The sequence below is a fragment of the Kribbella sp. CWNU-51 genome (assembly GCF_054073265.1).
Genome location: NZ_JBSXMZ010000033.1, coordinates 1 through 52,447, shown reverse-complemented (window position 1 = coordinate 52,447; position 52,447 = coordinate 1). Strand labels below are relative to the sequence as shown.

General features: G+C 68.1%; 50 protein-coding genes. 25 read left to right on the top strand and 25 right to left on the bottom strand.

The genetic code is table 11. The annotated features are described in order from the left end of the window. Positions 1–103 precede the first annotated feature (103 nt). The 5 genes from ACXC9Q_RS30115 to ACXC9Q_RS30095 form a co-directional block, all read right to left on the bottom strand. Positions 104–2,338 carry a heavy metal translocating P-type ATPase gene (locus ACXC9Q_RS30115; protein ID WP_457060002.1) on the bottom strand — a complete coding sequence of 745 codons (2,235 nt, stop codon included), beginning with the start codon at positions 2,336–2,338 and terminating at the stop codon, positions 104–106. Then, entirely contained in the window at positions 2,335–3,234 is a 900-nt protein-coding gene (locus ACXC9Q_RS30110; protein ID WP_457060001.1) for a hypothetical protein, read from the bottom strand. The genes ACXC9Q_RS30115 and ACXC9Q_RS30110 overlap by 4 nt, the downstream gene beginning before the upstream one ends. Further along, a complete protein-coding gene (locus ACXC9Q_RS30105) occupies positions 3,231–3,449 on the bottom strand; it encodes a heavy-metal-associated domain-containing protein (RefSeq protein WP_328524121.1) in 219 nt (72 codons plus the stop codon). The genes ACXC9Q_RS30110 and ACXC9Q_RS30105 overlap by 4 nt, the downstream gene beginning before the upstream one ends. A gap of 18 nt (positions 3,450–3,467) precedes the next feature. Further along, entirely contained in the window at positions 3,468–3,773 is a 306-nt protein-coding gene (locus tag ACXC9Q_RS30100; RefSeq protein WP_405071092.1) for a metal-sensitive transcriptional regulator, read from the bottom strand. A gap of 133 nt (positions 3,774–3,906) precedes the next feature. Continuing rightward, positions 3,907–6,384, bottom strand: coding sequence for a YfhO family protein (locus ACXC9Q_RS30095; RefSeq protein WP_457060000.1), 2,478 nt, complete (start codon positions 6,382–6,384; stop codon positions 3,907–3,909). Positions 6,385–6,417: 33 nt separating this feature from the next. Here ACXC9Q_RS30095 and ACXC9Q_RS30090 point away from each other — a divergent pair, with 33 nt between their 5' ends. Next, the gene (locus tag ACXC9Q_RS30090; protein ID WP_457059999.1) at positions 6,418–7,398 is read left to right on the top strand and encodes a glycosyltransferase family 2 protein; all 981 of its coding nucleotides are present in this window, start codon (positions 6,418–6,420) and stop codon (positions 7,396–7,398) included. Between the two features lie 62 nt (positions 7,399–7,460). Here the strand turns inward: ACXC9Q_RS30090 and ACXC9Q_RS30085 are convergent, their stop codons facing one another. Then, positions 7,461–8,540, bottom strand: coding sequence for an ABC transporter ATP-binding protein (locus ACXC9Q_RS30085; RefSeq protein WP_457059998.1), 1,080 nt, complete (start codon positions 8,538–8,540; stop codon positions 7,461–7,463). Positions 8,541–8,745: 205 nt separating this feature from the next. On the opposite strand from ACXC9Q_RS30085, the gene ACXC9Q_RS30080 reads away from it, so the two are divergent. Then, on the top strand, positions 8,746–9,783 hold the full coding sequence (locus ACXC9Q_RS30080; protein WP_457059997.1) for a LacI family DNA-binding transcriptional regulator: 1,038 nt from the start codon (positions 8,746–8,748) through the stop codon (positions 9,781–9,783). On the opposite strand, the gene ACXC9Q_RS30075 is transcribed toward ACXC9Q_RS30080, so the two are convergent. From ACXC9Q_RS30075 to soxR, 3 genes are all read right to left on the bottom strand, one after another. Then, positions 9,780–10,259 carry a hypothetical protein gene (locus tag ACXC9Q_RS30075; RefSeq protein ID WP_457059996.1) on the bottom strand — a complete coding sequence of 160 codons (480 nt, stop codon included), beginning with the start codon at positions 10,257–10,259 and terminating at the stop codon, positions 9,780–9,782. The two genes, ACXC9Q_RS30080 and ACXC9Q_RS30075, sit on opposite strands and share 4 nt — an antisense overlap. A 102-nt stretch (positions 10,260–10,361) precedes the next feature. After that, positions 10,362–11,057: a snapalysin gene (gene snpA / locus ACXC9Q_RS30070; protein ID WP_457059995.1), complete on the bottom strand. Its 696-nt coding sequence runs from the start codon at positions 11,055–11,057 to the stop codon at positions 10,362–10,364. Positions 11,058–11,246: 189 nt separating this feature from the next. Then, positions 11,247–11,720, bottom strand: coding sequence for a redox-sensitive transcriptional activator SoxR (soxR, locus tag ACXC9Q_RS30065; protein ID WP_457059994.1), 474 nt, complete (start codon positions 11,718–11,720; stop codon positions 11,247–11,249). Between the two features lie 412 nt (positions 11,721–12,132). Here soxR and ACXC9Q_RS30060 point away from each other — a divergent pair, with 412 nt between their 5' ends. Beyond that, positions 12,133–14,073 carry a DEAD/DEAH box helicase gene (locus ACXC9Q_RS30060; RefSeq protein ID WP_457059993.1) on the top strand — a complete coding sequence of 647 codons (1,941 nt, stop codon included), beginning with the start codon at positions 12,133–12,135 and terminating at the stop codon, positions 14,071–14,073. 54 nt (positions 14,074–14,127) lie between these two features. Here the strand turns inward: ACXC9Q_RS30060 and ACXC9Q_RS30055 are convergent, their stop codons facing one another. Next, positions 14,128–15,216, bottom strand: a complete 1,089-nt coding sequence (locus ACXC9Q_RS30055; RefSeq protein ID WP_457059992.1) for an aminotransferase class V-fold PLP-dependent enzyme — start codon at positions 15,214–15,216, stop codon at positions 14,128–14,130. A gap of 120 nt (positions 15,217–15,336) precedes the next feature. Here ACXC9Q_RS30055 and ACXC9Q_RS30050 point away from each other — a divergent pair, with 120 nt between their 5' ends. Genes ACXC9Q_RS30050 through ACXC9Q_RS30035 form a run of 4 tightly spaced genes read left to right on the top strand, consistent with a single transcriptional unit; the run spans position 15,337 to position 21,633 of the window. Further along, positions 15,337–18,489, top strand: coding sequence for a penicillin acylase family protein (locus ACXC9Q_RS30050; protein WP_457059991.1), 3,153 nt, complete (start codon positions 15,337–15,339; stop codon positions 18,487–18,489). A 42-nt stretch (positions 18,490–18,531) separates the two neighbouring features. Then, entirely contained in the window at positions 18,532–19,008 is a 477-nt protein-coding gene (locus tag ACXC9Q_RS30045) for a YbjQ family protein (protein ID WP_457059990.1), read from the top strand. Next, on the top strand, positions 18,998–20,392 hold the full coding sequence (locus tag ACXC9Q_RS30040) for a GH1 family beta-glucosidase (protein ID WP_457059989.1): 1,395 nt from the start codon (positions 18,998–19,000) through the stop codon (positions 20,390–20,392). The genes ACXC9Q_RS30045 and ACXC9Q_RS30040 overlap by 11 nt, the downstream gene beginning before the upstream one ends. Continuing rightward, positions 20,389–21,633, top strand: coding sequence for an MFS transporter (locus tag ACXC9Q_RS30035; RefSeq protein WP_457059987.1), 1,245 nt, complete (start codon positions 20,389–20,391; stop codon positions 21,631–21,633). Before ACXC9Q_RS30040 ends, ACXC9Q_RS30035 begins: the two co-directional genes overlap by 4 nt. On the opposite strand, the gene ACXC9Q_RS30030 is transcribed toward ACXC9Q_RS30035, so the two are convergent. The 5 genes from ACXC9Q_RS30030 to ACXC9Q_RS30010 are packed head-to-tail and all read right to left on the bottom strand — an operon-like array spanning position 21,622 to position 25,151. After that, positions 21,622–22,353, bottom strand: a complete 732-nt coding sequence (locus tag ACXC9Q_RS30030; protein WP_457059986.1) for an MFS transporter — start codon at positions 22,351–22,353, stop codon at positions 21,622–21,624. The two genes, ACXC9Q_RS30035 and ACXC9Q_RS30030, sit on opposite strands and share 12 nt — an antisense overlap. 9 nt (positions 22,354–22,362) lie before the next feature. Then, positions 22,363–23,661, bottom strand: a complete 1,299-nt coding sequence (locus ACXC9Q_RS30025) for a winged helix-turn-helix domain-containing protein (protein ID WP_457059985.1) — start codon at positions 23,659–23,661, stop codon at positions 22,363–22,365. 41 nt (positions 23,662–23,702) lie between these two features. Next, positions 23,703–24,365, bottom strand: coding sequence for a hypothetical protein (locus ACXC9Q_RS30020; RefSeq protein WP_457059984.1), 663 nt, complete (start codon positions 24,363–24,365; stop codon positions 23,703–23,705). Continuing rightward, entirely contained in the window at positions 24,362–24,547 is a 186-nt protein-coding gene (locus tag ACXC9Q_RS30015) for a hypothetical protein (protein WP_457059983.1), read from the bottom strand. Before ACXC9Q_RS30015 ends, ACXC9Q_RS30020 begins: the two co-directional genes overlap by 4 nt. Further along, positions 24,537–25,151 carry a VC0807 family protein gene (locus tag ACXC9Q_RS30010; protein WP_457059982.1) on the bottom strand — a complete coding sequence of 205 codons (615 nt, stop codon included), beginning with the start codon at positions 25,149–25,151 and terminating at the stop codon, positions 24,537–24,539. Before ACXC9Q_RS30010 ends, ACXC9Q_RS30015 begins: the two co-directional genes overlap by 11 nt. Before the next feature lie 111 nt (positions 25,152–25,262). Between ACXC9Q_RS30010 and ACXC9Q_RS30005 the strand changes: the two genes are divergently transcribed. Both ACXC9Q_RS30005 and ACXC9Q_RS30000 read left to right on the top strand, forming a co-directional pair. After that, on the top strand, positions 25,263–25,865 hold the full coding sequence (locus ACXC9Q_RS30005) for a TetR/AcrR family transcriptional regulator (RefSeq protein WP_457059981.1): 603 nt from the start codon (positions 25,263–25,265) through the stop codon (positions 25,863–25,865). A gap of 30 nt (positions 25,866–25,895) precedes the next feature. Next, positions 25,896–27,107, top strand: coding sequence for a pyridoxal phosphate-dependent aminotransferase (locus tag ACXC9Q_RS30000; RefSeq protein ID WP_457059980.1), 1,212 nt, complete (start codon positions 25,896–25,898; stop codon positions 27,105–27,107). On the opposite strand, the gene ACXC9Q_RS29995 is transcribed toward ACXC9Q_RS30000, so the two are convergent. Beyond that, positions 27,098–27,547, bottom strand: coding sequence for an EVE domain-containing protein (locus ACXC9Q_RS29995; protein WP_457059979.1), 450 nt, complete (start codon positions 27,545–27,547; stop codon positions 27,098–27,100). The two genes, ACXC9Q_RS30000 and ACXC9Q_RS29995, sit on opposite strands and share 10 nt — an antisense overlap. A 131-nt stretch (positions 27,548–27,678) precedes the next feature. On the opposite strand from ACXC9Q_RS29995, the gene ACXC9Q_RS29990 reads away from it, so the two are divergent. From ACXC9Q_RS29990 to ACXC9Q_RS29980, 3 genes are all read left to right on the top strand, one after another. Next, positions 27,679–28,200, top strand: coding sequence for a gamma carbonic anhydrase family protein (locus ACXC9Q_RS29990; RefSeq protein ID WP_457059978.1), 522 nt, complete (start codon positions 27,679–27,681; stop codon positions 28,198–28,200). Next, on the top strand, positions 28,197–28,925 hold the full coding sequence (locus ACXC9Q_RS29985) for an HD domain-containing protein (RefSeq protein ID WP_457059977.1): 729 nt from the start codon (positions 28,197–28,199) through the stop codon (positions 28,923–28,925). The genes ACXC9Q_RS29990 and ACXC9Q_RS29985 overlap by 4 nt, the downstream gene beginning before the upstream one ends. A 78-nt stretch (positions 28,926–29,003) precedes the next feature. Beyond that, on the top strand, positions 29,004–29,366 hold the full coding sequence (locus tag ACXC9Q_RS29980) for a cupin domain-containing protein (RefSeq protein ID WP_457059976.1): 363 nt from the start codon (positions 29,004–29,006) through the stop codon (positions 29,364–29,366). Between the two features lie 44 nt (positions 29,367–29,410). Here the strand turns inward: ACXC9Q_RS29980 and ACXC9Q_RS29975 are convergent, their stop codons facing one another. Then, the gene (locus ACXC9Q_RS29975) at positions 29,411–29,791 is read right to left on the bottom strand and encodes a DoxX family protein (RefSeq protein WP_457059975.1); all 381 of its coding nucleotides are present in this window, start codon (positions 29,789–29,791) and stop codon (positions 29,411–29,413) included. An 81-nt stretch (positions 29,792–29,872) separates the two neighbouring features. On the opposite strand from ACXC9Q_RS29975, the gene ACXC9Q_RS29970 reads away from it, so the two are divergent. Then, on the top strand, positions 29,873–30,754 hold the full coding sequence (locus ACXC9Q_RS29970) for a sigma-70 family RNA polymerase sigma factor (protein ID WP_457059974.1): 882 nt from the start codon (positions 29,873–29,875) through the stop codon (positions 30,752–30,754). A 7-nt stretch (positions 30,755–30,761) separates the two neighbouring features. Here the strand turns inward: ACXC9Q_RS29970 and ACXC9Q_RS29965 are convergent, their stop codons facing one another. Both ACXC9Q_RS29965 and ACXC9Q_RS29960 read right to left on the bottom strand, forming a co-directional pair. After that, a complete protein-coding gene (locus ACXC9Q_RS29965; RefSeq protein ID WP_457059973.1) occupies positions 30,762–31,571 on the bottom strand; it encodes an SDR family NAD(P)-dependent oxidoreductase in 810 nt (269 codons plus the stop codon). 13 nt (positions 31,572–31,584) lie between these two features. Continuing rightward, positions 31,585–32,922 (bottom strand): FAD-binding oxidoreductase, encoded by a 1,338-nt coding sequence (locus ACXC9Q_RS29960; RefSeq protein ID WP_457059972.1) that lies wholly within the window; start codon positions 32,920–32,922, stop codon positions 31,585–31,587. Positions 32,923–33,070: 148 nt separating this feature from the next. On the opposite strand from ACXC9Q_RS29960, the gene ACXC9Q_RS29955 reads away from it, so the two are divergent. From ACXC9Q_RS29955 to ACXC9Q_RS29940, 4 genes are all read left to right on the top strand, one after another. Beyond that, on the top strand, positions 33,071–34,003 hold the full coding sequence (locus tag ACXC9Q_RS29955; protein ID WP_457059971.1) for an NAD-dependent epimerase/dehydratase family protein: 933 nt from the start codon (positions 33,071–33,073) through the stop codon (positions 34,001–34,003). Beyond that, the gene (locus ACXC9Q_RS29950; RefSeq protein WP_457059970.1) at positions 34,000–34,923 is read left to right on the top strand and encodes an RNA polymerase sigma-70 factor; all 924 of its coding nucleotides are present in this window, start codon (positions 34,000–34,002) and stop codon (positions 34,921–34,923) included. Before ACXC9Q_RS29955 ends, ACXC9Q_RS29950 begins: the two co-directional genes overlap by 4 nt. Before the next feature lie 153 nt (positions 34,924–35,076). Next, a complete protein-coding gene (locus tag ACXC9Q_RS29945; RefSeq protein ID WP_457059969.1) occupies positions 35,077–35,799 on the top strand; it encodes a DUF4386 domain-containing protein in 723 nt (240 codons plus the stop codon). 95 nt (positions 35,800–35,894) lie between these two features. Further along, the gene (locus tag ACXC9Q_RS29940) at positions 35,895–36,608 is read left to right on the top strand and encodes a DUF4389 domain-containing protein (RefSeq protein WP_457059968.1); all 714 of its coding nucleotides are present in this window, start codon (positions 35,895–35,897) and stop codon (positions 36,606–36,608) included. Positions 36,609–36,635: 27 nt separating this feature from the next. On the opposite strand, the gene ACXC9Q_RS29935 is transcribed toward ACXC9Q_RS29940, so the two are convergent. Both ACXC9Q_RS29935 and ACXC9Q_RS29930 read right to left on the bottom strand, forming a co-directional pair. After that, positions 36,636–36,905 carry a hypothetical protein gene (locus ACXC9Q_RS29935; protein ID WP_457059967.1) on the bottom strand — a complete coding sequence of 90 codons (270 nt, stop codon included), beginning with the start codon at positions 36,903–36,905 and terminating at the stop codon, positions 36,636–36,638. Positions 36,906–36,978: 73 nt separating this feature from the next. Beyond that, the gene (locus tag ACXC9Q_RS29930; RefSeq protein ID WP_457059966.1) at positions 36,979–37,713 is read right to left on the bottom strand and encodes a DUF4386 domain-containing protein; all 735 of its coding nucleotides are present in this window, start codon (positions 37,711–37,713) and stop codon (positions 36,979–36,981) included. Positions 37,714–37,967: 254 nt separating this feature from the next. Between ACXC9Q_RS29930 and ACXC9Q_RS29925 the strand changes: the two genes are divergently transcribed. After that, the gene (locus tag ACXC9Q_RS29925) at positions 37,968–38,462 is read left to right on the top strand and encodes a DUF1269 domain-containing protein (protein ID WP_457059965.1); all 495 of its coding nucleotides are present in this window, start codon (positions 37,968–37,970) and stop codon (positions 38,460–38,462) included. 47 nt (positions 38,463–38,509) lie between these two features. On the opposite strand, the gene ACXC9Q_RS29920 is transcribed toward ACXC9Q_RS29925, so the two are convergent. After that, positions 38,510–39,640: a serine hydrolase domain-containing protein gene (locus ACXC9Q_RS29920; protein ID WP_457059964.1), complete on the bottom strand. Its 1,131-nt coding sequence runs from the start codon at positions 39,638–39,640 to the stop codon at positions 38,510–38,512. A gap of 66 nt (positions 39,641–39,706) precedes the next feature. Next, positions 39,707–42,730, bottom strand: a complete 3,024-nt coding sequence (locus tag ACXC9Q_RS29915; RefSeq protein ID WP_457059963.1) for a ricin-type beta-trefoil lectin domain protein — start codon at positions 42,728–42,730, stop codon at positions 39,707–39,709. A gap of 177 nt (positions 42,731–42,907) precedes the next feature. Between ACXC9Q_RS29915 and ACXC9Q_RS29910 the strand changes: the two genes are divergently transcribed. Together ACXC9Q_RS29910 and ACXC9Q_RS29905 are read left to right on the top strand one after the other, a co-directional pair. After that, positions 42,908–43,810 (top strand): GIY-YIG nuclease family protein, encoded by a 903-nt coding sequence (locus tag ACXC9Q_RS29910; RefSeq protein WP_457059962.1) that lies wholly within the window; start codon positions 42,908–42,910, stop codon positions 43,808–43,810. Positions 43,811–43,821: 11 nt separating this feature from the next. Then, positions 43,822–44,385, top strand: coding sequence for a SecDF P1 head subdomain-containing protein (locus tag ACXC9Q_RS29905; protein WP_457059961.1), 564 nt, complete (start codon positions 43,822–43,824; stop codon positions 44,383–44,385). A 5-nt stretch (positions 44,386–44,390) separates the two neighbouring features. Here the strand turns inward: ACXC9Q_RS29905 and ACXC9Q_RS29900 are convergent, their stop codons facing one another. Further along, entirely contained in the window at positions 44,391–45,131 is a 741-nt protein-coding gene (locus ACXC9Q_RS29900; RefSeq protein WP_457059960.1) for a TrmH family RNA methyltransferase, read from the bottom strand. A gap of 91 nt (positions 45,132–45,222) precedes the next feature. Between ACXC9Q_RS29900 and ACXC9Q_RS29895 the strand changes: the two genes are divergently transcribed. The 4 genes from ACXC9Q_RS29895 (at position 45,223) to ACXC9Q_RS29880 (ending at position 49,847) form a co-directional block, all read left to right on the top strand. Next, the gene (locus ACXC9Q_RS29895) at positions 45,223–46,224 is read left to right on the top strand and encodes an ABC transporter ATP-binding protein (protein WP_457059959.1); all 1,002 of its coding nucleotides are present in this window, start codon (positions 45,223–45,225) and stop codon (positions 46,222–46,224) included. Positions 46,225–46,587: 363 nt separating this feature from the next. Next, on the top strand, positions 46,588–46,860 hold the full coding sequence (locus ACXC9Q_RS29890) for a hypothetical protein (protein WP_457059958.1): 273 nt from the start codon (positions 46,588–46,590) through the stop codon (positions 46,858–46,860). Between the two features lie 32 nt (positions 46,861–46,892). Continuing rightward, complete coding sequence (locus tag ACXC9Q_RS29885; protein WP_457059957.1) at positions 46,893–47,042, top strand: GNAT family N-acetyltransferase; 150 nt, start codon at positions 46,893–46,895, stop codon at positions 47,040–47,042. A gap of 1,086 nt (positions 47,043–48,128) precedes the next feature. Continuing rightward, complete coding sequence (locus ACXC9Q_RS29880) at positions 48,129–49,847, top strand: hypothetical protein (RefSeq protein WP_457059956.1); 1,719 nt, start codon at positions 48,129–48,131, stop codon at positions 49,845–49,847. A gap of 588 nt (positions 49,848–50,435) precedes the next feature. On the opposite strand, the gene ACXC9Q_RS29875 is transcribed toward ACXC9Q_RS29880, so the two are convergent. After that, on the bottom strand, positions 50,436–51,509 hold the full coding sequence (locus ACXC9Q_RS29875; protein WP_457059955.1) for an IS630 family transposase: 1,074 nt from the start codon (positions 51,507–51,509) through the stop codon (positions 50,436–50,438). Positions 51,510–51,597: 88 nt separating this feature from the next. On the opposite strand from ACXC9Q_RS29875, the gene ACXC9Q_RS29870 reads away from it, so the two are divergent. Further along, positions 51,598–52,083 carry a hypothetical protein gene (locus ACXC9Q_RS29870; RefSeq protein ID WP_457059954.1) on the top strand — a complete coding sequence of 162 codons (486 nt, stop codon included), beginning with the start codon at positions 51,598–51,600 and terminating at the stop codon, positions 52,081–52,083. Positions 52,084–52,447 lie beyond the last annotated feature (364 nt).

Below are 52,447 nucleotides of genomic sequence, written 5' to 3'. Positions count from 1 at the left end.
CTACCACACCCCCCGCGAAATGTTCGCTACCCTCCTCATCGACGACCTACACCGCGTTGCGACCACCCCCTGATCTCGCCGACCAGAAGTTTCCCCGCCACCCTCATCCCAGCGGACGGAAGCGCCGCAGGCGGAGGCTGTTGGAGACGACGAAGACTGAGCTGAAGGCCATGGCGGCGCCGGCCAGCATGGGGTTGAGCAGGCCGGCGGCGGCCAGCGGCAGCGCAGCCACGTTGTAGGCGAAGGCCCAGAACAGGTTGCCCTTGATGGTCCGCAGCGTGCTGCGGGACAGGCGGATGGCGTCCGCGGCGGCGCGGAGGTCGCCGCGAACCAAGGTCAGGTCACTGGCCTCGATCGCCACATCGGTGCCGGTGCCCATGCTCAGGCCGAGGTCGGCCTGGGCGAGGGCGGCCGCGTCGTTCACGCCGTCGCCGACCATCGCGACCACCCGGCCTTCGCTCTGCAGCCTCTTCACCGCGTCGACCTTGTCGGCCGGCAAGACCTCGGCGATCACCTCGTCGATACCGACCTCGGCGGCCACCTTCGTCGCTACCGCCTCGTTGTCACCGGTCAACAGGACCGGCCGAAGACCCAGCTCACGAAGGTCCCGGATCGCCTGCGACGACGTCGGCTTGACCGTGTCGGCGACCACCAGCACGGCCCGCGCCGTCCCGTCCCAGCCGACGGCGACCGCCGTACTGCCCTCGGCCTCGGCGTGCTCCTTCGCATGCGCGAGGTTGTCCGGCAGGTGCTGACTCCACTCCTCCAGCAGCCGCGTCCGCCCGACGAGTACGGCGTGACCGTCGACGATGCCCTGGACGCCAAGGCCCTCGACGTTCCCGAAGTCCTCGGCATCGGGCAGCCGGCCGACCTCGGCGGCCGCGCCACGAGCGATGGCCTGCGCGATCGGGTGCTCACTGGAATGCTCCAGCGCCCCGGCCAGCCGCAGTACGTCGGCCCGCTCCTGCCCAGGAGCCAGCAGTACGTCGACCAGCTCCATCCGGCCCGTGGTCACGGTGCCCGTCTTGTCCAGTACGACGGTGTCCACCCGGCGCGTGGACTCGAGCACCTCCGGACCCTTGATCAGGATGCCCAGCTGCGCACCCCGCCCGGTGCCGACCATCAACGCGGTCGGTGTGGCCAGCCCGAGCGCACACGGGCAGGCGATGATCAGTACGGCGACCGCCGCGGTGAACGCGACCTCGACCGGGGAACCGTTACCGAGCCAGAACCCCAGCGTGGCCAGCGCCAGCCCGATCACGATCGGCACGAAGAATCCGGACACCTGGTCCGCCAGCCGCTGCACCGCGGCCTTCCCGTTCTGTGCGTCCTCCACCAGCCGGGCCATCTGGGCCAGCTGCGTGTCCGCTCCGACCCGGGTCGCCCGGACGACGAGCCGGCCACCGGCGTTCACGGTCGCACCGACGACCGCGTCACCTTCACTGACCTCGACCGGTACGGACTCACCGGTCAGCATCGACGCGTCGACCGCGCTGCTGCCGGTCACGACCACCCCGTCGGTCGCGACCTTCTCGCCCGGCCGGACGACGAACTCGTCACCCACGACCAGTTGATCGGCCGGGATCCGGGTCTCCGCACCGTTCCGCAGTACGGCGACATCCTTCGCACCGAGCTCCAGCAGTGCGTGCAGCGCGGCGCCCGACCGGCGCTTGGCGCGGGCCTCGAAGTACCGCCCGGCCAGGATGAACGCGGTCACGGCGACCGCGACCTCGAGGTAGATCTCCTCGGCTCCGGTGCCGCGGGACGGGATCAGCGTGAACGGCATCTTCATCCCAGGCCGGCCGGCGTCGCCGATGAACAACGCGTACAGCGACCAGAGGAACGAGCTCACCACGCCTAGCGAGATCAGGGTGTCCATCGTGGTGGCGGCATGCCGCAGGTTGGTCCAGGCGGCCTTGTGGAACGGCCAGGCCGCCCACGTCACCACCGGGAAGGCGAGCGTCAGCGACGCCCACTGCCAGAAGTCGAACTGCAGGGCCGGGATCATCCCGAACGCGATCACCGGAATCGCCAGCACGATGCTCGCGATCAGCCGCTCGCGCAGCGGCTTCAGTTCGTCGGGTTCGGCAACGTTGCTCTCGGCAACGGCCGGCGCCGGCAGCGTCGCGGTGTAGCCGGTCTTCTCGACGGTCGCGACCAGGTCGTCGGTGCTGATGCCGTCCGAGTAGGTCACCTTCGCCTTCTCGGTGGCGTAGTTGACGGTCGCCGAGACGCCGTCCATCCGGTTCAGCTTCTTCTCGACGCGGGCGGCGCACGAGGCGCAGGTCATGCCGCCGATGATGAGCTCGACAGACCGGCCGGTTTCTGTGTTGGTCATGATCCCACCCGCACGGTGAACTCCGCGGTGTGCACCGCACCCACGTGCTGGAAGTCGAGGTAAAGCCGGTAGGTCCCCGCGGTCGGGAACGTGGTCCCGAAGCTGATCGACGGCCCGCCCTTCATACCGGGCTCGGCGTGCTGCGCCGGGTGGTTGTGCAGGTAGGCGAGGTCGCCACTGCGCAACGACACCAGGTGGCCGAACGCACCCAGGTAGGACTGCAGGTCCGTGACCGGCTTCCCGCTGCGACTGACCCGGAACCTCAGCTCGGACTCGTGTCCCGCGACCGGATTGCCCTCGAGCGTCACGTCGTACCCGTTGAAGCTGTCGGTGCCGGCCGGCTTTGGCAGTGGGGCCGGGGTGAAGCTTCCGGAGACGCTGACGTCGGTGCCCAAGGTCAGCTTCTTGTCGAGGCCGGCCGGCTGGAAGTCGGCGTACAGCCGCCAGGTCCCGCCGGTGGTGAAGGTGAACGGGATGCTCCAGGCGCCCGTCGCGTCCATCGTCGGATGCACGTGGTGGAAGCCGGACAGGTCACGCCGGACCACGATCAGGTGCAGGTCCTTCTCGTGCGTCTTGGTGTACGTCGTCACCGGCTTGCCATCGGGGCCCTGGATCGTGAAGCGCAGTTGGGTCTTGGCGCCGGACCGGAAGGACGTGGTCGCCGGGCTCAATGTGTAGCCGGCGTCGGACACCGCGAGCCCGGGCAGCTGCCCACCCGCGTCGTGTCCTGCTTCTTCCGCCATGCCACCCATCTCCTCGTTGCCGTGCGCCGGGGCAGGCGCGGGATCGGCCGCCGCGACCGGGTCGACCGCGGAGCCGATCGCGAACGCCGCCCCGAAGGCCAGCGCGAGCGCACCGGCGAACGCGCCGAGCCGGAGCGCGGCGGCCCGGCTCACGACGCCGCCAGCTCGTAGCCCGCCTCGTCGACGGCCTCGCGTACGGCGGTCTCCTCGAGAACGGACTCGCTCGTCACGTGCACCGCGGAGGTGCCGCCGGCGTTCAGGTCGATGCTGACCTCCCGCACGCCGGGAAGCTTGGTCAGCTCCTCGGTGACGGCGGCGGTGCAGTGCCCGCACGTCATCCCGGTGACGGAGTAGGTGGTGGTGGTCATATGGACTCCTTGAGAGTTTCAGCTACGAACGAGACGGGCGATCGCGTCGGAGGCCTCGCGGACCTTCTCCTCAGCCTCGGCGCCGCCCTTCTGCGCGGCCTCGACCACGCAGTGCGAGAGGTGCTCGTCGAGCAGCTCCAGCGAGAACGACTGCAAGGCCTTCGTCGCGGCCGACACCTGGGTGAGGATGTCGATGCAGTACTTGTCCTCCTCGACCATCCGCTGCAGGCCGCGGATCTGGCCCTCGATCCGCCGCAGCCGCTTCAGGTGGCTGCTCTTCTCGGCGGTGTATCCGTGCACGTGGCCGTCGGCGTCGGTGGTCATCACAAGCTCCTCATCTACCCCTCGGGGGTATGTCGACACACAGAAAGTACCCCCTATGGGTATCCAGTGCAAGTCCTGCGCGGATACCAATGGGGGGTATTTGGCGGTCCCGGTCAGAGACCGGGCCGCGAGGTCAGCTCCTGACGCGTCGCCGCCGCCACCACCCGAACAGCACGATCCCGAGGGTGAGCGCAGCGGAGGCGGCGCCGATCGCCAGGCCGCGCCGCAGGCCCGGCGGGATGAACGTGCACTCGATCCGGTCGGCAGTGCCGGTCAGGGGTACGGCGACCAGACCGCCGTAATCGCGTGGGGTCTGGGCCTTCCCGTCTCCGGCCGAGCACTGCCAGCCGGACACCCGCGGCACGGACACGACGGCGTACCCCTTGCTGCCCGGCGGCAGCGTCGCGCGGATCGAGTGACCGCCGGCCTCCACGTCCGTCGCCCCGCTCGCTCGCAGCCGCCGGACCACCTTCGCCAAGGCTTGGTGATCAAGACAGCCGACCGCTCCCTTCGGCGGGATGCCCTGCGGAGCGTCGCCGAAGTTGATCTCGATCAGGACGACGCCGGACTTCGGTACCGTGCCCAGCGGGACCATCGCGCTGCTCGTGTTGATACCGGGCCGGCGGGTCGCGGACAGCTCGTGCCAGACGCCGTCGGCCAGCCGCGCCCGGCCCTCCACCCGCGGGAGGTACAGGAACGCGGTCGTCCCGGCCGTGCACGCCGCGACCAGCTTCACAGTGCCGGTGGCGAACCGGGTGCCCTTGTAGTCGGGGATCTCGTACACCTTGGTCCCGAGCAGCCGCTCCTGTGCGGCGTAGGCGCTCGAGGTGTCGGTCAGGCCGAGATTCCGCCGGACCGTGACGAGCGGGAGTGCCTGCGACCGGAGGATGGTCGGGCCACTGGCCCGCAGTTGCAGCCTGGCCCCGACCGCGAAGATCGCATCGGTCACCGGGTTGTCGAGCGTGTGTGAAGCGCGGCCGTAGCCGGACCAGCCGAAGCCGAGATCGGTCAGCGTCTGGTTGAGCGTGTACGGCAGCAGACTGCTGTAGAGGCCGGCGCCCTGGCCTCCGAGCAGCATCGGATCGTTCGGCGTGATCGACGTCCCGGGTTCGGTCCGGTACTGCGGCCAGTCCTGAGCCGCCGCGACCGTGTCGTGACGCTTGGTCTGCGCGGCGTCCCAGGGGCCCTCCGTCGCGCTGAGCGCCTTCGCGCGCTCCTCGTCGGTCACCACCGCGGTCCACGTGGTCTCCACGGCGACGACGACCATCAGTACGGCGAAGGCGAGAACGACCGGCCACTTCGTCCGTCGCAGGGCCGCGGACCGCCGGACGGCCCAAATGGTGCCGAACGCAACCAAAGTCACGGCCCCGGATACGATCAGGACGGTCATCGCGTGCCGGGTCAGCAAGGGACTGCCGTCGGACACCACCGCGATCACGGCGAGCAGCGCGCCGCCGCACAGCACCGCGATCGGGCCGGGCAGGCCGTACGCGACCGCCAGCCAGCCGAGGACGACGATCACGCCGCACAGCACGAAGGCCTCGCGGTACTGGCTGCCGTTCGGGGTGTCGAAGCCATGCCAGATCTCCTGCGTCGGCGGCCACCGCAAGGAGAGCGTGAGCAGGACCGTCGTCACCACCCAGACCGCTTTGGTCCGGAGCGGGACGAGGCGGTTGAACGGCATCGTCAGGGCGAGCAGCAGGGCGACGGTCCCGACGTACAGGCTGGCGGTCCGGCCGACGCCCTCGGACAGCGGGAGCAGGCGGGACAGGAACAGGTCGATCGCCGACGCCTTGAACACACCGGACGGCGAAGGCGTTGCGACGTCGTTGGCGGTGAGGATCGGTAGCAGGAGGGGCGCGGCCAGGGCCAGGCCGAGCACGAACGAGATGCCGTGCCGTAGCACCGCCCGCAGCCGCAGCAGCCAGCTGAGGTCACTGGTCAGCACCCGAGCGAGCAGGAAGATCCCAGCCGCGATCGTTGCCATGTAGGCGGTATAGAAGTTGGAGACCCAGAAGACGGCGACCACCAGCACACTGAGTAGCCGATTGGTCCGGCGCAGTGACCATTCGGCCACCAGGAAGAACATCGGCAGGGCGATCAGGCCGTCCAGCCACATCGGCACGTACGACCCGTCGTCGAGCGCCCAGCCGCAGACGCCGTACGACGCTGCCAAGATCGCGGCAACCCAACGGGGTCCTTTGTGCATCTTCAGGAGTAGGACCGCCATGGCGGCCGCGGCCAGGCTGAGCTTGAGGACGGTGATGACGTAGACCGCCAGGTCGATCTGGTCGCGCGGGAACAGACCCACCAGCAGGGACAATGGGCTGCCGAGGTCGACGCCGTAGTCGGCCAGGAAGCCGACGCCGAACGCGCTCTGGAAGTTGAACAGCAGGTCGCCCTGGGCACGACCGTGCAGGATGTCCCACAGATGGGCGAAGAAAGGGATGTACTGCGTGCCAAGATCGTTGGTACTGCGGGACAGTGAGCCGAAGGGGTAGGTTTCGCGGATGATTCCGGAGGCGATGAACACCGCCGCCACCAGCACGCCGGCGACGAGCGCGGGCAGTACTGGCGAGCGCCGTCGTACCGTGCTGCCGTCCGATCCCACTGGCCGCCCCTCTGCTCGCCCTGGATGGTGCATATGAGCACAACGATGCGCCTGAGCCTAGTGGTGCCCTGTTACAACGAGGTCGAGGTGGTCACGCGGTTCCACGAGGCGCTCAGCCGTGAGCTGGTCGCGACCGGCCGCCCGTACGAGATCGTGTACGTCGACGACGGCAGCACTGATGGGACGCTCGACGAGCTGGTGAAGTTGGCCGCCGTCGACGACGCGGTCCGCTACCTGTCCTTCAGCCGCAACTTCGGCAAGGAGGCCGCGATGCTGGCCGGCCTGCGCTACGCGGGAGGCGACGCGGTGGTGATCATGGACGCCGACCTGCAGCACCCGCCGGAGCTGATCGGCCGGATGCTGGAGCAGTACGAGCGCGGCTTCGACCAGGTGATCGCGCGCCGGACCCGGACCGGTGACCCGGCGACCCGGACGCTGTTCGCGCGGGCGTACTACTGGCTGATCAACCGCTGGGCCGACGTCGAGCTGGTCGACGGGGTCGGCGACTTCCGGCTGCTGTCGCGGCGGGCGGTCGACGGGCTGCTGGAGCTGGGCGAGTACAACCGGTTCTCCAAGGGCCTGTTCGCTTGGATCGGATTCGAGTCGATCCTGTTCGAGTACGACAACGTGAAGCAGCCGGACCGGAAGAGCCGGTGGACGTTCCGGCGGCTGCTCGAGTACGGGCTGGACGGGCTGCTGTCGTTCAACAACCGGCCGCTGCGGCTGGCGATCTACGTCGGCCTGCTGCTCACCGCGGTCGCCGCCGGGTACGCCGTCTGGGTGATCGTGAACGCGATCCTGAACGGAGTCGAGATGCCCGGGTACGTCACGCTGATCGCGGCGATCACCGGGCTCGGCGGGCTGCAGATGGTGATGCTCGGCGTGATCGGCGAGTACATCGGCCGGATCTACTACGAGACCAAGCATCGGCCGCACTACCTGCTCAAGCAGAGCAACATCGACCCGATCGACCGCCCCGCCACCCAGCCCTCGCGCAGCCGGCAGCTTCCCTAGAACGTGCGACGGCCCCGGGTGGACGAACCACCCGGGGCCGCGGCGTTGCGTCGTACCGGCGATCAGGCGGTCAGCCGCTCCTCGGTGGAGGTGGAGAACAGGTGCAGCTTGGCCGGGTCGGCGGCCAGGTGGATGGTCGAGCCCTTCTCGACCGGCATCCGGGCGTCGATCCGGGCGACGATCTGCTGGTGCTCGTCGTTGTGCTCCGCGGTCCCGTACAGGTACGCGTCGGCGCCGAGTTCCTCGACCACGGCCACGTGGACCGGCAGGCCCTGGTCGGCGACCGTGAACGCCTCCGGCCGGACGCCCAGGGTCAAGGTCTTGTCGCTGCCGGCCTTGGACAGGAGGCTGCGCTGGAGCGGGATGAGGTAGTCGCCCAGCTTCGCGCCGCCCTCGGTGATGTCGGCGTCGAGCAGGTTCATCGCCGGCGAGCCGATGAAGCCCGCGACGAACTTGTTCTTCGGGTTGTCGTAGAGGTTCAGCGGGGTGTCGACCTGCTGGAGCAGGCCGTCCTTCAGGACGGCGACCCGGTCGCCCATCGTCATGGCCTCGATCTGGTCGTGGGTGACGTAGACGGTGGTGACGCCGAGGCGGTTCTGCAGCTCGGCGATCTGGGTACGCGTCTGCACGCGCAGCTTGGCGTCGAGGTTGGACAGCGGCTCGTCCATCAGGAAGACCTGCGGGTTACGCACGATCGCGCGACCCATGGCGACACGCTGACGCTGACCACCGGACAGAGCCTTCGGCTTGCGCTCCAGGTACTCCTCCAGGCCGAGCAGCTTGGCGGCTTCCATGACCCGCTTGGCGCGGTCCTCCTTGGAGACACCCTGCATCTTCAGCGCGAAGCCCATGTTGTCCGCGACCGACATGTGCGGGTAGAGCGCGTAGTTCTGGAACACCATCGCGATGTCCCGCTCCTTCGGCGGACGGTGCGTGACGTCGCGGTCGCCGATGTAGATGGAACCCTCGTTGACCTCTTCGAGGCCGGCGAGCATCCGGAGCGAGGTGGACTTGCCGCAGCCCGACGGGCCGACGAGAACCATGAACTCGCCGTCCTCGATCTCGAGGTTGAGCTTGTCGACGGCGGGGGTGTCACCACCCGGGTAGATCCGGGTTGCCGCTTTGAAAGACACAGTGGCCATGACGATTACTTCCCTTCACCGGCAGGAACGTGCCGGACGATCCGAGTAAAGGCCCCCAGGCGGGGATGCGTTCATCCTCGCCCGCCCCGCTCGTCCTGACAAGGTGTACGGCGTGTGACGTGTCCATTCTGTTCACGTAGTGGACAACTGTGCGCAGTCTCAGTCTGCAAGTTCTTGCAGGATCTTGCTGCAACGTCAACCGCCGATGGGTACAGTGCCCCGCGTGAGCAGTAGAGCGAGGCTGGCGGACATCGCGGCCAAGGCGGGGGTCAGCGAGGCGACGGTCTCACGGGTGCTGAACGGCAAGCCGGGGGTGGCGGAGGAGACCAAACAGTCGGTCCTGACCGCCCTCGACGTCCTCGGGTTCGAGCGGCCGACCCGGTTGCGGCGGCGGTCGGCGGGCCTGATCGGGCTGGTGATGCCGGAGCTGATCAACCCGATCTTCCCGGCGTTCGCCCAGGTGATCGAGTCGGCGCTGTCGCAGCGCGGCTTCACGCCGGTGCTGTGCACGCAGTCGCCGTCCGGCGCGACCGAGGAGGAGTACGTCGAACTGCTGCTGGAGCGCGGTGTGTCCGGCATCATCTTCGTCTCCGGCCTGCACGCGGACACCGGCGCCGACCACGCCCGCTACCAGGCGCTGGTGGATCGCCGGCTGCCGGTGGTGTTCGTGAACGGCTGGCTACCCGGGGTGGAGGCGCCGTTCGTGTCGTCCGACGAGTACGCCGCGATGGAGCTGGCCGTCTCGCATTTGGTTGCCCTCGGCCACCGTCGGATCGGGTTCGCGTCCGGGCCGGAGCGGTTCATCGTGGTGCAGCGCAAGCTGGCCGGCTACCGCATCTCGATGAAGGCCCAGCTCGGCGTCTCCGACGAGGACCTGCATCCGTTGGTCGCGTTGAGCATGTTCGGCGTCGAGGGCGGCGCCGCGGCGGCCCAGCAGTTGCTGGACGCCCAGGTCAGCGCGGTCATCTGCGGCTCCGACATGATGGCGCTCGGCGTCATCCGCGCCGCCCGCCAGCGCGGCCTGTCCGTGCCCGCCGACATCTCGGTCGTCGGCTACGACGACGCCCCGATGATGGAGTTCACCGACCCCCCGATGACCACCATCCGCCAGCCGGTCCAATCCATGGCCCTCGCCGCCGTCCAGTCTTTGCTGGAAGAAGTCCGCGGCCACACCACGCCGCACACGGAGTTCCTGTTCCGGCCCGAGCTCGTCGTCCGGGGATCCACCGGGCCGGCGCGCTAGGTCCAGTCCTCGCAGGTCTTCGTCTTGAAGTCCTCGAGGGACTCCGACCTGTTTCGTTCCTGCTCGCGCTCCGGCACGAGCACGGTGCCGGGCTTCAGCCCGGACAGCTCCCGGTCACTGAAGTCGAGGTGGTTCGCGGACCAGCTGTTGTCGTTCGACCACCCGTAGATCGTGTACTGCTGCTCCGGGTCCCGCCCCTCGAGCTCCCCGACCACAGCCCAGCCGTTCCCGCCGGTGTCCAGGGTGAACTGCGAGAACCCGGTCACCGGAGAGCTGACCTGCCACTTGCCGAGCGTCTCGTCATCCCGGTACAGCGTCGCACCGTCGATGTGCCCCTCGCACATCTGGACGACGATCACAGCTGCGCCCTGGGCGTCGACCGTCACGCCGACGACTCCGCCCGGCGGCACCGCGCAGCTGGTCAGGCCCACACAACAGGCTGCCGCGGCGCCCCAGATCCCCACCCACCTACGCACGGGGTCAGAGTAGGAGGCGGGAGGGTCGTCGTACTCAGAGCTCCGGCCCGGAAGCCCGTCCCCTGCCGGGCGGGTTCCGGGCCGGAGGCCTCGGGTGGGTGGTTACCTGGAGATGTGGAAGGCTGCAGCCGGGAGGCTGGTCTTGCCGTTGGCCCAGAGGGCGTTCACCTTGGAGCGCTCGGTGGCGTCGGGGTAGGGGTTGGTGCAGGACGGGCCGGGGCCGCCGCCCGACATCAGTTCGGAGCAGGGGCCGGTGTAGTGGTCGGGCAGGCCGAGCACGTGGCCGGTCTCGTGGGCGGTGATCCGGGTCGGGTCGTACTGCTGCGCCTGGGCGTAGTCGAGGAAGACGTAGCCGCTGCCGTGGCCGTCGGTGGACGCGTACGAGCCGCGCGGGTCGTTGCCCTCGGTGTAGTAGAAGTCGTAGTTGCTGCCCTCGACCAGCTTGACGTTGCTGACCGAGGAGTTCCAGATCGATGTGCTCGAGTTGATCTGGGACTGGAAGCTCGGCGCGTCGACGGCGTACGTGACGGTGACGGCCGTGACCTTGCGGCCGGCCTTGGCCTGCTGCGCCATCTTGGCCTGGGCGGACTTCATCACGGCGTCGTAGAACGCCTTGGTGGCCGCCTCGTCCTGCGGCGAACCGACGTACGCGGCCCGGCTGGCGGCGGTCGAGACGGACGAGTCGGTGGCCGGTGCCGAGGCGGTGGTGCCGGTGAAGGCGGGGGCGGCGAAGGCGGGGACGGCCAGGGCTGCGGCGGCGAGCCCCGCGAGCGAACTCAGGATACGGCGATGCGACATGGAGGGCCTCACTCCGGGTCGGTGGCGGATAGCGACGGGCGGATTACCGTTCGCTACCCCCGGATGCTGCCAAGAGTCCGGGCTCTGCGCACCCGGTCGCGGAAAACCCTGGGGATAACCCGCGAATCACAGCGTCCGTTCTATGCCGGTCATAACCGGACCGGTATGACCCGAACGCCTCCGGTCAGCTCACTCGCCGGGGATGCCGACGTTGAGGAGGCGGGCGCCGGGGCCGCGTTCGGCCAGGCGGTCGGCCTTGTTGTAGAGGTTGCAGCGCTGGAGGCTGAGGCAGCCGCAGCCGATGCAGCTGTCGAGGTCGTCGCGGAGCCGCTCGAGCTCGGAGATCCGCTCGTCGAGCCGGCTGCGCCACGCCTTCGACAACCGGCTCCAGTCCGCCCGGGTCGGGGTCCGGTCGCCGGGCAGCGAGTCCAGCGCCTCCTTGATCTCGGCGAGCGCGAGGCCGACCCGCTGGGCCGCCTGGACGAACGCGATCCGCCGCAACGTGCTGCGCTGGTACTGCCGCTGGTTGCCGGCCGTCCGCCGCGAGTCGATCAGGCCCTGATCCTCGTAGAACCGCAACGCCGATGCCGCCACTCCGGACCGCTGTGCGATCTCCCCGATCGAGAGCCAATGCTCCTTGCTGGGGACATTCACCTCTCCCATAAGGCCACCCTAGGACGAGGCACCAGAAACTCAAGCCCACTTGAACTGCCGCCACCTTGTGCACGGGGCAACCATCTGAACACCGGTTTCGTGGTTGGTGGGTGCTCAAGGTGGAACACCAGTGGGGTGGGTGGTCTGGTGGACGGCGGGGTGGTCGGGGGAGGGGTGCGAGTCGGGTATACTTTTAGCGTCGGTGCGCGCGTCGCGTCACCAGAGTTTTTCCCCAGGCGCTCCGACCCGTCGGTTTCAGCATCCCGCTGAAGGTTCCCGGCGACATGGGTGCAACGCGATATGCACCCGCAGGTCGATGCCCGTCTCCTGCTCAGCACGTTCCGTCCGGTCACGTCCGTGACCGGCGCTCGCGTGCGGTTGCGATCCGGCCATTCGTCCGTGACGTTGAGAGAGAGTTTGCGTGACCCAGCACCACCAGGACAATCAGCCGACCGCCGGCGAGCAGGCCGACGGACGGATCAAGAAGCCGCGGCACAAGAAGTTCCAGAACGAGTCATTCGGCGAGCGGATGGCCGCGGAGGCAGCCGCCACGCCGACCGGCGAGGTGCGGAACGACGCTGCCCGCGGTGAGCGCCGCGGCGGCCCGTCGCAGTACTCCGACCGCGGCGCCCGCACCGGCAGCCGGTCCGACAACGACCGTCGCCCGGTGAAGGGCTACCGCGCCGAGCGCGCGACCCAGCCGGCGCGTTACAACCGCGACGACCGTCCGCAGTACGGCGACCGCACCCGCACCGACCGTGGTGAGCGGACGCAGTACGGCGACCGCCCGCAGACCAACCGCACCGACCGCCCGCAGTACGACCGCACCGATCGCCCGAAGTTCGAGCGGAGCGACCGGCCGCAGTACGACCGCGCTGACCGGCCCAAGTTCGAGCGGAGCGACCGGCCGCAGTACGACCGTGCCGACCGGCCGAAGTTCGAGCGGAGTGAGCGGGCGCCGTACCGGCGGGACGACAAGCAGTACGAGCGGCGGGAGCGTCCGTCGTTCACCGAGACCAAGCGGGACGAGCCGATCGACCTGGGGACCGTTGCTGCGGACAACCAGTTCGCCGCACTCGGCCTGGCGCCGCGGCTGGTGCAGCGGCTGGCGCGGGACGGGATCACCACCCCGTTCCCGATCCAGACCGCGACCATCCCGGATGCGCTGGCCGGCCGGGACGTCCTCGGCCGCGGTCAGACCGGCTCGGGCAAGACGCTCGGTTTCGGTCTGCCGACGCTGATGCGTCTGGCCGGTGGCCACACGGAGTCGCGCCGGCCGCGCGGCGTCGTACTGGTCCCGACGCGTGAGCTCGCCATGCAGGTGCACGACGCGCTCGAGCCGCTGGCGCACGTGATGAACGTGTCGATCAAGCTGATCGCCGGCGGTCTGCCGTACCCGAAGCAGATCGACGCGCTTCGCCGCGGTGTCGACCTGCTGATCGCGACGCCGGGCCGGCTGATCGACCTGTGCGAGCAGGGCGCGGCCGACCTCGGCGCGGTGGAGATCGCCGTCCTCGACGAGGCCGATCACATGTGCGACATGGGCTTCATGCCGGCGGTCACCACGCTGCTCGACATGACGCCGCCGGAAGGCCAGCGCCTGCTGTTCTCGGCGACGCTGGACAACGACGTCGACAAGATCGTGAAGACCTACCTGAAGGACCCGGTGCAGCACTCGACCGAGTCCGGCCAGGCCTCGGTGAGCACGATGGAGCACCACCTGCTGGTGATCGAGCCGGGGCACAAGCAGTCGCTGACGGCCGAGCTGGCCAGCCGCGACGGCCGGACCATTGTGTTCGTCCGCACCAAGCTAGGCGCCGACCGCGTCGCCACCCAGCTGCGCGACCGTGGCGTGATGGCCGCGGCGCTGCACGGCGGCCTGACCCAGGGTGTCCGGAACCGGACGCTGGACCAGTTCAAGGACGGGTCCGTGCCGGTGCTCGTGGCAACGGATGTGGCGGCCCGGGGTATTCACGTCGACGACGTCGGCCTGGTGGTTCAGGCCGACCCGCCGGCCGAGCACAAGGACTACCTGCACCGTGCCGGCCGGACGGCGCGCGCCGGTGGCAAGGGCGCCGTCGTCACGCTCCTTCTGCCGCACCAGCGGCGCGGGATGATCCGGATGGCCGAGACCGCCGGCGTCAAGGCCGAGCCGGTTCGGGCCCGTCCGGGCGACGACCTGGTCACCGAGCTGACCGGCGGCACCAAGCCGTCCGGCTACCCGGTGAAGCTGCCGGCCCCGAAGCCGCAGCGGTTCTCCAAGGGCGGCGGCAAGGGCGGCAAGCGCTACGGCAGCGGCCGTCCGGGCAGCCGCGGCAGCAACGGACCCCGTCGTACCGAGCGGAAGTCCTACCAGCACTGAGGTAACTGAAAGGGCCCGGTTCTCCTGTAATTCAAGGGGAGCCGGGCCTTTTGCCTAGGTGAGGATCGCCCAGAGCCTGGCCAGAACGGTCGCGATCTCGTCCTCGTCGAGCGGAATCAGTTCGAGCATCAACTCGTCGTCGGCGACCCGGTCGGTCATCACGTAGATCGGCGGCACGCCGGCCTCGAGTTCGGTCGCGACCCGCTTGGCGTCCTTCACCTTCAGCAGCACGCGCGACACCTGCAAGCCGGTCGGATCCCGGACCACCTCGGCCGACACCTCCGGGATCCGTGCGGTCGCCTCGGCGAACGCGAGCACCTTGGCCAGCTCGTCGGCTTCCCACTTCATCCGATCGAGGGCCTGCCACTCCTCGAGCGCCGCGATGACGCCGATGATGGCCTCCTTGGTCGGCTTCATCACCCGGCCGATGCCCTTCTCCTGCGCGCGCACCGCCTGGACCAGCGGCCAGGTGCCGGCGACCAGGCCGGCGGTGGGGGAGCCGAGGTACTTCTGTCCGCTGACCAGCACCAGGTCCGCGCCGGTTGCCAGCAGGTCCGCGATCCGCGGGAACTGGGCGGCGCCGTCGATGATCGCCGGGACGCCGCGACGGTGTGCGGCCCGTACGGCGGCGACCAGGTCGAGCGGCTCACCCTGCGTCAGCCGGGACGAGACCAGGAACAGGCAACTGACGTCCGGACCGTCGAGCTCCTCCTCCAGATCCCCAATGCTGCAACGGGTTTCGTCGCCGGCCAGATCCACCTGGGCGCCGGCCAGCCGGATGCCCTGCAGGTTGGAATGCCCGTAGTCGACCACGTGACAGGCCGGCATCACGACCCGGTGGTGCATGTCCGTTGCGTCCGGCAACGCCGCGATCCGGCGCGAGTCACCGCCGGTCATGGTGGCCGCGACCGCGAGCGTGATGCCGGCCGCGGTGCAGTGGACGACCGCGCCCGCCTGCGCGCCGGTCACCTGGGCGATGGCCTCGCTGGCGCGGTCGCCGAGCTCGTCCATCACGAAGAATTCGGGCAATGCCTGTGCGACGGCCGTCGCCACCCCGTCGGAACTCCGCGACACCCCCAGTGGCGTGAAAGTCCCCTTGGCGTTGATCACCACACTCAACCGATAACGCTCATGGATGCTCATGGTGCTGCTCACAGTAGTGGTCACTGTGAGTACTTGGACAGTACCTGAGCCAATCCGACCTCTTGACCCGAAGCTACTGGTGAGTCATTCTCATTTTCACCCCGACCAAGGGAGGATTCCGTGCCCCGCCCCGCACCCAGAACCCGCGCCCTTCGTACGATCGCAGCGCTGGCGGTCACCGCCGTCCTGGCCGCACTGCCGACCCCCACCCAAGCGACGCCGGAAGCGGCCGCCGCCACCCCGGCCGACTACTGCGCCGGACAGTGCCGCGACATCCTGCCGCCCGGGCAGAACGGCAACGCGACCTTCACGGATCTCCTTGCTTTCAAGGCTTTGGGGATCAGACCGGCCCATTTCAGCGACACCGTGAAGCCGTACCAGGACCTGGTCTGGAACTCGCAAGGCATCACCGACGACGGCCTCGCGCCGTACTACGACGACTCGTCGTTCGGGGTGAAACCGGGCGACGTCGCGAGCACGATCCACCCGCGCGCCGACGTGACGATTGTGCGGGACAAGTCCCGCGGCATCCCGCACATCACCGGCACCACCCGGCAGGGCGTGATGTTCGGCGCGGGGTACGCCGGGGCGCAGGACCGGCTGTTCGTGATGGACGTGTTCCGGCACCTCGGCCGCGGTCAGCTGACCCCGTTCGCGGGTGGTGCGGCGGCGAACCGCGCGTTCGAGCAGGAGTTCTGGCGGACCGCGCCGTACACGGAAGCCGATCTGCAGCGGCAGTACGACGACGCCGACGAGTTGTATGGCGCTGACGGCGCGAAGATGCAGCAGGACATCCAGGCCTGGGTGGACGGCGTCAACAACTACATCAACACGGTCGGCATCGCCTACCCCGGTGAGTACGTCGCGCTCGGCCTCGACTGGCCGACCCAGCCGTGGAAGGTGACCGACGTGGTCGCCACGGCCGCTGTGGTCGCGGGAATCTTCGGCACCGGCGGCGGCCAGGAAGTCACGTCGGCCTCGGCGTTGCTCGAGGCACAGGCGAAGTACGGCGTTGCCGAAGGCACCAAGGTGTGGGAGTCGTTCCGCTCGCAGAACGACCCGGAAGCCAGTACGACGGTGCACAACGGTACGACGTTCCCGTACGGCACGACCGGTCCGGACCCGGCTGGTCGCGCGATGCCGGACCGTGGCTCGGTCACTCCCGAGCCCGAGGTGATCGACCAGACCGTCAACGCCAAGGCCGCGGCCAAGCCTGCACCGAAGGGCTCGGAAGCGCTCCAGGGGATCTTCGATGGCGGCCTGTTCCCCGAGGGCTTCGGAAAGAAGGGCATGTCGAACGCGTTGCTCGTCTCAGGCGCACACACCGAGAGCGGAAACCCGGTCGCGGTCTACGGCCCACAGACCGGCTACTTCGCGCCCCAGTTGCTCATGCGCCAAGAGCTCCAAGGGCCGGGCGTCAGCTCGCGCGGCATCGCGTTCGCCGGGCTCAACTTCTACACACTGATCGGGCGCGGCCCCGACTACTCGTGGAGCGCGACGTCGGCAGGGCAGGACATCACCGACACCTTCGCCGTTCCGCTGTGTGAGCCGGGCGGCGGGACGCCGACGAAGAACTCGCAGTACTACGAGTTCCGTGGGCAGTGTGTCCCGATCGAGCGGCTCGAGCGGCACAACGCGTGGTACTCCAGCCTCGGGTCGTCGGAGCCGGCCGGGTCCTACACGCTGGTTGCCCTGCGCACCAAGTACGGGATCGTCACGGATCGCGGCACGGTCGGCGGCCGCCCGGTGGTGTTCACCAAGAACCGGTCGACGTACGGGAACGAGGCCGGGTCCGCGCTGGGCTTCATGCAGTTCAACGACCCCGACCGGATCCACTCGGCGGCCGACTTCCAGCAGGCCGCGGCCAACATCGGCTACACGTTCAACTGGTTCTATACGGACAAGTCCTCGATCGCGTACTTCAACTCCGGTGACAACCCGGTCCGCGCGGCCGGCGCCGATCCGAACCTGCCGACCTGGAGCTCCTTCGAGTGGCAGGGCTGGAACCCGGTGACCAATCGAGCCACGTACACCCCGCCCGCGCAGCACCCGCAGGTCGTCAACCAGGACTACCTGACCAGCTGGAACAACAAGCAGGCGCCCGGATTCTCCGCGTCCGACGGTCAGTGGGGATACAACTCGGTCTATCGCAGCCAGCCGCTCGACGACCGGATCAAGGCGGTCATCAACAGCGGCCAGAAATTCACCCGCGGCACGTTGGTGGAGGCGATGGAGGACACTGCCACCGTCGACCTCCGGGGTGATCAGGTGCTGCCTTACCTACTTCGGGTACTGAAGTCAGCCCCGATCACAGATCCGGCCGTCGCCGACGCGGTCGCCAAGCTCACCGCGTGGCAGCAGGCCGGCAGTCACCGCAAGACGCCGAACGCGTCCTCGAAGACGTACGGCAACGCCGACGCGATCCGGATCCTCGACGCCTGGTGGCCGCTGCTGGTCCCGGCCGAGTTCAAAGACCTCGGGCCCGATCTGTACGGCGCTCTGGTCGCGAACCTGAAGATCGACGAGCGGCCGAGTGCGCAGGGCTCCGCGTTCCAGAGCGGGTGGTGGGGTTTCGTTCAGCGCGACCTGCGCAAGGTGCTCGGGGATCCGGTGAAGACACCACAGCCGGTCACGTTCTGCGGCGGTGGTTCGCTCGTCGCGTGCCGGTCGGTGCTCACGGACTCCTTGCTGGCGGCAACCAAGGTGCCGGCGGCGACGACGTACCCGGCGACCGTGGACTGTGCGGCGGGCGACCAGTTCTGCGCGGACCAGATCGTGCACCAGCCGATGGGTGGGATCACCCAGGACCGCATTGCGTGGGTCAACCGGCCGACGTACCAGCAGGTGGTCGAGTTCCCGGCGCGGCGTGGTGACGATGTCAGCAATCTCGCCGCCGGGAAGACCGCGACGGCGAGCAGCTACGAGACGGGGTGGTTCAACTCCCCGCCGGCGCAGGCGGTCGACGGGAAGCTCGACACTCGGTGGGCGAGCGACTGGTCGGACCCGCAGTGGCTGAAGGTTGACCTCGGCAACGAGCAGCCGGTCGGGCGGGTGGTGCTGAACTGGGAGGCGGCGTACGCGACGTCCTACCGGGTGGAGGTGTCACGGGACGGGACGAACTGGCAGCCGGTGTACGCGACGACAACCGGGAACGGGGGCGAGGATGTGCTGCGGTTCGGCGCCGTTCCGGCGCGGTATGTCAGGGTCACCGGGACGCAGCGGGCGACGTCGTACGGGTACTCGCTGTATGAGCTTCAGGCCTACCGTCAATGACACTGTCGTCAGTGAGCACCACAGGCCTGCCAGGATGAGGGTATGACGCAGAACTATCCTCCGAACCCGAACCAGCCGTACCCGCCGCCGCAGGGGTACCAGCAGGGTCCGCCGCGGGTGGCTCCGCAGGGTTCGCCGTACCCGGTGCTCGTCTCGACGATGAACGACCTGCCTGGCTACACCGCGGACATGGTGTTCGGCGAGGTGTTCGGGCTGACCGTGCGGAGCCGCGACTTCGGGTCGAACTTCACCGCGAGCTTCCGGTCGCTCGGCGGTGGCGAGGTGCCGGAGTACACCCAGATGCTGGCCGAGTCGCGGCACGTCGCGGTGATGCGGATGTGCCAGATGGCACAACAGCTGGGCGCCAACGCGATCCTCGCGATGCGGTTCGACTGCAACGAGATCGCGCAGACGATGAGTGAGGTGGCGGCGTACGGCACGGCCGTGATCGTGCGGAAGGTCGAGCCGCCGCGGATCCAGGACAGCAAGCCCGATGAGGATGATGCGAATGACAGCTGAATCTGCGAGCGCAGCGACCGAAAAACCGACGCAGCCGTTTCCGGCAGGATTCCGGTGGGGGGTCTCGACATCGGCGTACCAGATCGAGGGTGCCGTGGCCGAGGGCGGCCGCGGTCCCTCCACTTGGGACACCTTCTGCGCCGAGCCCGGCCGGGTCCTGCACGGCGACACCGGCGCGGTCGCCTGCGACCACTACCACCGGTACGCCGAGGACGTCGCGCTGATGCGTGAGCTCGGGGTGGACACGTACCGCTTCTCGTTCTCCTGGCCGCGGATCCAGCCATCGGGGACCGGGCCGCCGGCGGCCGCCGGTATGGACTTCTACGACCGGCTGATCGACACGCTGCTCGGCGCCGGGATCCGGCCGGCGCCGACGCTGTACCACTGGGACACGCCGCAGCCGCTGGAGGACGCGGGCGGGTGGTTGTCCCGGGATATCTGTGATCGCTTCGCGGACTATGCGGCCTTGCTGGCCGCGCGGTTCGCGGACCGGGTGCCGCAGTGGATCACGATCAATGAGCCGATGGTGCTCACCTTGATGGGCTATTCGCTCGGTGCACACGCGCCCGGGAAGGAACTGCTCTTCGACGCGCTCCCGGTCGCGCATCATCAGTTGCTCGCGCACGGTCGGGCGGTCCAGGCGCTGCGCGTGGGTGGGGCGACCGAGATCGGCATCGCCTCCAACCACGCGCCGACCTGGCCGGCCAGTGACAGCGTCGAGGACAAGGAAGCAGCCGGGCTGTACGACAACCTGATCAACTGGCTGTTCGCCGATCCGGTCCTGCTCGGGACGTATCCGTCGGGCTTCGAGGCCGCGATGCCCGGACCCGTCGCGGACGACCTGACCGTCATCTCCACCCCGATCGACTTCTTCGGCATCAATCACTACGCACCCGTGTCCGTCGGCGCCGCAACCGGCCAGGCCGACACGGCCGCGACCGACGGCATCCAACTCCCGCCCGGCCTGCCCTTCGAACCACGCCAACTCACCGGCTACCCGACCACCGACTTCGGCTGGCCGGTGGTGCCTGCCGCGTTCGGCGAGATCCTGCGGATCTTCAAGGACCGGTACGGCGATCGGCTGCCACCCCTCTACATCACCGAGAACGGGTGCGCGATCAACGACGACCCCGTCGACGGGGTGGTGTCCGACCAGCGGCGGATCGACTATCTGGACGGGTATCTGCGATCGTTGCGCGCGGCAATGGACGACGGGATCGACGTCCGCGGCTACTTCCAGTGGTCGTTGCTGGACAACTTCGAGTGGGCCGCGGGGTACTCGCAGCGGTTCGGCCTGGTGCACGTCGACTTCGCGACGCAGGTGCGGACTCCGAAAGCGTCGTACCACTGGTTTCGTGACGTGATCGCCCAGAGCCGGCCATGATTCCGGAGCCGGGGGTGGTGCCGGCGGCTCTCGCGGAACCGACCGTCCCGGTTCGGGCGCGGTGGACGGCAGCCGTCGTGCTGGCGAACGTGGGGGTGTTCGCCGCGTGGCTCGGTCCGATCCAGGTGCTGCTCGCGAAGCAGTCGGAGGCGGTTGCTCCAGGCAACAAGGAGTTCGTGTTCGGGCTGGTCACCGGGGTCGGCGCGGCGGTGTCGGTCGTCGCGAATCCGGGGTTCGGGGCGATCTCGGACCGGACCCTGTCGCGGCACGGGCGCCGGGTGCCGTGGGTGGTGGCGGGTGCGCTGGGAGGCGCTGCCGGGCTGTTCATCCTGGCCGGGGCGGACGTGATCGGGCTGATGCTGCTCGGTTGGTGCCTGATGCAACTGTTCGGGAACGCGCTGCTGGCGGCCATCACCGCGACTGTGCCGGACCGCGTCCCGGTCTCGCAGCGTGGCGTGGTCGGTGGGTGGGTGGCGATCTCGCAGGTGCTCGGTGCGCTGGTCGGGACCGCGCTGGCTACCGCCGCGGGCGGGATCGGCCTCGGGTACGTCGCGTGTGCGGTCTTCCTGCTGTTGTCCGTCGTACCGTATCTGTGGCGGAGCGGGGACTCCCGGCTGGCGCAGCGGCCGCCGCTCGTGGTGCGGGACTTCCTCCGCGGGTTCTGGATCAGCCCGCGCCGGTATCCGGATTTCGGGTGGGCGTGGCTGACCCGCTTCCTGTTCAACGTGGGGAACGCGCTGGGGACGCTGTACCTCTTCTACTACCTGCAGGACGAGGTCGGCGTCGACGATCCGGACACCGGCGTACTGATCCTGACCGCGATCTACAGCGTCTGCGTGCTGTGCACCGCGATCGGGTGCGGGAAGTGGTCGGATTCCGTTGCCCGGCGCAAGGTCTTCGTCACCGGCTCGGGCCTGGTGATGGCCGCGGCGGGCGTCGTCCTCGCCATCTGGCCGACCTGGCCCGGCGCCATCACCGGCGCGATCATCCTCGGCGCCGGCTTCGGCGTCTACCTCTCCGTCGACTTCGCCCTGCTCACCGAGGTCCTCCCCAGCGCCCGGGACCGCGCCAAGGACCTCGGCGTCATCAACATCGCCAACTCTCTTCCCCAGGTCCTCGCCCCCGCCATCGCCGCCCCGATCGTCAAACACCTCGGCGGCTACCCCGTCCTCTACCTCCTGGCCTCCGCTGTCACCGCCCTGGCCGCCGTACTCGTCCGCCAGATCCGCTCAGTCGATTGACCGCCGTACTCGCGGCAACAGCGTGCTGACGAACGCGATGGCCACTCCGAGCCCGGCGGCCACGACGAAGACCAGGTCGTACCCGGTCCCGAGAGCGGCTGGAGAGTTCCCGTCGGCTCTGGCGCCGGCGACTGTCGTGAGGACTGCCAGGCCCACGGATCCACCGACCTGACTGGCGGTGTTCGCGAGCCCGCCGACTACTCCCGCATCACCTTCGGGTACGTCGGCGGTCACGGCGGCCATCAGGGTCGGGAAGGTGAGTCCGATGCCGATCGCGATGAGCAGCGTGGGCCCGAGCACGCTGGTGAGGTAGCCGCTGCCGGCGCCGGCCTGAGCGAGCCAGCCGAAGCCGATCGGGAAGCAGCTGCTGCCGGCCAGGATCAGCGGGCGTACGCCGGTTCGCGGCAGCAGCGTGGCAGCCAGGCGTGCGACGACCACGAACGTCACTGCTGCGGGCGTCTGCCCGAGCCCGGATCGCAGGGCGCTGTAGCCAAGGACATCCTGCAGGTACAGCGACGTGAAGTACCACATCGCGATGGCGATGGCCCCGAACAGCAGAAGCAGGCCGTTGCCGACGGCAACCGTCCGGATGCTGAACAGCCGCAGGGGCATCATCGGCCGGGCGGCGACCCGCGCCTCGACCACGATGAAGACGGCGAGCAGGAGCAGGCCCGCTGCTCCCGGCGCGACGACTCGCATGATCGGCACTCGCGCCGCCACGCCACCTGCCTAGTTGTCAGGGGCGATTGCTCGGGCGACGGAGCGGCCGAGGGGGCTGGTGGCGGTGACCTTGATGTGGTTGAGGCCCAGCCAGGCGGCCATGAGGTGGAGTTCGGCGGCCAGGGGTTCGGTGGGGTCCGGGGTGTTGGGCTCGGGGGTGAGGGTGGGGACCACGAGGGTGGAGGTTTGGCGGTCGGCCTTCAGGTCTACTCGGGCGACCAGGCGATCGCCGAGGAGGAACGGAAGGACGTAGTAGCCGTGGGTGCGTTGGGGGGCTGGGGTGTAGATGCTGATGCGGTAGAAGAAGTCGAACAAGTGGTGGGTGCGGTCGCGGTTCCAGATCAGCGGGTCGAAGGGGGAGAGGAGCGCTCGGCCGTTGATGGGGTGGTCCTTGGCTTCGTGCCAGCGGTAGCTCTGTTGGGTGATGCCTTCGACCTGGACGGGGATCAGGTCCCCGGCCTCGACCAGTTCGCCGATGACCTGGCGTGCTGTTGCTGTGGGCAACGTGAAGTGGCCCTGGCCGGCGCCGCAGAGGTCTTTGGCTGTCGCGACACCCAGCCCGCGGGCGGCGATCCGGATGAGCTCGCGGCGGGCCTCGTCGGCGGTCGGCTCGGGCGCGGAGAGTACGTCGGCCGGCAGCACGCGCTCGGTGAGGTCGTAGACGCGCTCGAAGTTCTGCCGTCCCGCGATCGTCACCCGACCCGTGCAGAACAAGTACTCGATGGCGATCTTCGCGTCCTGCCAGTTCCACATCCGGCCGGTGGTCGGATCCGGATCCGCGTCGGTCCGCTTCCGCCGTACGCCGTCCGGACTCGCCTCGCCGGCCGTGAGCGGGCCCTTCTCGGTAACAATGGCGCGCACCTGGTCGACGTACCCAGGTCGCTCGGCGCTGAGCCGCCGCATCCCCGCGACCACCGACCATGGCGCGGTCACGTCGGGGCTCAGCTCCTGGTCCCACACCTGCCGCTCTGCCGCGCGCATCCGCCAGCGCAGCAACGGGTAGTAGCTCAACGGCAGCAGCGCGGCCTTGTGTCCCCAGAAGTACTCGAACAGCTCCCGGCCATCTCCCCAGCTGATCCGGTCGAGCGTCGTACGCGCGTAGTCCCCGACCCGGCCGAACACCGGCAGGTAATGCGACCGGCACAACACATTCACCGAATCGAGCTGCAGCACCCCGGCCCAGTCGATCGCCTTCCGCACCCGCCGTACATCCGCACGCCCGCCAATCCGCGCTTCCCCGAACCCCTGCGCGTTCAGGGCGATCCGTCGCGCAGCCCCGACCGAGATCTGATCACCAACCGCCACCATGAGCCGAACCTATCCCCGCCCCGGCCCACGGCGCAGGCCGATCAGGAGAGTCCCATCGTTGCGTAGGTGGAGCTGAGAGTGTGGAACACGGACTTGGGGTGCCACGCACCGTCCGGCTCCAGGCGGACCACGCCGTACGACGCCAGATCCAAGTCCTCGTGGGGATCCGGGTGATGCGGGAACTGATAGCCGGCGTACGTGAACCAGAAGGCGCTGTCGACGCCCTCCTCGTCGAAGACCTGCACGACCTCGCGGAAGTACGCCGCCTGCTCTTCCTCGTCACGCTCATAGGCGCCGTCCAGGCTCCAGGTGTCTCGGTCGACGATCATCCAGCCGCGGGCACCCTGGTCCGCGGCGCCACGGAAGGTGCAGCAGCCGAACTCGGTGACGACCACGGGCAGGCCGTGCCGACGTAAGGCCCGGACCTCCTCACGGAACCTCGCCGCGTTGTGCGCCGCCCGGTACGCGTCCGATGCGACATAGTCGAAGCGCGTCCAATCCACCTGTTCGAACGGCAGCGACGCATACGTCACCTTGCCGCCGAACGCCGGCCGCACCACCTCGACGACCTCGCCGAGAAACGCGTTCAGCCGAGGCGGGACGGCGGCGATCAACCCCGGCAACTCCGGCCCAGGATTCGTCAGCGCGGCGGTCCGCTCGAAGAGGTCGTCGCCGGGCAGGAAGCCGCGCGCGAAGATGCTCAACTCACCTCCGGTGACCAGTACGACGTCAGCCCCGGCCTGCTGGAGATGCGTACGGCGGTGCAGTGCAGCTCGCCCGCGATGACCTCCAGCTCGCGTTGTGCGGTCGCCGCGTCGAAGGCGTCCCGGGTCCACCGGCCGCTCAGGTGCGCGCCGGTGTCGTAGTTGATTCCCTTACCGCGCATTGGCCTGCTCCACTGCACGCTTGCGGTACCAAAGGCCCCAGCCGACCAGCACTGCGAGACAGCCGACGTGCAGCACCGGTGAGAGGTTCGCCATGAGGTCGACAGGCAGCAGGTAGACGAGCACCAGGCGGACGATCGCATCAGCCAGGAGCACACCGCCTACTACGGCGCTCAGCTTCAGGAAGCGGCGGCGGAACTGCGGCTGAGTGCGCCATCGCTCGTCCCATTCGGCGAGAAGTTCCGGCTTGCCGGCGTTGAGCTTCCGGGCGAGCGTGTAGATCAACGGATGGCCGGTCAGACATGAGCCCACGAGCAGGAGGCCGGCCGCGCCGGACAGGACCGATTCGCGTGCCAGCAGGATCCGCGGGTCGCCGGTGAGCAGCGACAACAAGAGCAGCAGGGCGAAGCTCGCACCCACCAACGCCCCGAGTCCGTTCAGCCGACGGTGTACGACGGCCACGAACGCGACCCGGATCAGGGCCGCGACACCGCCCGCGGCCAGGGCCGGAAGGACGTCGTACCCGAGGGCCCGTCCGCCGTAGTAGACGACGGTCGGCAGGCCGACGTCCCAGAGCAACCCCCGCAGGAGTTTCCGCTTGTCCATCAGAACCTCTCTCCATCACTTAAGATACTGTCAGTAGCTTAAGAGGCGCGCGACAAGCGTGATTAGGTCAGATGTCATGGGATACTCTGGGTATCTCTCATGGGAGGTTGGATGACCCAGGTGACGCGCCGGCGGGGCGCCGCCCTCGAGCAGGCGATCCTCGATGCGGCGGTCGAGGAGCTCAACGAGGTCGGCTATCACCGGCTGACCATGGACAGCGTCGCCGCCCGCGCCGGGACCGCGAAGAACGTCATCTACCGGCGCTGGCCGAGCCGTGCGGCGCTCAGTATCGCGGCCTACCGGCAGATGCTGCCGACCAACCCGGACGAAACACCCGACACCGGTTCGCTCCGTGGGGACGCGCTCGCCCTGCTCACCCGTGCCAACGACCGGCTGTCGTCCCCGGTCGGACGGATCCTCGGAGAGTTGCTGACCGACATCCAGTCCGACCCGGAGCGGCTGCGTGAGCTGCGAGACCAGATGGCCCGAGCCGGCATCGGCGTGTGGCTGACGGTGCTGGCCCGGGCGGCGAGCCGAGGCGAGGTCGCCCCGGCCGCACTCACACCCCGCGTCGCCACGGTCGCCGTCGATCTGCTCCGCAACGAGTACGCATTGAACGGCGCGACCAGTGTCCCGGGCAGCGTCCTGACCGAGATCGTCGACGAGGTGTTCCTCCCGCTGACTACGCAGGCACGGGCATCGCGTCGTACCTGAGGCTGAGATGCCGCAGATAAGGTTTCAGATATGTCGGTGATGCAGTCGTCCAAGCTTGCGAACGTTTGCTACGAGATCCGCGGCCCGGTGCTCGAGGAGGCGCAGCGGCTGGAGGCGGCGGGCCACCGGATCCTCAAGCTGAACACGGGGAATCCGGCGCCGTTCGGGTTCGAATGTCCGCCGGAGATCCTCGAGGACATCGTCCGTAACCTCGCCGACGCGCATGGTTACGGCGACGCGAAGGGCCTGCCGTCCGCCCGGCGGGCGATCGTGCAGCACTACCAGCCTGCGGGCGTCCATCTGGACATCGACGACATCTACATCGGCAACGGCGTCTCCGAGCTGATCCAGATGGCCGTGCAGGCGCTGCTCGAGGACGGGGACGAGGTCCTCATCCCCGCGCCGGACTACCCGCTGTGGACCGCGGCGGTCGCGCTGGCCGGCGGTACGCCGGTGCATTACCGCTGCGACGAGCAGTCCGACTGGATGCCGGACCCGGCCGATATCGAGGCGAAGATCACCGACCGCACCAAGGCGCTGGTGATCATCAACCCCAACAACCCGACCGGCGCCGTGTACGACCACGACCTGCTGGTGACGCTGGTCGACATCGCCCGCCGGCACGGTCTGCTCATCTACGCCGACGAGATCTACGAGAAGATCCTGTACGACGACGCCGTGCACATCCCGGTCGCGTCACTGGCTCCCGACGTACTGACGCTCACCTTCAACGGACTGTCCAAGGCGTACCGGGTGGCCGGCTACCGCTGCGGCTGGCTCGCGGTCAGCGGTCCCAAGCACCAGGCGACCAGCTATCTCGAGGGCCTGACGATCCTGTCGAACATGCGGTTGTGCGCGAACATGCCGGCCCAGCACGCCATCGCCACCGCACTCGGTGGCAGGCAGTCGATCCGGGATCTCGTGCTGCCCGGCGGTCGGCTGCTGGCGCAGCGGGACACGGCGTACGAACTGCTGACTCAGATCCCCGGGGTGACGTGTGTGAAGCCGAAGGGTGCGCTGTACGTGTTCCCGCGGCTCGACCCGAAGGTGTTCGGGATCACCGACGATCGTCAGTTCGTGCTGGACCTGCTCCGCGCCGAGAAGATCATGATCGTCCAGGGCACCGGCTTCAACTGGCCCGAACCGGACCACATCCGCATCGTCACGCTTCCGCACAAGGATCAGCTCGAGGATGCCCTGACCCGCATCGGCACCTTCCTCGACACCTACCGTCAACGCTGAGCCATCGCACTCCGCAGCAGCTGGAAGTCCTCGACGGTGAGTGACACCAGTCCCCGGCGGAGTTGATAGCCCCAGTTGGGCTGCTGGGTCAGGTTGAGCTCGGCAGTGATGTCGGCGAGGGCGGCCGGCTCGACCGGGTCGAAGTCGACCCGGCGCCGCCAGGGGCGAACGATGCCGTGGGCACCCATCGACATCGGCTCCGCCTGGTAGGGCTCGGCATCGGCGACGACCCCGAGCGCGGTGAAGGCCCGGAGCGGCGTCTTCTCGCCGTACTGATCGGTCGGCGAGTAGATGACGAACCCGTCTCCGAACCTCAGCCGGGCTACGCCTGGCCGTTTCCCGTGGTTGAGCTGGATGAAGCCGCCGGCGGCGGCGCGCCGGGCGTGTTCCGCCGACACGACACCCAGCCAGGCTCGTTCAGGTTGCGAGGTAGTAGTCACGTACCTACTGTCCGGCCGTATATACGACATCTTTCGTCATGATTTGCGGCGGAGCGCGGCGAGGTGGCCCTGCGCTACGGCCCCACCGGGCGGCCCGAACGCCGGCACCATTGGCGCGTAGGGTGCCGTGCATGCCGCAGTTCTCGTTTGAGGGAAAGAGCCCGAGCATTCACCCGGATGCCTGGATCGCGCCGACCGCGACGCTGGTCGGCGACGTCGTCGTCGAGGCGGGCGCCTCGATCTGGTACGGCGTGGTGATCCGGGCCGACCTGGGCACGATCACGATCCGGGCCGGGGCGAACATCCAGGACAACACGGTGATCCATGTCGGCAGCAACGGTTGTGAGATCGGCCCGAACGCGACCGTTGGTCACCAATGCCTGGTGCACGACTGCACGATCGGGGAACAGGCCCTGGTCGGCAACGGCGCGATCGTCCTGGACGGCGCGGTCGTCGGCGCACGATCCCTGATCGCGGCCGGCTCGACCGTGACGCCCGGCGCGGTGATCCCACCCGAATCCGTCGCCCTCGGCAGCCCCGCCAAGAAGATCGTCCCGCTCGAAGGCACCGCCAAGCTGTTCGTCGACCACAACGCCGCCGTCTACCACAACCTCGCCCGACGTCACGCCGCCACGGTCGAAGAAGTCGGATGAAACCCGGTGAGCTCGATCGGCGGGCCAAACTGCATTTCGCCCGCCAGGCTGTGCTGGCCCAGGTGACCGGCCTGCCCAGCATGGTCCGCGCGCACCTGACTGACGGCCCGCGGACGCCGGCACTCCTGACCGACCGCGAGCCGCCGGACACGCCGCTGACCCGTGACGTGCTCGAGTTGGCCCGCGCGTCGTACGCCGAACCGCTGCTCGGCCACTGCCTGCGGACATGGTTGTGGGGCGACCTGCTCGGCAGCTGCGACGGCATCACCCCGGACGCAGAACTCCTCTACATCGCCTCCCTCCTGCACGACATCGCGCTGACCGACCGCTTCCGCCCGGACGAGTCGGCCGGGTGTTTCGCGGTCCACGGCGGCGAAGTCGCCCGCACGACGCTGACGTCACTCGGCGCGGATTCGTCGTACGCCGATGAGGTGGCCGGAGCGATCGCGTTGCACATGAACATTCGGCCCGGCGGCGGACCAGAGGCCCGCCTGCTCCAGGCCGGCGCCCACCTCGACGTCGGCGGCACCCGGGCAGGCGACCTGCCCCGGCAGACGATCCGCGAGGTGGTCGGCAGATACCCCCGGCACGGATTCCCCGCCTGCTTCGCGACCGCGATGCGCCGCGAAACTGCCGAGCGGCCCAACTCACGAGCGGCCGTCCTCTGGCGCCTGGGGATGCGCCTGCCCATGAACCACAACCCCTTGGACCGCAAGGACTCCTAGGCCAGGGGCGGATCGGAAAGCGGTGGGAAAGGACCCGGTGCGAGGTTACGGTGGCAGCCTGACCGAGGGAGGGTACTCATGACCGAGATCGCGAACTCCGGCGCCGCGGTGATCAGCCGCGTGGACGGGCGGGACGACGGCGAGGACTGGACCGAGAACTACACCGAGCTTCCGGGCGGTGCGAACGTCTCGCTGATCCTCGAGTCCACCACGCAGGAAGGCGTCGGCCCCCGGCTGCACAAGCATCCGTACGCCGAGACCTTCATCATCCGGCGTGGTACGGCGACGTTCACCGTCGACACCGAGGAGATCGTCGGCAAGGCCGGCCAGATCCTCGTCGTCCCCGCCGACACCCCGCACAAGTTCCGCACCGGCCCCGGCGGCTACGAAGCCGTCCACATCCACGCCAACCCCACCTTCGAAACCATCTGGCTCGAGTAGTGGTTCGTCACCCGGGCACACGTTCCCCGGGTGCCCGCTGAGCTTCAGCTGAAGGAGGCGAAGCCGAAGCGGCCCCAGGCCACGAACACGATCAGGGCCAGGTAGGTCAGGTTCAGGACCATGTGCTTGAACTCCTGGCGGCGGAACTCCACGGTGGCCGCGCCGGTCATGATCACGGCCAGGCCGAGGGCCGCCAGCGGGACCAGGATCGGTCCGATGTCGAGCGCCGCGGGCAGGATCAGGCCGGCGGCGCCGACGATCTCGACCGCTCCGAGGGTCTTGACGAAGCTGCCGCTGAAGTCCAGGACCCATCCGCCGCCCGGCGCCTTGGCCAGCTTCTGCTGCGGGATGAACAGCTTGTTCGCGCCGGCGATCAGGAAGACTGCGGCCAGGAGACCGGCAATGATCCACAGGGCGATGTTCATGAGAGTGCTCCTCGATCGGTTACCTCGGCCCTTCCGGGCTCGTCACTCTCCTGACGGACCATGCTGGAGGAAGGTAACGACATGACGGGAGCGGGCCGGGACGACGCGGTGGCAGGAGCCTTCGAGGAGCAGCGTGGGCGCCTGGTGGCGGTCGCCTACCGGATGCTCGGGTCGCGGGCGGACGCCGAGGACGCGGTGCAGGAGGCCTGGCTGCGGCTCGCCCGCCAGGACCCGGCCGCGATCGACAACCTCGGCGGCTGGCTGACCACCGTGGTGGGCCGGGTCTGCATCGACATGCTGCGCTCGCGCAAGGCCCGGCCCGAGGCGTCGTACGACGACCAGCTGCCTGAACTCGTGGTGACCGAGCACGACGGCGGTGCGCCCGAGGAGGGCGCGCTGCTCGCCGAGTCGGTCGGTCTGGCACTGCTGATGGTGCTCGAGTCCCTCGGTCCCGCCGAGCGGCTGGCGTTCGTGCTGCACGACATGTTCGCGGTGCCGTTCGAGGAGATCGGTCAGATCCTCGGCAAGTCCGCGAACGCGTCCAAGATGCTCGCCAGCCGGGCCCGCCGGAAGGTCCAGGGGACGCCCCGTCCGACCGACGAACGGCAGCAGCAGCACGCGGTCGTCGATGCGTTCCTCACGGCAGCGCGGGACGGCGACTTCGACGGCCTGCTGCGGGTGCTCGACCCGGACGTGACGTGGCGGACCTACAGCTCGCGGGGCGTGACCGTCCGTCTGGGAGCGACCGAGGTGGCCGCCATGGCCCAGCGCGGCGCCCGGGCCACGGTGACCGCCACCCCTGTCCTCGTCAACGGCGACCCCGGGGTTGTCGCGTGGGACCCGAACGGCCGGCCGGTGGGCGTGATGGCGTGCACCGTGGTCGACGGCCGGATCGTCGACATCCTGTCGATCCGCGACCCGGAACGCCTCGCGTCCATGGACCTCCCGGGCCGCCCCGACTGAGCCTGCTTCAGACTCCCTGCCCCTCCGCCGCGAGGTCCTGCCAGTCGGACCACAGCTCGAGGCGGTCGGCGTACGTCTGCTGGAGCATCGGGTAGCCCTGGGTGCCGAAGAACACGCGCAGCGGCGGGTTGGCGGCATCCGCGAGCGTGAGGATCGCGCGCCCCGCGGCGGCCGGGTCGGCGGCCTCGAGCGTCTTCGTGAGCGAAGCGAAGCTCTCGCGGAGATCGGCGTACAGCGGATTGACCTCGGCGTGAACGGCGCCGGTACTGCCTTCGGTGGCGTAGAAACCGGGCTCGACGATGGTCACCTTGACGCCGAAGGCGGCGACCTCCTGCTGGAGGGACTCACTCAGGCCCTCCAGGGCCCACTTGGACGCGTGGTACCCGCCGCCGAGCGCCATCGCGGTGAGTCCGCCGACGGACGAGATCTGGATGATGTGCCCACCGCCTTGCGCGCGGAGGATGGGCAGCGCGGCCTGGGTGACCCACAACGGGCCGAACAGGTTGGTCTCCAGAACGTCGCGCAGTTGCTGTTCGGTGAGCTCCTCGACCGCACTGAGCACGCCGTAGCCCGCGTTGTTCACGATGACGTCGAGACGGCCGAAGTGTTCCTTGGCCTGCTCCACGCTGTCGAAGACGGCGGCCTTGTCGGTCACGTCCACCGCGAGCGGCAGTACCGCGTCGCCGTACGCCGTGACCAGGTCCTCTGGGGGTTTCCGTGAGGTCGCGGCCACCCTGTCACCACGGGACAGGGCGGCCTCGACGAAGGCGCGGCCCAGGCCGCGCGACGAACCGGTGACGAACCAGACCTTGCTCATGACGCTCCTTCTCTCATGGCCGGACGTTGTGGTTGCGGGCGAACAGGTTGCCGGGGTCGTACTCGCGCTTGACCGCCGCGAGCCGCTCGTACGTCTCCGCCGGGAAGACGGCGGCGACGTCGTCCTCGGTCGCGGACGCGAGGAAGTTCGCGTAGGCGCCGGCGGCGTGCGGGGTGAGCCGTGCCCAGATCGCTTCCAGGGCAGGGCGACCGGCTTCGATGACCGGCGCCGGACCGATCGTGGTGGTCGCGAACATCAACTCCGCCTGGCGATGCGCGTAGGCCGTGGCGTCGTCGGCGACCCGGGACACCGCACCACCGACGCTGCGGACGGAGATGACCGGCGGGTGCTCCGACGCCCCGACCTCGGCCAGGATGCGGAGGACGTCGGGGACGGATTCCTTGTTGGCAAAGGCGCTTCGGGTGACCAGCTGGATGCCGGGCGGCGGGACCGCGCCGTCCTCGAGCACGTCGGCGTACGGCTTCAGTACGACGTCGTCGGCGATCACGGTGCCGAGCCGGCGGATCGGGGCGAGGGCCTCGGCGGCACGATCCGCGTCGTCGCTGTCGAACGCGACGACGACCTCGACCGGCGCGTTGGGCCCGCCGAGGAACGGGTTGGCGAAGTTCACGATCGACGTGAGCTCTTCGGGGGCGGTGCGGAGGTAGTCCGCCCAGCCCTGGAGCACGTCGCCCGCCTCCGCCGCCGGGAACGCGATCTTGCCGTGGAAGACGTCGGTGGTCAGGTGTGCCGCGAACTCGAACGCGGTCACGATGCCGAAGTTGCCGCCGCCACCGCGGATCGCCCAGAACAACTCCGGGTTCTCTTCGGCGTTCGCGCGGACGACGTCTCCGTCGGCGGTGACCACCTCGGCGGCGACCACGTTGTCCAACGCCAGGCCGTACTTGCGGACCTTCCACCCGAGGCCGCCGCTCAGCGTCAGTCCACCGACGCCGACGCTCCTGGTGTCGCCGGATGAGATCGCGAGGGAATGCGGGGCCAGGGCCGCCGTGACCTGTCCCCAGGTGGCGCCGCCGCCGATCCGGACGAGGTGACGGTCCTTGTCGATGACCTCGACGGTCGCGAGTCTGCCGAGATCGATCACGACACCGTCGTCGTTCGTACCGAAGCCCGCGAAGGCATGGCCGCCGCCGCGCACGGACAGCTCGAGCCCGGTGTCGGCCGCGAATCGGACCGCCGCTTGGACGTCCGCGACGCTTCCAGGCCTCAGGACGTACGCCGGAGTGCCTGACGCCAGCACCGAGCCACTGGCTGCTGCGTACTCCGCGTCACCTGGTTCGATGATGTCGCCGCCGAACTCGCGGCGCAGGGTTTCCACTGCTGAATTCATGATGGTCCTCGTCTTGTTGCTGGCGTACCGAACACACACAAGACGCCGGTGACAGGACAGGTGTGACGTGACGTAGGACACGTCACAGTCCGCGGGGCTGCCTCGTCTCGGGCTGAGAGACCCACTGCGAGATTGGAAGGTGAGAGTCATGCGGGTGTTCGTGGCTGGCGGGACCGGAGTGCTCGGGCGGCGGCTGGTACCGCAGTTGGTGGCCGGGGGGCACCAGGTGACGGCGACGACGACGAGTTCGGCCAAGCTGGAGGTGCTGAAGCGGCTGGGCGCCGAGGCAGTCGTGATGGACGGGCTGGACGGGGTGGCGGTCGGTGAGGCGGTGGCCAAGGCGCAGCCGGACGTGATCGTGCACCAGATGACCGCGATCTCCGTGGCCCACGCCGGCAAGCCCGACATGAAGCACATGGATCGGTGGTTCGCCGGCACCAACCGGCTGCGCACCGAGGGGACGGATCATCTGCTCGCCGCCGCGGAGGCGACCGGCGTGACCCATTTCGTTGCCCAGGGCTACGGTGCCTGGAACGGCCGCCGCGAAGGCGGCTGGGTGAAGACCGAGCAGGACCCGGTGGACCCGATGACCGGTACGCCGGCGGAGCCTGGGATGAAGGCGATCAGCCATGTCGAGGACGTGGTCGTCAAGGCCGGCGGCGCGGTGCTGCGGTACGGCTGGTTCTACGGGCCGGGTGCCACCGACGACCTGGTCGAGCCGGTGCGCATGCGCCAGTTCCCGGTGGTCGGGAGTGGCGCCGGATACTGCTCGTGGGTGCATCTGGACGACGCGGCGAGCGCTACTGTGCTGGCTGTGGAGCGAGGGGCGAAGGGTGTGTTCAACATCGTCGACGACGACCCGGCGCCGGCCAGCGAGTGGCTGCCCTACCTGGCGTCGGCCGCCGGTGCCAAGCGCCCGATGCGAGTCCCGGCCTGGCTGGCCCGCCCGCTGGCCGGGGAAGTCGCGGTGACGATGATGACTGAAGGCCGCGGGTTCTCCAACGCCAAGGCCAAGCGGGAGCTCGGCTGGGAGCTGCGCTACCCGTCGTGGCGGCAGGGTTTCAAGGCCGAGCTGGCATGACTCGCGCCGAGGAGTTCGAGCAGTTGCGGCCGCTGCTGTTCTCGATCGCGTACCGGATCCTGGGCAGCGTGAGTGAGGCCGAGGACGCCGTCCAGGACACCTGGCTGCGCTGGGACTCCTCGCCGACGCCACCAGCCTCGGCGAAGGCGTTCCTGGCGGCCGTGGTGACCCGGATCTCGATCGACGTACTCCGCTCGGCCCGCGTACGGCGGGAGCGCTACGTCGGGCCGTGGTTCCCGGAGCCGCTGCTGACCGATCCCTATCAGGATCCGGAGCGGTCGGCGGAGCTGGCCGACTCGCTGTCGATGGCGGCCTTGCTCCTGCTCGAACGACTCAGCCCGCTCGAGCGTGCGGTCTTCGTGTTGCGTGAGGTGTTCGGGTTCGACTACCCCGAGATCGCTTCGGCCGTGGACCGGTCCCAGGCTGCCTGCCGCCAGATCGCCGTACGGGCTCGCCGTCACATGGACGAGGGCCGGCCTCGCTTCGCGGCGGACCAGGCCGAACGCGAGGAACTCGCCGAGCGGTTCTTCGACGCGGTCCGCGACGGGGACGTCGACGGACTGCGGGAGCTTCTCGCGGCCGACGTACAGATGGTCAGCGACAGCGGCGGCAGGGCCCCGAACTGGGGCACCGGCATCTCCGGTGCCGCCAACGTGTCCCGCACGGTCGCCGCCCTCATCGCGCCGTTCGCGACCATTGGCGGCGTCGTGGAGCCACACCTGCTGAACGGCCAGCCGGGCGCCATCTTCCGCGACCGCGACGGCAAGGTCCTCAACACCTGGACCCTCGACATCCTCGACGGCCGGATCCAGACGATCCGCACCGTCCTCAACCCCGACAAGCTGGCCCACATGGGCCCGGTCGCGGACGCTTGGTCAGTAGTCCGCGAGGCAACCCACTCGCGGCGTCGTCCCACCTGACCCGCCCACGGAGGGTGAGCGTTGACAAGGGTTGGTCTCACGAGGATGGTGAACGACACAGGGCGTATGCGGGTGGTGTTCTCAGGCGTGTTCGTCGGAGACACCTATGAGTGGCCGGGGGGCTGCTGCAGGGGGCTTACTCGCATGGCGAACATGAGTGCAATGAGACGTACCGCGTTGGTCGCGGGCGTGTTCTTCCTGGGCACCGAGGTCACGTCGATCCCGGCGTTGCTGCTCTACCAGCCCGTTCTGCGCGACGGGAATTACCTTGTCGGGGCCGATGCCGACAACCGTGTGTTGCTCGGCGGGCTTCTCGAGCTGTTACTGGTTGTCACGGTCATCGGCACTGCGGTGACGCTCTATCCGGTCGTCAAGCGGCAGAACCACAGCATCGCGCTCGGTTACGTCTGCGGTCGGCTGCTGGAGGCCGCGATCATCGTCGTCGGCGCCGTCAGCGTCCTCACGGTCGTGACGCTCCGGCAGGATCTGGCCGGTACGGCGGACAGCGGCAGTGCCGGTGTCGCCGCCGTCGAGAAGTCCCTGGTGGCGATTCACGACTGGACCTTCCTGATAGGGCCGAGCTGGGTCCTGGGAATCAACAGCTTCCTGCTGGCGTACCTGATGTATCGAATGGACCTGGTGCCGCGGGCCATCACAGTGCTGGGGATGGTCGGAGGCGCACTGGTGTGTGCGTCGGCAACCGCGATGCTGTTGGGGGTCTATGGGCAGGGCACTCACACGATCCTGGCGCTCCCGGTGTTCGCGTGGGAGGTCAGCGTGGCCATCTGGATGATCGCGAAGGGCTTCAAGCCGTCGGCGATCACCGCTATCGGCTCACCCGAGGTCGACGGGAAGACACCGCTGCCTCTCGGCTGAGAAGCAGCGGGCGAGGGTGGGGATCCCCACTCTCCTTGAGCAAGTCCGCTGGGAGATGGTTGTTTGTGGCAACATCTGTGACTTATCCCGTGCACGTGAACGCCACGCTGGATCCGAAGTTGTCCAGGTGGCTGTGGCTGGTCAAGTGGATCCTGGTGATCCCGCACTACGTCGTACTGGCGTTCTTGTGGCTCGGTTTCCTGATCGCGTCGATCATCGCGTTCTTCGCGATCCTCTTCACCGCTCGCTATCCACGCGCGATCTTCGACTACAACGTCGGTGTGATGCGGTGGTCCTGGCGAGTGACGTACTACGCCTACGGCGCGCTCGGAACGGACCGGTACCCGCCGTTCACCCTGAAGGAGGTCGAGGACTATCCCGCGCACCTGTCGGTCGACTACCCGGCGCACCTGTCCCGCGGCCTGGTCCTGGTGAAGTGGTGGCTGCTGGCCATCCCGCACTACATCGTCGTCGGTATCTTCCTCGGCGGTGGCGCATGGGCCGTGAACCGGACCGAAAGCTGGCAGTGGACCGTCAGTGGTGGCGGCGGTCTGGTCGGCGTCCTGGTGGCCATCTCCGCGGTGATTCTCGCGTTCACGGGCGCCTACCCACGGTCGTTGTACGACTTCATCCTCGGGATGAACCGGTGGGCCCTGCGGGTCGCGGGCTATGTGTCCCTGATGACCGACGTCTATCCGCCCTTCCGCCTCGACCAAGGCGGCAGTGACCCCACGCTGGTCGTCCCGGCAGCCTCGGGCGACACACCCACGCCGGCCGGTACGACGGAGACCGGAGACGTACCTCAATAACCCTGCCGCACGGCGGGCGGTCCGGCGTTACGACAGCTTGCGGCGGAGGCGGAGTTCGTCGCGGATCGCCCGCGGGATGGGGAGCCGGTAGCCCTCCAGGGCTTTGGCGTAGGCGAGGAGCGAGGCGGCGAGGCGGCCGGAGTCACTGCGGAAGGTGTCGTCGCGGCGTCCCGCGCTGCGGGCCAGTCGATCGGCCGCGCGGGCGGACCGGACCTCGGCGAGCAGGTGTGCAAGGTCGAGATCCGCCGCCGAGCGGTACTGGATCCCAGGTCGGACGGCTTGTGGTCGGACGGACATCAGGCATCGCCTCACAGGCCTGCCGGTTCCTGACAGACCGCCTGGAATGCCATCGTTCCGGAATTAACCAAGTCTACCTCTCCGCGCCAACCCCGACCGCCGGGCGCCGAAGCAGCAGGAGTACGCCGAGCACGACCAGCCAGACCGCCCACAGGTAGCTGCCGACCAGACCGCCCAAGTCCCAGACTGGGAACCCGGAGACGGCTGTCGAGAGAATGTCGCCCTGATTGACGAGATAGAGCGCGCTCGCGAGGAGACCCAACCAACCCACCCAGGCAGGCATCAGACGACCGCGCAGGATGAGGACACTGACCGTGACCGACCAGACGATGCCGAGGAGTTGCCCGAGGTGCTCGCCCATGAGCGCGCCGCCGTACTGGTGCTGAGCGATCCACGCGGCCGCGACCGCAGAACGAGTGCCCTCGTCACCACTCGTGTAGGAGTCTGCCAACGCTGGTACGACGAAGACCCACCGCAGGAACCCGATCAGCGCCAACAAAACTGACGCGGCCCCGAGATAAGTCGCTACTCGCAACGCTGCGTCTCCACGCCGGCCCAAGGCCGTCGGCAGCAGCAGAATCGGCACGGCCAGGAGCGCGTACGTCCAAGCGACCGCGAACCACGTCCACACCAGACTCGTCCCACCGGCCGCGAACTCCGGCAGGACGACATCAGCCGGCTCACGAAGAATGTCGGGCCAGTCGAACGTCATCGACAACACCGTCGCCGCGACCATGAACGCGACCGTGGACGCGATGAAGAACGCGCCGGCAACCCGAGCGGTCTTGCGCTCTTTCCCAGCGGCCAAAGGCTCCGCGGCGGACACTTCTGTTGTCTCGCTGCTGTGTTGACGACCAGCCATTGCATCCATGTGAGCACCCCCAACCCAGCATGTGCCCCGAAATACGGGCCTGTCCATGGCGCGGAGAGCAACGCGAAGAGGCAGAGAGCGTTTGCAGGGCCGCCGTCCGGGTGGCGGATCACCCGGCTGAGGTGAGGTGATCATGGGGTCGTGGCGGGAGGCTGGCAGCGAGCACCGGTGCAGGCGATGGGAGACGCACGATGGCGACACTGACCGCGTGGAAGTTCGGGAGCTGGGACGGGGCCAACCAGGCGATCGGCACGTTGGAGGCGTTGTCGAAGCAGGGATTGATCACGGTGCACGACGCCGCGTCGGTGTCGTGGCAGCCGGAGACCAGGAGGCCGAAGACCCGGCAGTTGCGCAACTTCACCGGAGTCGGTGCGCTGGGTGGCATGTTCTGGGGGATGCTGTTCGGGATGATCTTCCTGATGCCGCTCGCCGGCGCGGCGATCGGGGCCGCTTCGGGTGCCATCGCGGGATCGCTGGCCGACGTCGGGATCGACGACGACTTCATCAAGGCTGCTCGCGATCAGATCACGCCCGGCACCTCCGCGTTGTTCCTGATGTCAAGCGACGCTGTCCGGGACAAGATCAAGGAAACCTTCGATGCGACGGGGCTGCAGAAGCCGCAGCTCATCCAGTCGAACCTGTCGACGGAGCAGGAGGCGGCGCTGCGGGAGATGTTCGCCGGCTAGCGGGAAGCCGGGTCCGGCCCGCACAACCGCGGGTCGGAGCCGGTCTGTCAGCCCAAGCAGTCGCGTACGGCGGTGATCAGCCGGTTGGCCCGGGCATCACCGTGGCCGACCATGCGGTTGGCGACGTACCCGAAGCCGACGCCGTACTCGTCGTCGCCGAAGGCGAACTGCCCGCCGGCTCCGTCGTTCCCGAAGCTTCGCGCACCCAGCATCGGCCGGAAGGACGCGGAGTCGAGCAGGTAGCCCGAGCCCCAGCGCGCACCGGCGTCGAAACCGAGGAACCCGTGTCCCGACGACACCTCCCGGACCGCATCCGTCACGGTGTCTGCCGTCAGCAGCCGCGCACTCCCGTCGATACCGGTCACGGCTGCCGCGTAAAGCCCGGCAAGGCCGGTCGCCGACGCCACCGCGCCGGCCCCGGGAAGCTCCATCCCCAGCAGGGCGGGATCGTTCCAGCCGTGCGGCACGTCGAGGCCCGGGAAGACCAGCGCGCCGTTCATCGTCACGATCCGCGTGAGCAGATGCTCCGGACCCGGCATCGGCGGTCGACCCTCGGCCTCGGTCAACCGGGCCAGTGAGCCCAGTTCGTCAGCGGGCAGACCGATCCAGGCCCGCAGCCCGAGCGGGTCGCCCACGACCGACCGGAAGTACGCACCCGGCCGCAGCCCGGTGATCCGCCGGACCACCTCGCCGAGGACGAAACCGAACACGTGACCGTGGTACTCGTACGACGTCCCCGGCTCCCACAGCGGCTTCTGCGCCTCGATCGCCGCGATCACCGGCGTCCAGGCCGCGATCTCCTCGAAGGACAGCGTCTGGTCGAGCACCGGGATCCCGGCCCGATGCCCGAGCACCATCCGGGCGCTGATCCTCTCCTTGCCAGCAGCAACAAACGAGGGCCAGTAGTCGCCGATCGGCGCATCGAGGTCGAGTCGCCCCTCCTGGGCGAGCAGGTGGACGACCAGGCTCACCAGCCCTTTGGCACAAGAGAACACGGGTACGACGGTCTCGCGGTCCCACTGTCGTCCCGGAGCGGCCTCGCCGTCCCACAACTCGACGACCTTGCGGCCACCGACGTACACCGTGACCGCCGCGCCGAGCTCGGGGAACAGGTCGAAATTCTCCGCGAAAGTATCGGCGACCGCGCCGAATCCCTCGTCCACCCAGCCGCTGTCCATGATCTCCCGTCCTTCGGTCCAAGGCCGAGTCACTGTATGTCGCGGAGTTCGTCACCAACGACTGATTTACGGCAGCACCCACTTCTGATTCGTCCCGCCGTTGCAGGTGTAGACGATCAGCTTGGTGCCGTTCGCACTCGAAGCGCCGGATGCGTCGAGACACAGTCCGGAGGCGACGTTGAGCAGCGAGCCGTCCGACCGTGGCGTCCACTTCTGCCCGGGACTGCCGTTACACGTCCACAGCACCGCGGCGGTCTTGATCGCCGTACCGCGAGCGTCCAGGCACTTGCCGAGCGAACGCAGGGTGCCGTCATCCGACGACGGTGTCCACTGCTGGTTCGTCGCGCCCTTGCAGGTGTAGAGCGTGGTCGGCGTGCCGTCGGCGGTTGCGGCTTGGTAGATGTCGACGCACTTCCCGGCGATGCCGGTGACCGGACCGGTGTCCTGGAACACGCCGAACTCCCACAGCGAGTAGTAACTCCCGGCCACACCACGAGCCGTCGCGTTGATCCGCACGTACCTGGCGTAGTTGGGCGAGAACACGATGCTGTCGGTGCCACCGTCTCCAGTGGTAGTCGACGACACGGTCTTCCACGTCCGCCCGCTCCCGGAGACCTGAATCTGGTACGCCTTCCCGTACGCCGTCGACAGCCAGTTGAGCAGCACTCGGTTGACCAGTTGGACCGATCCGAGATCGACCCGGAACCACTGTGGATCGGTGCGAGCACTCGACCACGCGGTCGCCATCGAACCGTCGACCGCCTTCGACGCCTCCCGCCCGGCGAGGTAGACGCTCGACGCCAGCGCCGGGTGACCGCGGGCGAGATTGCGCTTCGGTACGTATGTCGCCGTGTAGGTGGCCGGTGCCGGCGGCGCGACGAAGTTGTGGGTGCGTGCGCCGCCGTCGGACCAGGACGCGAACCGGTACAGCTGATTCGCGGGCGCCTGCAGTTGCTCCGCGGACAGTGATCCGCTCGACCCGACGATCGTCGTACCGGTCCAAGGAGCCTTCGCGGTCTTGGCGAGGTAGGTCAGCTGCAGCCCGGCCGGCTGGGTCGCGAACGTGAGCCCGACCGTCTTCGGATCCAGCCGCACGCTCTTGGTGTCGGTCAGCCCACTGGCATCCGTGGCGGTCAGCTTGAGTTCGAGGTACGACGGATACTCGTGATCCGGCGCGGTGAACGTGCCGCTCGAGCCGGTCACCGCAGTGATCTGATGTGAGTGGCAGTCGCTCGGGCAGTGGTGCATGATCAGCGCCCAGCTGAGCGCCGAGGCGGGCAGCGTGCCTTGCTCCGGATCGGTGGCCGAGCCGGCGAAGGTGATCTTGTCGCCGACCTTCCACGTCGTCGCAGGTCCGGGCAAGGTGATCAGCGCCGTCGGTGCCGTGTTGGCGACATTGATCTGTGTCGAGGTCGCGCCGGTCGTATGGCCGTCGGACACCTTCAGGCGCGCGGTAACGGTGCTGCTGGTGGTGTACGTGTGCTGCGCGGTCGCCGCGGTCGAGTCGTCGTACTGGCCGTCGCCGTCGAGGTCCCAGGCGTAGGTCAGCGCGTCGCCGTCGGCGTCGTTGGAGGCGGTCCCGTCGAACCTCACGGTCAGCGGCGTCGGCCCACTGGACGGGTCTGCGTTGATCACCGCGGTGGGCGGGTTGTTCGTGGCGTCGTAGACGTACCGCATGATCCGGCCGTGGTCGTAGTCGACCGCGAACAGGTCACCACCCGGACCGCTCTGCAGTCTGGTGGATCCGTAGCCCGATGCGAACTGCACGATCTTCGCCGGGTCCGGCAGTCCGTCGGAGCCCGGCATCATCGCCCACACGCACTGTCGGCTGTAGTCGGAGAAGAACAGTGCACCGTCGTACTCCGGCGGGTAGTTTCCGCCCCGGTAGAAGGACATCCCGGAGATCGACGAACTGCCGACGCTGCAGGTCTCGTTCGTAGCGACGTGATCGGTGTGGTTGTAGGCGTAGTACGGCGAGGTCACCGCGGACGGACCGGCGGCGTACAGGTTCTCGCAGATGTTCAGGTTCGCCGCGTCGAACCCGGCCATCCGCGCGGCCCCTTCGTAGCAGGGCCAGCCGAAGTTGGTGACGCCCGCAGTCGGGTTGACGACCCGGTCGAACTCCTCCCAGTTCTTGTTGCCGACGTCACCGATCCAGATCTCGTTCGTACCCGGGCGGAAGTCGAACCGCATCGGGTTGCGCAGACCGTGGGCCACGATCCGCCGCGTGTTCAGGTCGTTACTGCTCAAGGCCGGGTTGCCCGGCGCGGCCTGGCCGGTGTCGGGGTCGATCCGGATCAGGGATCCGTCCAGACCGGCCGGATCGCCACTGGTGCGGACGTCCTGGGCCCGCAGCGCGCCACCCTCCGCGGTCGGCGGCGTGAGCGTCGCGCCAACGGGCGCCGGCCCATCTCCACAAGGGTTGTCGGGGGTCGCGTCCGAGGCCGGGAAGCCGTCCTGGCCGTAGTCGACGTAGTTGAAGCTGCCGCCGTCACCAGCGCCGGCGTAGAGCATGCCGTCGGGCCCGAACTCGATCGAGCCGATCGAGTGACTCGGGAAGACCTGGCACCAGTCCTCGACGAGCACCTGTTCGGCGCCGGTGCCGTTGATGACCGCTACGCGCGCACTGGCCTGGCAGCCGTCGCTCGTCGGGCCGGGCGGCGACGGACACGGGTCGTCGGTCGTGTCCGGCGTACCCCACTTCGGTGTCGGTCCGCCGATCAGGCCGTCGTGCGTGTACAGCACGTAAATGCGTGGATCCGCAGGGAAGTCGGGGTGCAAGGCGAGACCGAGAAGTCCACGATCCCAATAGTTGTAGACCTGCGTGCGGAGATCGGCGTACACACTCGGCGTCGGATCGTCGAGCGAGTCGAAGACCTTGATCAGGCCGCTCTTCTCGGCGACGAAGACCCGGCCGTCCGGCGAGAACGCGACGTTCGTCGGATTGACCAGCCCGCTGAACACGGTCTGTTCGGTGAAGCCAGTCGGCGTGACTCCGGCCCGTGCCGGTTCGATCGCGACGAGTGGCGCCAGCAAGAGAACACAAAGCGCGGACAGAACGCGACGCACCCACAGGGCGGTAAACCTCATGAAGCCCCCCAGGCCCACAAACCCCGGCGCCCGGCCTCACATACCCCCTGCGAGCACTCGAAGTGGCCGCCAGCATGACCCTGTCGCCAACCTCGGCGCAAGACCGGATATGCATTCGTTTCAAACACTCCACCGGCTGGTCGACACGCAGTCAGTCAGTGCATGCACACTGTGGTGATGAGGCGTGATGTGCGGCAGTTACCGGCCGAAGCGGGGGTGTATCGCTTCCGTGACGAGACCGGGAAAGTGCTGTATATCGGACGGGCCCGTAACCTCCGCCGGCGCGTGCAGTCGTACTGGAACCACCTCGGCGGCCGGCCGCAGCTCGCGCAGATGGTACGGCGGATCGCCCGCGTGGAAGGGGTTTGGTGCGACTCCGAGCACGAGGCCGCCTGGCTCGAACGCAACCTGCTCGAGCATTCCAAGCCGCGGTGGAACCGGACCGAGGGCGGAGCGGAGGTGGTCGGCTACATCCGGTTCGACGACGGATCCAAGCCTGGGCTGCGGTTCGAGCACACGGTGAGCGGGACCGCGCCGCACTTCGGGCCGTACCTCGGCGGGCTGCGGATCCGGCAGGCGATCTCCGGTCTGCATCGCGTGCTGCCGTTGCAGTACACGGTCGAAGGCGACGGCTCGGCGCAGGAGTTCGGCCGGCTGTTCGGGATCGGGCCGGGCGACCGTGCTGCGCTGGCTCGGACCGCGATCGCCGTACTCGAAAGGGATCCGGCCGCGGTGGCCGCGCTGCGCGACGAGTTGGTACGGCGGCGGGATCGGGCGGCCGGCGAGCTCCGGTTCGAGTTCGCGGCGAAGGTGCAGGACGAGCTCGCGGCGCTCGAGTGGATCGTCGCCGAGCAGAAGGTCGCTTGGCTCGAACCTCGCGACGCGGACGTGTACGGGTGGGCGGACGGCGTACTCGTGCACTTCCAGGTCCGCGGCGGGCGGATGTGCACCTGGACGCAGCGCGCTGTGTCGGAGGCGACGGCTCGCGATCGGGTGGCGGCGACGCCGGTCCTCTGGCAGTCGTTTGCCCAACGCAACGCCGAGCTGGCCGTCCGGCTGCGTGACTCCATGAGTGCATAGCATCGGCTGTCATGACGCAGCCCCCGTTTCCGGAGTACCAGCCAACGAGTCAGCGCCGTGGTCCTGTGGTGCTGATAGGCGTACTCGTGCTCGTGCTGGTCGCAGTGGTGGTGGCCGGGGTGGTCGTCGTACTGCGCCTTGTCGACGACAAGCCGGCGGCGGCCGCGACTCCGCAGGCGGTTGAGTTCCGGCGGGTGCTGACGGCCGCGCAAGGCACCTGCACCAGCCCGCTGCCGAAGGGGATCGTCTGCGATCCGAATGGCATGCGCTACACCGTCGGCAAGGTCGAACTCGACGGCAGCCACGTCTCCGAGGTCAAGGCGGCGCAGTCACCCGACCAGCCCGGCTGGTACCTCACTCTGACCCTGGATGAGCAGGGCGCCCGCGTCTTCGCCGCGCTAACCACCCAGCTGGCCGCCCTGCAACCGCCGAAGAACCAGTTGGCGATCGTGGTCGGCGGCCAGGTCGCCGCGGCTCCGACAGTCACGTCCGCCATCACAGCCGGCAAGGTCCAGATCAGCGGCAACTACACCAAGAAAGACGCCGAAGCCCTGGCCACCAAGATCACCGGCTGACCGGCTCAGCGGTTGGTCACTTCGAAGGCGACGACTGCTGCGGCCACGGCGACGTTCAGCGACTCGACCCCGGCGTGCAGCGGGATCTGCAGGTCGGAGTCGGTGGCGACCGTGATGCCGTTGGTCTCGCCGCCGAGCACGTAGACGGCGCGCGGCGCGAGGTCGGCCTTGAACAGTGAGTCTTCCGATCGGGCCGCCAGACCATAGACGTGATAGCCGGCGGTGCGGAGTAGATCGACAGCCGTCTTGGCGGTCGACGTGTTCACGATCGGCGCTTGGAACGCGACCCCGGCCGATGCCTTGATCACGAGCGGCCCGACATGCGGCGTACCGGCTCGGGGCAGGATCACCCCGTCGAACCCGGCGCCGGTCGCCGTACGCAGGATCATGCCGACGTTGCCCGGGTTGGTGACGCCGTCGAGCAGGAAGACGTTCGTCGGCCGCTTGCCGCGTTCACGCAGGAACTCCTCCAACGGCGTCATGCGCGGCGCGTCGACGTCCGCGACCACACCCTGGTCGTGCTTCCCGTTCCCAGCCAGCCACTTCACCCGACTGGCGGTTGCGCGCTCAACCGGCGTCCCGTACTTCTCCGCGGCCCGCAGGATCTCCTGCATCGACTGTCCGGTCGCGTTGTCCGCCAGTACCACCTTGGCCACCGACAACCCGGGATCATGCAGCGCCTCGAGCACCGGCTTCCGCCCGTACACCGTGATCCACTTGTCCCGCGGCGACTTCCTCGATTCCACCCGCCTACGGTACGCCGTGCCGCCGGATGCACTGGACAAGATGCGGGCGTAACGGTGTACTCGGTGCCCATCGACCTCTCGGAGGGGGCGCATGCCGGGGATTCGGCTGGACTCGGTGTCCAAGGTGTACGACGGGGACCATCTCGCGGTGGACGAGTTGTCCCTCGAGGTGGCGGACGGCGAGTTCATGGTGCTGCTCGGTCCATCCGGTTGCGGCAAGTCGACCGTCCTGCGGATGATCGCGGGCCTGGAGCCGATCACGGCCGGCGACCTGTGGCTCGGCCGGACCCACGCGAATCGGCTGCAGCACAAGGACCGCGGCGTCGCGATGGTCTTCGAGAACGGCGCCCTGTACCCGAACCGCACGGTCCGCGAGAACATCATGTTCCCCCTGCTGGTCGCGGGGGAGGAGCCGGCCGAGGCGAGCGTCAAGGCCGCGGAGCTCGCCCGGATCCTCGGCATCGAGAACGCGATCGACCAGCTCCCGTGGACCCTGTCCGGCGGCCAGCGCCAACGGGTCGCGATCGGCCGGGCGATCGTCCGCCGGCCGGAGATCTTCCTGATGGACGAGCCGCTGTCGAACCTCGACGCGACGATGCGCACCGAGCTCCGCCAGGAGATCGGTGCCATGAGCAAGGACCTGAAGGCGACCACGGTCTACGTCACCCACGACCACGTCGAGGCGTTCACCCTGGCCGACCGCATCGCGATCATGCGCAACGGCCGCATCGAGGACGCCGGCACCCCCGAGCAGGTCTACGCCGACCCCGGCACCGCGTTCGTAGCAGGCTTCCTGGGTACGCCCAGAATCAACCTGATCTCCGCCACAGTCCGAGTCACCGCCCGCCACCGCGTCGCCCTCGACTTCGGCACCCAGTCGATCTCCCTACCCCCAATCGACCGCAGATCCCTAATCCTCAGCCACCACGACAGCGCCAAGGTCATCGTCGGCATCCGCCCCGACGCCCTGACCCTCACCCCCACCACCGAAACCGACAACTGGCTAACCGGCCGCCTCCGCACCCTCGAATTCCACGGCAACCAACGATTCGCCTTCATAGAATCCGACCTAACCCACCAAACCCGGACCTAATAGGCCAACCACCCCCCAACCTCCCCGCCACGCTGATCCCACCCCCCGCCGCCGATCCCTCCGACCCCAACCCCCAGAACCCCCACCCTGCACCCCAACCCACCGCCGCTCCGACCTGATAGTCCAACTAGACGCCTCCACCTCCCTACGCCCCCAAACCCCCGTCCGAGTAGCCGGAGACCCCACCCACCTACACCTCTTCGACCAATCCGGCCACCGAGTAGACCGCATAACCCGCCGAACGTAACCCGCCACCTACACCCGCACTGGAAGTCCTCGGAGCGCTGTCCGACAGGCAACGCCAGCCGCCGGTCGTGCGCGAACTGTGCCCTTCGTCAGCCCCACCCGAGAGGATCGCCTCCTGTGATCGTGGTGCGCCCAGCCACCTCCGATGACCTCGACCAACTGCTCACACTCGCCGAGGAGATGGATCGCTTCTACGGTGCCACCGAGATAGACCCACCCGAGTTGCGACGCCAGCAGACTCACGACGCCCTGTTCGGCGACCTCCCGGCCGCCAACTCCCTGCTGGCATTTGACGGTCAAAAGGTGGTCGGCTTCGCCGCATACTCATTCCTCTGGCCGGCAGTCGGCCTGACTCGCTCGCTGTACCTCAAAGAGTTGTTCTCTCACTGACGCACCGCATGCGTGGTGTCGGCCGCTCCCTGATGGAGTCCCTGTTCGAGACAGCCCGCAAGCACGACTGCACCCGCGTCGAGTGGACCACCGACACAGACAATCCCACCGCCCAAGCGTTCTACAAGACCTTCGCCGCCGAACCAACATCCAACAAACTGCTGTACCGCCTCGAGCAGTAACGCCGGACAGGACCCGACCATGACTTCGGCGAGCACACTCCGACCTGAGAGATCGATCGCTGTCGGCCCCGGCGGGTCTGTGTGATGAACAGTCGTCTTCCGGATGACGTCGACCCGGGCCGGTAGGTGGCGCGCGGCAGCGCGCAGGGGCGACGGTAGCCCTCAGGGAGGTACGGGTAGGTGGGAGCGCGCGTAGCGGGCGCGACGGAGGGATTCCCGCGCAGAACGCGGGAGCAGAACTACCTTTGAGAGCCGGTAAGCGGACTCGAACCCCTAACCACCGCTTTACAAGTGCGAGGGTTCGAATCCACGGTGCCGTCTGCCGGCGGAAACTGTGTCATCGGCGCTGTCTGCGCTGCCGGATCTGCCTTGGAATGACTGCGGTTCATTGACAGGGCCATTGACACGCGTTGGCGCAAGCGGGGACCGATCCCCGCCGGCGCGAGATTCGCTGGCGGCACCATCGACGTCAACGTCAACGTCAACGCGAGCTTCTCCGAGGGCACCGTCAGCTTCTACGCCGGACAGTTCTCCGATGGTGCCGTCGACTTCACCGGCCCCACGTTCTCCGCCGGCACGGTGGACCTGTCCGAAATACCTCCGGCCGGCGCCAGCGCCGTTCTGGGGCTACCTGAACCGCCGCCGACCGGGCTGAAGGCGCCGGGCGATTGGATACCGAACTGGGCGCAGGACTAGGCCCTTCCGCTGGGCTCGGTATCGGCGACATCGGCCGGTGTGCGTCCGTGGCAGTTGACGCTACTGTCGCACCCGAGGCAAGGATGCTTATGTCAACCGCGACGATGGGATGGTCGCATCCGTAGGTGGCCTCATCGATCCAGCGCTTCGTTAGCAGCACCTCGGCGAGGTCGCTTGATCGGATTTGTATACATGGCGAACCGTCGCCTGGGCACACAACTCGGGTCGCTCCCCCGGATCAAACAGTGATGCCAAGCATCAGACCGGATAGTTCCAGCACGGACAGCCTGATCCGGCTACGCACGGCATTTCAGGGCTATTTTCCTCCCTGAGGAGCCTCGACGCAGAGTTCTTGTGGCGTAGTCTCAGATGTATTGAAGGGGGGAACGTATGCGCCCGAGTTGGCTTCTACTTGCCGTAGCGGCGCTCCTTGCGGCCGCGACGCCGGCTGCAGCCGCAGAAGGTGGGTCGGTTTCAGCAGTTCCGGCTCAACTGGTTCTCGATCAGGAAGGAAGCGGAACCGTCGCCCTTCTGAACGAGTCTGGTGACGCTGTCAGCCTGAGCAGCCTCTCGGTTGTGGATGCCAAGGGAACCAAAGTCCCCGGAGATCCCGTCAAGTCCCCCCCAACCGCTATCGTGGGCGGCGGCCGGGTCCAGATCACGGTCGAATTGCCAAACCCACCTGCGGGCGCGGAACTTGTCATCGTCTCGAAAGACCCCGACGGCACAACCGCAGTGCTTCGAGTGCCCGTGAAGCCGACCTACGCAGTGACCGAATGGACGGTACGAAGGGCGGCGCCAGACGACGACGAAACCAACATTTGGGAATTGCCGATCGCCAACGAGTGCGGCCAGCTGGGTCTGTCAGGTGGCGCGATTGTCGGAATACTTCAGGCTGGCAGCAGATCGGTCACGATCACTGGCAAGTGCACCTCCCCCGGCATGAAATCGGTCGCACTCACGGCCGGATCGACAAAGTGGGCTGGCCAGACCTACGCCGGGAAGATCGACTTGGGCGCGGCGTCTGGGGGCCCCATTGTCGACTTGAAACTAGTCACAACCACACAATGGTGGATCGTCGCCGGTCTGCTGGTGACAGGAATCGCAGTTGCTCTGGCCGTGGCCTACTGGACCACCGGCACGGGGAGGGAGGTGTCGAACCTGACTCGCCAGACGTACCTGATAGACAACCTTGTCTGGAAGGAGAACCCCCGTAGCGTGGACAAGCTGTTCGCGCACGCGGCCGAGAGTCTCCAGCTGCGCCCGGAAGTCCAGAGGTGGACCATCAGGGACGACGTGAATAATCGCACTCGAAAGCTTCGGTCTGACCTACGGAAGGATCGCAGAGCGGATGCTCTCAAAAGCGTCGAGGACGAACTGGTCGACCTAGACGCCACGATTCGTTCTTGGCCGCAGGCAGCGAATTCGCTCGGAGAACTGGAACACCTATGGTCTCGGCTCGCGGAGTTGCCGGAGTACAAAAGGCGAGTCAAGGCCAAAACGTTCGGCCGCACGGGGCCGAAGCTCACCCTCGACGAGATCAAAGAGGTGTCGGAATGCGCACGGGAAGCGGCAATCATGGCAGCGATCTGGCCGGCCGACGCCATCAGCGCAGCCATCGCTCGAGCACAGACTCTACCCGCTAATCACGAGGCGGTAGCAAGCCTTGAGAGCGCCCGTGCGCAGTTCCGCACAGCTATCGATCGCACGCAGGCGTGGGCAGCGCTGCCCGACTTCTGGGAGGCCGACAAGCAGCTCAGAGCCGCGGCGTCAGGCGAGGCGAAGCTCGCCGGGGAAGAAGCCCCTGCAGCCGGAGCAGGTTTCGTCAGCGGTCTCTTCACTCCCGCCGCCGGCGTCGATCCTGCGGCAACCGCCCGCTACCTCGCCTTCTGGATTACCGCGATTGACTACGCGGTCATAGTCGTCATCCTCCTCGCCGGCCTGTTGGCCGGCATGCAGGCGCTCTACGTCACCAAACCGTTCGGTGGCTGGTGGGACGCGGCTGCTGCGCTCGCCTGGGGACTGACCGCCGGCGCGCTCGCCGTGCCCTTAAGCGTCGCGCTGACACGCTGGATCCAGCCAGCACCCGCGGCCGTTCTGGAGAGCTGAGGCCAACATGCCGTTCCCAGCCGCTCTGCAATCGACCCCGTTCCCCGCTTGGAGGGGCGGTCGTCAGCTGGTGAATCACACCGCGCCAGTCCCGGTTCAAGACCAGCAGGAAAATCAGTGGTGCTGGTTAGCAGTCGCGGTATCCATTGACAGCCACTACGGCGGTCAGCACAACCAATGCGAGCTCGCCAACTCCTTGCTCGGGCAGAGCACGTGCTGTGACAAGCCCTGGTCGGTGCCCTGCAACCAGCCCGGACAGGTAGCCAAAGCGCTGGACCACGTGAGTCGCCACCGCCAGCCGCCCAGTCCGCTAGCGGGAGTGCCGCCTGCGATCGCTGCTATCGCGGCAGCCCTCGCTGCTGGTCATCCGCCCGCCGCACAGTTGTCGTTCGAACGTGGAGGTCATCACGTGGTGGTGCTCGCCGCCCACGGAACCGACGCGAGCGGTGCCCCGACCGTTCAAGTCGGCGACCCGGATCCGTTCTACAACCCAACTCACGTCATCTGGGCGCAAGCCTCCCACTACCGCGGTGGCGTATCGTGGACCCACGTCTTCTGGACAAGGCCCTAAGCACGATGACACTGCGACTAGTGCCCCGCGTCTGAGGTCTTCTGACGGTTGGCTTTCTTGAGGATCTGGTCGGCGGGCTTGGTCCAGGCGAACGGGTGTGATCGGTCGTTCCAGCCGTTGATGAAGCGTCGGATCTTGGTGTTGAGATCGCCGACGGATCGGAAGGTGCCGCGGTGGATGGCTTGGCGTTCGATGATGGAGAACCAGACTTCGACCAGGTTCATCCAGGAAGCGTGGGTCGGGGTGAAGTGCACGCTGACGCGCGGGTTGGCGACCAGCCAGGCCTTGATCTTGGGGTGTTTGTGGGCGGCGTAGTTGTCCAGCACCAGGTGCAACTCACGACCGGGGTGGGCGCGGGCGACCTGCTTGAGGAACGCCAGGAACTCCTGGTGACGGTGCCGGGGTTTGCAGGCCGCGGTGACCTGGCCGGTGGCGATCTCCAGCGCGGCGAACAGGGTCGTGGTGCCGTGCCGGACATAGTCGTGCGAGCGGCGTTCGGCCAGCCCCGGCTGCAGCGGCAGGATCGGAGCCGTCCGGTCCAGTGCCTGGATCTGCGACTTCTCGTCCACGCACAACACCACCGCGTTGTCCGGCGGCGCCAAGTACAGCCCGACCACATCGGTGACCTTGGCCACCAGTTCGGGATCGGTGGAGAACCGGAACGACTCCGACCGCCACGGCTGCACCCCGAACTCGCGCCACGCCCTGGCCACCGTGGCGTCCCCGATCCCCAGATGCCGCCCCAGCAGCCGAGATGACCAGTGCGTCACCCCGTACTTCTTCGGCGGCGGCGTCAACGTCGCCGCGACGATGCCTCGATGATCAACCGTGCGCGGCCGGCCCGAGCGCACCTCGTCGTCCAGCCCCGCCAGCCCCCGCTCGTCGTAGCGATCCCGCCACCCGATCACCGTCGGCCGCGACACCCCAACCAACTCCGCGATCCTGGTGTTCGACACTCCCTGCGAGGCCAGCAGGACAATCCGGGCCCGCTGCGCCAGCCCGGCCCGCACACTCGACGCCCGCGTCAACGCAACCAGGTCCTCAACGTCACCCTCACGCAACACCAACGCAGCAGCAGGACGATTCGGCATACCTCATCATCCCAACCACCAACCGTAAATCAATTAACGACGCGCGGCACTAGCAACACCAGATGACCCCGATCTTCTGAAGGTCCGCGTGTTTGACGCAATCGGTTCGATGTTTGATAACGAACCGCTGATCAGTGCGCCCTACCGCGTCGAGGTTGTCGACCTCGAGTCCGTCGCTGCGGGATCCCTTGTCGGACAAAACCGGGGCCAGCTTCCACGCTGGCAATGCCTCGTAGGCCCGGGAGAGCCGGCAGCAACAATCGACCTCATCGAAGTACCAAACGACTTTAAGGTCGTCAGTATAAACCGTGGCACCCTTGCGACTCAATTCGCCGAGGCCGTGGACTTTGCAGACGCCATCGCCGGGACCAACGAGTACGAGCTCCGTGCGTTTGAGATTCCTGCGCTGCACTTCGCGGCGGCGCATTTAATAGGCAACGATCTCGAGCACTTTATACCCATCGGTTGGCCGGCCGCCGACATCGGACTCTTTCCCTTCGAGGTGTACTTTCCGGCATTCATCGCTGAGCAATTGTCGTTATTCGCTCGCCGGGTTCTCGGCCGCCCCGACTAGAAGACCTCATCCCTGGTGCAATAGGTGCTCCGAGGCTTGGTGGTTCGCAGCAAGATCGCTGGCAGCGCGCCGACGCTCGGACACAGGGCACCGCACAGGGCCGATCGACTGCCATGCGATCGATCGGCCCGTGCGGCCGGAGCCGTCCGCTCGAACGCGCACACGATCACCGCACGTCAGAGCGGTTATGCAATGGGCCGAAGGACGCCGCTACCTCGGCCTCGACGTCCTCGCCCGCTCACGCCTGACCAACCTCACCAACAACCAACCCGAGATCGAAACCGACGACCTACCAGCACTCACAGTGAGGATGATGGGTGTGGTCCCCCGCAGTGGTCGTCCTGACTCGACCACTCACTGACTT

Bases quoted from the DNA above. Each gene is read 5' to 3' on its own strand.
- ACXC9Q_RS30115 (WP_457060002.1), bottom strand. From the start codon at position 2,338: ATGACCAACACAGAAACCGGCCGGTCTGTCGAGCTCATCATCGGCGGC.
- ACXC9Q_RS30105 (WP_328524121.1), bottom strand. From the start codon at position 3,449: ATGACCACCACCACCTACTCCGTCACCGGGATGACGTGCGGGCACTGC.
- ACXC9Q_RS30100 (WP_405071092.1), bottom strand. From the start codon at position 3,773: ATGACCACCGACGCCGACGGCCACGTGCACGGATACACCGCCGAGAAG.
- ACXC9Q_RS30090 (WP_457059999.1), top strand. From the start codon at position 6,418: ATGAGCACAACGATGCGCCTGAGCCTAGTGGTGCCCTGTTACAACGAG.
- ACXC9Q_RS30085 (WP_457059998.1), bottom strand. From the start codon at position 8,540: ATGGCCACTGTGTCTTTCAAAGCGGCAACCCGGATCTACCCGGGTGGT.
- ACXC9Q_RS30080 (WP_457059997.1), top strand. From the start codon at position 8,746: ATGGGTACAGTGCCCCGCGTGAGCAGTAGAGCGAGGCTGGCGGACATC.
- snpA (WP_457059995.1), bottom strand. From the start codon at position 11,057: ATGTCGCATCGCCGTATCCTGAGTTCGCTCGCGGGGCTCGCCGCCGCA.
- soxR (WP_457059994.1), bottom strand. From the start codon at position 11,720: ATGGGAGAGGTGAATGTCCCCAGCAAGGAGCATTGGCTCTCGATCGGG.
- ACXC9Q_RS30055 (WP_457059992.1), bottom strand. From the start codon at position 15,216: ATGAGCATCCATGAGCGTTATCGGTTGAGTGTGGTGATCAACGCCAAG.
- ACXC9Q_RS30045 (WP_457059990.1), top strand. From the start codon at position 18,532: ATGACGCAGAACTATCCTCCGAACCCGAACCAGCCGTACCCGCCGCCG.
- ACXC9Q_RS30040 (WP_457059989.1), top strand. From the start codon at position 18,998: ATGACAGCTGAATCTGCGAGCGCAGCGACCGAAAAACCGACGCAGCCG.
- ACXC9Q_RS30035 (WP_457059987.1), top strand. From the start codon at position 20,389: ATGATTCCGGAGCCGGGGGTGGTGCCGGCGGCTCTCGCGGAACCGACC.
- ACXC9Q_RS30025 (WP_457059985.1), bottom strand. From the start codon at position 23,661: ATGGTGGCGGTTGGTGATCAGATCTCGGTCGGGGCTGCGCGACGGATC.
- ACXC9Q_RS30015 (WP_457059983.1), bottom strand. From the start codon at position 24,547: ATGCGCGGTAAGGGAATCAACTACGACACCGGCGCGCACCTGAGCGGC.
- ACXC9Q_RS30010 (WP_457059982.1), bottom strand. From the start codon at position 25,151: ATGGACAAGCGGAAACTCCTGCGGGGGTTGCTCTGGGACGTCGGCCTG.
- ACXC9Q_RS30005 (WP_457059981.1), top strand. From the start codon at position 25,263: ATGACCCAGGTGACGCGCCGGCGGGGCGCCGCCCTCGAGCAGGCGATC.
- ACXC9Q_RS30000 (WP_457059980.1), top strand. From the start codon at position 25,896: ATGTCGGTGATGCAGTCGTCCAAGCTTGCGAACGTTTGCTACGAGATC.
- ACXC9Q_RS29990 (WP_457059978.1), top strand. From the start codon at position 27,679: ATGCCGCAGTTCTCGTTTGAGGGAAAGAGCCCGAGCATTCACCCGGAT.
- ACXC9Q_RS29985 (WP_457059977.1), top strand. From the start codon at position 28,197: ATGAAACCCGGTGAGCTCGATCGGCGGGCCAAACTGCATTTCGCCCGC.
- ACXC9Q_RS29980 (WP_457059976.1), top strand. From the start codon at position 29,004: ATGACCGAGATCGCGAACTCCGGCGCCGCGGTGATCAGCCGCGTGGAC.
- ACXC9Q_RS29975 (WP_457059975.1), bottom strand. From the start codon at position 29,791: ATGAACATCGCCCTGTGGATCATTGCCGGTCTCCTGGCCGCAGTCTTC.
- ACXC9Q_RS29970 (WP_457059974.1), top strand. From the start codon at position 29,873: ATGACGGGAGCGGGCCGGGACGACGCGGTGGCAGGAGCCTTCGAGGAG.
- ACXC9Q_RS29965 (WP_457059973.1), bottom strand. From the start codon at position 31,571: ATGAGCAAGGTCTGGTTCGTCACCGGTTCGTCGCGCGGCCTGGGCCGC.
- ACXC9Q_RS29960 (WP_457059972.1), bottom strand. From the start codon at position 32,922: ATGAATTCAGCAGTGGAAACCCTGCGCCGCGAGTTCGGCGGCGACATC.
- ACXC9Q_RS29955 (WP_457059971.1), top strand. From the start codon at position 33,071: ATGCGGGTGTTCGTGGCTGGCGGGACCGGAGTGCTCGGGCGGCGGCTG.
- ACXC9Q_RS29950 (WP_457059970.1), top strand. From the start codon at position 34,000: ATGACTCGCGCCGAGGAGTTCGAGCAGTTGCGGCCGCTGCTGTTCTCG.
- ACXC9Q_RS29945 (WP_457059969.1), top strand. From the start codon at position 35,077: ATGAGTGCAATGAGACGTACCGCGTTGGTCGCGGGCGTGTTCTTCCTG.
- ACXC9Q_RS29935 (WP_457059967.1), bottom strand. From the start codon at position 36,905: ATGTCCGTCCGACCACAAGCCGTCCGACCTGGGATCCAGTACCGCTCG.
- ACXC9Q_RS29925 (WP_457059965.1), top strand. From the start codon at position 37,968: ATGGCGACACTGACCGCGTGGAAGTTCGGGAGCTGGGACGGGGCCAAC.
- ACXC9Q_RS29920 (WP_457059964.1), bottom strand. From the start codon at position 39,640: ATGGACAGCGGCTGGGTGGACGAGGGATTCGGCGCGGTCGCCGATACT.
- ACXC9Q_RS29915 (WP_457059963.1), bottom strand. From the start codon at position 42,730: ATGAGGTTTACCGCCCTGTGGGTGCGTCGCGTTCTGTCCGCGCTTTGT.
- ACXC9Q_RS29910 (WP_457059962.1), top strand. From the start codon at position 42,908: ATGAGGCGTGATGTGCGGCAGTTACCGGCCGAAGCGGGGGTGTATCGC.
- ACXC9Q_RS29905 (WP_457059961.1), top strand. From the start codon at position 43,822: ATGACGCAGCCCCCGTTTCCGGAGTACCAGCCAACGAGTCAGCGCCGT.
- ACXC9Q_RS29895 (WP_457059959.1), top strand. From the start codon at position 45,223: ATGCCGGGGATTCGGCTGGACTCGGTGTCCAAGGTGTACGACGGGGAC.
- ACXC9Q_RS29885 (WP_457059957.1), top strand. From the start codon at position 46,893: ATGGAGTCCCTGTTCGAGACAGCCCGCAAGCACGACTGCACCCGCGTC.
- ACXC9Q_RS29880 (WP_457059956.1), top strand. From the start codon at position 48,129: ATGCGCCCGAGTTGGCTTCTACTTGCCGTAGCGGCGCTCCTTGCGGCC.
- ACXC9Q_RS29875 (WP_457059955.1), bottom strand. From the start codon at position 51,509: ATGCCGAATCGTCCTGCTGCTGCGTTGGTGTTGCGTGAGGGTGACGTT.